Here is a 56307-nt window from a genome sequence, read left to right on the forward strand (position 1 = left end):
AGGCAATGAGCTTTAAAGCTGTTTTAAGCCCTTGGTTAAATTCCTTCGCCAAGGTTTGAGCCCTCGTTTGTTACTCGGCCAGTTTTTCTGGCGTTATAGAGCAACCTTGGCGATGTAAAGTCTACAACGTGGCGCGAAAGTTACAAGTGTGATGTGATAAAGCTCTAAAAAAAAACGCAGAATCGTACATATTTACTAACACTAACCGGTAAAAAATGGGGCAATTTAGTCTGCATTTTTTCGTGCGGAACCGCAGCGGCACTCGCTTTGCACCTGATCCATCAAAGGTTCCCACCCAAAGAGATAAAAATGATGGGAAAAATCCTAAATTTACTTAATGATACAAAGAAGACTGAATTTTTAGCATGGAACACTGTCCGTGAGTCGAGTTTGTGTCACGTTGTGGACGCATTATGAACCCATAAGCGTGACCCAATTCGGCCGCACGCCGTAATTTTAGACGATCTTCTTCCGTAAGATCGGGCAACCACCCGAGAACCACACTGTAGTTACCCGTCAGAAGTGCCTTTTCCATCGCTTCAACGGTGGCAAGCGGAGTGATTTGGCTCAGTTGCACGACCTTATGAACAGGCAAACCAGACTGTTGTAGCCACAATCTACTGAGTTTTTGTTGTGGGGTTAGCCATAACAGCCAGCGTGACTGTCTGCCTAACTGTTGCAACAGGGGGAGCAATAGTTGCGCCACCGCGGGTTGATGCTCGTTGTAAACAAGTTCACTGATAAGGCCATTTTCTTTACCGGCATCCGAGTTTTCCGCAGCATTGTTCACCGCAAAAGAGGTGTGGCTGAAATGGGGTTTGTAGAGTGATTGAGTACGCATAAAGTATCCCGCCCGTAGTGTCACTGTATGTTTATACAGTACATCTGGACATGAATAAGATCAACTCAAATTTTCGTAGTGCCTCGCATAATTGCGATTATTTTTTAGACGTCCTGTTTTTATGATTGGCAGAGCTGCTGATAGTGCGTATTTTTCTAATTACTTGTTCACGTTACTTTTATTTCATTGATGTGAGAAATAATACAATTAGAACCTACACAAGGAGAAGCTTCATGAAAGGGATATCTACAGGAAGGGTCAAACAGGCCAAAGCGTGTTTCTGCGCATTAGGGAGCATTACTACGCGCTCGCAGTTTGGCGGTTATGGGCTGCTGGCTGATGGTGTCATGTTTGGGGTGATAGCGGAAGACGAGCTGTATCTTCGAGCGACGGATAGCCTGGAGCCTGCTTTCCGCGCCCGTGGAATGGTCAATATGGTTTACTCCAAACGAGGAGTCCCAATCACCCTGCGTTATTACTGGGTCGATGAATCTCTGTGGCGAGCGCAGGATGAGCTTGTTGGATTGGCGCGGCAGGCCATTCGGGAGGCCCGCCTGGAACTTCAGGTCAAAATGGATACGCATGGTCGGCTGAGAACGTTACCGAACATCGATATCAACATGGAGCGTTTGCTGTGGCGGGTCGGTATTCGCAATGTCTATGATTTGCGCTTGAATGGCGCCAAACGCAGCTATCTACGGTTGTTGCAGCAGCAACGCAATTTAGGATTGCGAGTGCTGCTTTCCTTAGGCGGGGCGATTGCCGGTTATCACCATGCCGCCTTGCCCCTGGCCCTGCGCAGTGAGCTAACCGAGTGGTTCGAACATACCATGGTCCTGCTTAGTCATGGGCATACGCCAGGAATCAAGGACTTGATGAAAGATCTCGCGTGATCATGCCGATTTAGCTATCTGCTCTTTTAACGTCATGAGCTCCGGCAGCAGATCAATGACCAGTCCTATCTGCTGTAATACCAGTTGCTCTTTGCTTTCTGGTTCTGGAGCCGCGAGTTGGATGCGCTCGGCAAGGCTTTCTAACGCTTGAGCGATGCGTCGGCCGTCTTGTTCTTCCTGATGCAAGGCACCATCGACATAGCATACGGCATCATTCAGCAACTCCAGCGTTGCGGGATTGTTCATGTGTTCGCGGTGTGCGCCCAATGCGGAGATATAACTCAACAAGGTGTGGTTCAGGCACAGCAGGCGAAAAGCGGCATCCTGAACCACCTTGTCGGCCTTTGGATCGGCCGACATGTTTGAAATCACCGAGGCCAACTCTGCGTCGCTGTTGTGTGCATCCCTGCGGGCGATACGGTACGGCAAACCGTTATCCTTACCCTGATGGTATTGCACCAAAATCGCATCCAGATAGCGGCAGTTGGCATTCAACGTTTTGCTCACCACGGCCGCCAATTGGCGAAAATGCCAATCTGGCCAGATAAAACTCACGGCTGCCCAAGCGATGGCGCATCCCAAAAGGGTGTCGTAGACGCGTGGCGCAGCCACTTCAAAGCCCTCACCCAGCAGGTTAAAGCACAGCAGTACGAGCAGGGTGATAAACATGGTTGCGTGCGCGTACTGCACGGTACGAAAAGCAAAAAACAGGACGCCGGCAATGACGATTAACACCATCTGGCCTTCCTGCGAGGGGACAAAATAGAGGATCGGCAGGCCGATAAGAATACCGGCAAGCGTACCTATGATACGCAGCGCCAGCCTGCGGCGCGTGGCATTGTAATTGGGCTGGCAAACAAACAGGCTGGTCAGCAGGATCCAGTAACCGTGCTGCATGCCGGTAAACTGAATAAAAGCATAACCGATGCACAGCACCACAGACATGCGAATAGCATGGCGGAATAAGGCTGACTGGGGCGTCAGATGGCGGCTAATGCGCAGGCGGATGTCGCTCCAGCCAGTGAGCCGGTCATCTGACAGACTGTTCTCTTCCGCCTGGCCGTCGGCCAGCGCCTGTTCGGATTCGATATTCGCCAACTGCGCATCAATCGCGCGCAAATTTTTCAACAGGTGCGATAGCGCTTTGGTCAGCTCACGATTTTCCTGGGTGACGGCCACGCGGGCCAGAGCTTCATCAATGCGGCTGAAAGCCGGCTCAAAACGCAGGTTGTGCTGGTATTTTTGCCGCAGCAGGATCGACTGCGCCAACTGCTGGCAGGCGCGCGCTTGCATGCTGAGCAAGCGCTGGAAACGAAACAGGATATCGCTATGACGAAATTGTCGGCTTAGGGCCTGATATTGAACATGAGCGGAGCTGGCACGCTCATGAATATCCTGCGCTACAAAATAATAATGCAGGGTACGACGCGTACCGCGCTGACCGCGGTCACCTTTAAGCCGCGTCAGCAATGAGACTTTGGTCTGGTTGAGAGTCGTCACCAGCGTGCTGTTGGCCATTGCCACATCCACCCACGGCAGGTCCGCAGCATGTTCGGCATCGGGGTCAAACAGGTTGGCCTTGGCATCCAGATAATTTGCCAACCGATCATAGCAGCGCGCCAAATTTTCCTGTAATGGACGAATAGGAAAAATCAGATGACCAATCAGCGTCAGGAGGTTGTACCACAGGGCGCCAATGATCAGCAGTATCGGTTGCTGATACCAGGCGTCATACATTGAGGTGCCAAGCATGGTGTAAACTGCGATCAGCAAGGCGCCAAACGCAATGGTGGCGTAGCGCTGCCCCAATGCCCCCAGTAAGATAAAGCCGCAGGTCGAGGTAGTCAGACCGAGGGCGAATAACCATGGATAAGGAAACAGCAGCTCAATGGAGGCGGAGGCTATAAAAAAACACACTAGCGTGATCAGCAGGTTACGCAGCCTGCCGCTCAGGCGGTCATCCAAATCCGTCAACGCCGCCGCTACCACTCCCAGAGTCAGGGGAATAGTGAGTTTGGGAATGGCCAGCCACCAAGGGACGGCGGCCGCGCCAGCCAGCGCAATAAAAATACGCAGGTTATAAAGCAAATTGCTGTTGTAGGCATAACGGCGTATTGCGGGTGCAAAAGAGAGCACGAAAAACTCCTCAGGCGGAGAAAAAATTAACGCTGTTGGTACTGACGCCGGGCATTTTCAGTTCTGGCCTGCTGAGCCATCTCAACCGATACTACGCGGCGACCCACCGGCCACAGTGCGATGGCGGCGATCTTGAAATTGGCAATACCAACCGGAATGCCAATAATCGACACGCACTGCACAATGCCTGCGGCGATATGGGACAGGCACAACCACCAACCGAAGAGCACCAACCAGACAATATTCAGCAGTGAACCGCTGGCGGAAAGCAGCGCGTTGCTTTTTTCCGGATACAGCTCATTCACGTGAATGGCTTCGTTGCCGAAAGGCAGAAACGATAATTTGGTGATCTCCCAGCACGAGCGGGTCAGAGGCAGGGTAACAATCAGTATGACGCTGAATACCGTTGCGATCAGCCAGCCAAAGGTAGTGAAAAAACCGCCCAACACAAAATTAAGAATATTCAGTACAGTACGCATAGTCGTCATTCTGCTCTAATGATGGTCAAACCGCGAAGCGGTTGCGTTTGGTATCAAAACGCAAAATCTATTCTACCCTTTTTTTAGCGCTAGAGTGCCACTGCTTATCACAGGTAAACTGGCAGATATCCGTTATTTAATCTCAACATAGTCATGGCGCGCCGATATGGAACTTAAAGCGACATCGCTGGGGAAACACCTGGCTCAGCATCCTTACAACCGCGTGCGGTTGCTGCACGCCGGGGTTGAGGTGAGCGGTGAGAAACACGAATATCTTATCCCTTTCAATCAGTTGATTAAGGTCCGATGTAAACGCGGCATCGTCTGGGGTGAGCTGGAATTTGAGCTGCCCGATGAGAAAGTGGTACGCCTACACGGTACCGAATGGCAAGAAACTCAGCGTTTCTACCACTACCTGCAACAGGCCTGGCAGCAATGGAGCACCGAGATGAGTGAAGTCAGCTCAGGCGTTTTACAGCAGCAGGTAGAACATATCCAGCGTATTGAACAGCAGGATAAATGGTTCAAAAAGTCAGAACTGGGCAAATTGCAGCAGCAGATCCGACAGTCTTTTGGCGCCTTGCCAATGCCGGTAGCGCGGCTCGATGAGTTCGACAACTGTCGGGATGACTACCAGCTGTGTCTGCAGTGGTTGCAGCATGGGCTGCGCAGTGTGGGGCTGCGTAATCAGCAGTGGACAGAACGCATGCTGGAGACGTATCACGATTTCTTCCAGACTATCGAAAGTTCGCCGTTGAATGACTCGCAAAGCCGTGCCGTGGTAAATGGCGAAGACGCGGTACTGGTTCTGGCTGGCGCCGGCAGCGGCAAAACCTCGGTGCTGGTGGCGCGAGCCGGCTGGTTGTTGCGCCGTCAGGAGGCTGAACCCGGGCAGATACTGCTGCTGGCGTTTGGTCGCCAGGCGGCGGAAGAGATGAATGAGCGCATTCAGGAGCGTTTGGGCAGTGTGGCGATTCAAGCTAAAACCTTCCACGCGCTGGCGCTGCAGATCATTCAGCAGGGCAACCGTAAAGTACCGGTAATCAGCAAGTTGGAAACCGACAGCAAAGCCCGGCGTACGTTGTTGATTACCCATTGGCAGCAACAGTGCGCAGAGAAAAAGGCGCAGGCCAAAGGGTGGCGTCAGTGGTTGATTGAGGAGCTGGAGTGGGACGTGCCTGAAGGCGACTTTTGGCAGGATAAGCGCCTGGCCGAGCGGCTGGCAGGCAGGCTAGAACGTTGGCTGGGGCTGATGAGGATGCACGGTGGCAGCCAGGCGGAAATGATCGAACAGGCGGATGAAGAGATCCGTGACCTGTTTTCAAAACGCATTCGGCTGATGGCGCCGCTGTTGAAAGCCTGGAAAAGTGCACTTAAAGATGAGGGGGCGGTAGATTTTTCCGGCCTTATTCATCAGGCGGTCCATATTCTGGCAAAAGGGCGCTTTGTCAGCCCGTGGAAGCACATCCTGGTGGATGAGTTCCAGGATATCTCGCCGCAACGAGCACAGTTGCTGGCAGCGCTGCGCAAGCAGAATAAGCAGACCTGTCTGTTCGCTGTCGGTGATGACTGGCAGGCTATTTACCGCTTTAGCGGTGCGGAGTTGACGCTTACCACGGCGTTTGCCGAAAACTTTGGCGAAGGCGCTCAGTGCGCGCTCGATACCACTTATCGCTTCAATGATCGTATCGGCGAGGTGGCAAACCGCTTTGTGCAGCAGAACCCGCATCAGTTGAAGAAACCGTTGAATAGCCTGAGTAAGGGCAACAAGAAATCGGTGGTAATTTTACCGCATGAACAGCTGGAGAACCTGCTCGATAAACTGAGCGGTTACGCCAAGCCGGATGAGCGCATTCTGGTGCTGGCGCGTTATCACCATCTGAAACCGGAAGTGCTGTCGAAAGCGGCGACCCGGTGGCCAAAACTGACCCTCGAGTTTATGACGATTCACGCCAGTAAAGGGCAGCAAGCGGAATATGTGATCATCGCCGGTTTGCACGAGGGCAGCGATGGTTTTCCTGCGGTAGCGCGCGAGTCGGTGCTGGAGGATGTCCTGTTACCACAACCGGAAGATTTCCCTGATGCAGAGGAGCGACGGTTGTTGTATGTGGCGCTGACACGCGCCAAACATCAGGTCTGGCTATTGCAGGATCGCGAACGCCCCTCGGTGTTCGTTGAGCATTTGCAGGATCTCGGCGTGCCGCTGCAGAAAAAACCTTAAGTTCAGGGCCTGGTTTTTGCCAGGCCGCAATCACTACTTCAGGCGATCCTGCAAATAACGTTGATAATCCGGAATGGCGATTTCCACTTCGTTTTTAAACAGCGAGGAATCGATCAGGAAATCTGCGGTGGAGCGGTTGGTGGCGACGGGAATATTCCATACTGTCGCCAGGCGCAGCAGGGCTTTTACATCCGGATCGTGTGGTACCGCATTCAGCGGATCCCAGAAGAAAATAAGCATATCGATCTTGCCTTCCGCAATCAATGCGCCGACCTGCTGGTCGCCGCCCATCGGGCCGCTCAGCATGCTTTGTACCGGAATGCCTGTAGCCCGTTGAATCAGGTTGCCGGTAGTGCCGGTGGCGTAAAGCTGGTGCTGTTCCAGGACGGACTTATTGTCTTCAACCCATTTGAGCAGGGCTTGCTTGCGATGATCGTGCGCCACCAGCGCAATGTGTTTGCGCGCGGCGATAGTGCGGGTGGTAAATTCCATCTCGATGTCCTTCGCTAATCGGGGGGATGTGCGACAGATTACTGAAACTGTTTTTCACTGCCTAGCGTTTACACCGGAAAATGCGAAGAAAGCGCGCCTTTGCGTAAAAGACGCCGATCATTTTAATGGGTGGGTTGTTTATTGGCCCACTGCAGGAAGCGTTTCTGGGTGTCTTTATCCGCTTGCTGAAACCAATATTGCAGCATTTGTTCGGAAACGTTCTCACCCTTCAACGTCACCGTGGGGGAGCTTAACGCTACGTTGCCCAGCGGGGAGGACGACGCGCCGGTACGAACCTGCGCAAAGGACGGCACCGAGGCCGGGCGATTCTGGCTGTTGTAATCTGCCATCAGTTTTTCCAGATCAACATTGAGCGTCACGCCATCGGGGTGCAGCACGTCGTGTCTCATCGCCAGCGCGTTACCTTTCTTATCGATAACCTGATAATTAAGCGTTTTATCAAATCTCTGGCCATCACGCACATTCTCAATGCGCGGCAACTCGATGGCTACGGAGCTGACATTCTGCGTATTGAAGGTGGCGATAAGCGGTGGTGAGGCATAGGCCGTTACCTCATGCTGGCCCGAACGAACGGGCTTGACGACTTTAAACAGCAACTGATGTTGCCCTCCATCCAGCTCCAGGCTGTCGGCGCCTTTTAACAACGATCCCGTCATTTTCTTGCCGTCGACCACGAGCAGGTCGATATCAGGGGAGAGTCTCAGGGTCGTAGCTACGGCAGGCATACTGATACTGACACTGAGCAGCCCCGCAACCATCAGACCAAATTTCATCGTTATCTCCTTATAAGTGGCATCGTTATTAGTGTTGAACACGCCATGGATTGTGTCAAAGTTTTTCAGAATCGCTCTATTGCTTACAAATATACACATTTGTATTCATTTTGACATCATTCGCCAAGTGCAAGTGAATGTTAGCAGCGACAGCATCAGACCGCAAAAGTGGCAGGGAGTTTCCGGGGGCTTGCGTTTAGCCGATTCAAGGTCAATGAGTTACACTCAACATAGGGAAGTCCCTGTCAACTTTTGGGAGCGGAAAATGCAAGACAACGAGATTGCCAGCCTGCTGCAACAGATGAAAACCATTGCGTTGGTGGGTGCCAGTGATAATCCGGCGCGCGCCAGCTTTGGTGTGATGGCCTATTTGCTTTCGCAGGGGTATCAGGTAACACCGGTTAGCCCCAAACTGGCGGGGCAGACGCTGCTGGGTCAGCAGGTTTATGCAAAGCTGGCGGACATTCCGCATTCGATTGATATGGTTGACGTATTCCGTAATTCAGAGGCTGCATACGCGGTGGCTCAAGAGGCTATTGCCATCGGTGCCAAGGCGTTGTGGCTGCAAATCGGTGTGATTAATGAACAGGCGGAGACATTGGCAAACGAAGCGGGGCTTAAGGTGGTGATGGATCGTTGCCCTAAAATCGAAATCCCGCGTTTGGGCCTTGAGCGCTGAGTAAAATAAAAGCCTGGCATAGTGCCAGGCTTTTAAGGCGAGTTTCTCAGGCCATGGTTACGCGTCAGTTGCGCAGACGTGGTGCTTGTAACTGGTGACGGATGGATTCCGCCAGTTCATCCAGCGAGGGTTGTTCGGGGTGGGCGTCCTGGGCTTCGCCATCCAGCTGCGCTTCCGCCAGATAAGTGTGTACAGGTTGGCCTTCTTCGTCTTCCATCACCACGTGGTACCAAGGGGCGAACCGCAGATCGGTATTCGCCGCTATCTCATCAGCTTTGGGCTGCTCGAGGGAGTATTCAGGGTCAATATCGATAATCACCCCCAAATACCCCAGCAACTTATGTCTAACCTGTTGTCCGATACCGAATTTGCTGGCAATCATGATGACCTCCTGAGAAACAGTGCTTTGCTCTCTATATGAGGGCAAAGCAGCGTATTTCAAGTTACATCACCCGGCACGCAAAGCCTTTCAAGTATAACCCTTCAGGATAAGTTGCGATAACCGGATGATCGGCAGCCTGACGGTACTGCTCTATAAATTGTACATCACGCCCGGCATCTACAGCGGCGTCGGCCAAAATTTTCTGGAATAAATCGGTAGGCATCAGGCCGGAGCAGGAGAAGCTGAGCAAAATGCCGCCCGGATTCAGCAACTGCAACGCCAGCATATTGATATCTTTATAGCCGCGACAGGCGCTGGCCAGTTGGTTTTTGTTTTCGACGAACTTCGGCGGATCCATGATGATCAGGTCGAATTTTTCACCTTGCGTGCGGTAGGCGCGTAGCAACTGGAACACATCATCGCGTACAAACTCCGCTTTGCTCAGGTCCAACTGATTCAGTTCGACGTTCTGTTTAGCGATATCCAACGCTGCCTGTGATGTATCTACGCTGATCACCTGTGAACAGCCGCCCATCAGGGCCGAAACGGCGAAGGCGCCAGTGTAGGAGAAGCAGTTGAGTACGCGGCGGTCGGCAGAGTAATTACGTGCAGCCAGGCGACTGTCGCGCTGATCGAGGTAAAAACCGGTCTTGTGGCCTTGTTGGATATCCACCAACAGCTTCATGCCATGCTCGGTAATGGGCAGCAGAGCAGGGGGAAGATCGCCCAGCACCGGCCCCTGAGCCAACGGCAAACCTTCTTTTTTGCGCACCGCTACGTCTGAACGATCGTAGATTGCACATTCCGGATAGCAATGCTGCAAGGCGCTAATCAGCGCCGCGCGTTGGTATTCGGCGCCGGCGGACAGCAATTGCAGGACCAGGAAATTCTGGAAGCGATCGATGGTCACGCCTGGCATACCGTCAGATTCGCCGGCAATCAGACGATAGCCGTCCAATCCATCACGTTTCGCTACCCAATCACGCCAGTTTTGTGCCTGTTGTAAACGGCGAATGAAGAAATCGATGTTAATCTCTTCGTCCTGCTGGAAGGTCCAGACACGGGCGCGGATTTGGGACTCCGGCGAGTAGGCGCCGCGCGCCAACCATTTGCCCTGGGCGTCGTGAATATCAATGGTTTCGCCGGAAAGCGCTTTACCCTCAATACGTTGAACGGCACCGGAGAATACCCACGGGTGGCGACGAAGTAAGGACTTTTCACGTCCTTTGGCGAGATATAGGTGCATTTTTAAACTTCTTTATAATCAATTTGTTAGGTGACTAAGGTCATTGTTAGTCAAAATAAGTTCATAATCATAACTGAATATCATCCCATTCACTACCGCGCGAGTCCTGATAACGGGCCGTCATTTCCGCCGATTTGTGGCCGAGAAGATGTTGTGCAAACTCCCCGCCGCGCTCATCGGTATGCCGCCGGGCGGACAAGCTGCGGGCGACGGGAGAGGAAAAAGAATCCATTATAGAATGGAGAAAATATCGAATAGCATTAAGTAGGATTGATGTGTCAGCTGCACCAAATGTTTACTGGCCAAGTGAACCATAAAATATAACTATCGTAACCTGACATACCCCCCCTTTTTGGGGGGGGCGATGCATTTATTCTGCGGTTATTTTGATAGAATCACACGCGGAGTTTCCGTGCTTGTAAATTTCAATGGTAGACTCTGCACCTAAATATTTTTCAATATCAATGGTTCCAGTGTTGCCATTTTTAATATATATACTACTGGTTTCCCCTTTATTGTTGCTTATTTTTATGTTAACACCATCAGCATTGCTGCAAGTCGTGTTGAAAGAGTCAAAAACTAGCACGCTAATTCCAGTTAGTATCCATTTTGCTGTGGTGGGGGTGTTTTCTCCAGGGTGAGCATCTATTTTACCATCCTCGGAGATTGTAAACTTACCCGAAACATCACCATCAATTACATTTGCCGAAAGAAATGAATAATAAAGTCCGTGTCCATAAATTTCTTTCCATTGAGGGTAATGCTCGAAGAAAAGTGAGAAAAGGTTTTTAATCTCTTTATCTGTATAAGGCCGAGTTCGCTCATAAATATATGCGGTTACTCCACCTGATAGTTTATACCCCACGCCAATCTTCCTAAAAGCAGAACCAATTCCGCGACCTGAAAGTATTTCATTTGTCGGTATGGTGACCACTCTTTGTCCATCCGGCGACAGGTGTGTTTGTACCGGATCCGCTACAACGAAATATTTTGAAAGTAAAGACTCGACATTAATACCATCTCTGAGATCAACTTGGGAGGCGTAAGCTATTTTTTCAGTTAATTTTCGGTAGGATATGGTGTTTATCATGTCGTCATTAAGTACGGAGCTTGAGCTAAGTATCGTGACTTTATCATTTCCTTGCGTGAGCGTTTCAATGTTTCTGACGAGTTCAATGTAGTTATTGAAATTATCAACATGCATAGGCAGAGATTTGATTGGAAAGAACTTACCAAATGGTTGATATTGATTTTCGCTAAAGAGCGATGCGTAATTAATGAACACACATGAAACAATGACAATGCCGAACACTGAATATTGATAAGTTTTGTTATTTGTGAGCTGCAATAATGTTTTTAATCCAAAAACAGCGATTATTAAGGCCCAAAGAGCGAAGGGTAGGCAATGCTGTACGCCGGGACTTTGCGTTCTCGTAAACAAAAAGAAACTAAAGATTAAGTTGAAGGCAGAAAATATGACAATGAACTTACCATTTCTGTCCTTCCTCCAAAAAACAGATAGTAATCCAATGATAATAATGGGTAATAAATACAAGCCTATATGGTTGTAAAGGCGCTCAATTGAATAAGCCAAAGAAGACTGATAAGCAGAATATATGGTGGCATAGTCAGTTTCGATTATTCTTCTAATTAATGCCCCTTGAAATATCAAGGTGAGCAATACGGAGAAAATCCCAGCTGCAAAAAAATTCTTTATAGTGATTATCACTCGCCCAAAACTATGCTTGGCGTTATTGTAGATGAAATAATTAAGCATAGGTAGTGATAAATATAATGATACAACCGTATACGCGTACCATCTTCTCAATAGGAATGGAGACCACAAAAGTAACCCGGTCACAAGAGCCTTTTTGATTCTAACCTTATCACCGAGATCATTGTTTGAAACATATAAGAGTGCTGCAATGATGGGAATTAACCCTGATATATCAGGGTACCCTTTAATGGTGGGTGCCCAGAATGCTACAAAGGTTAAAGGTAAGATACAAGTGAGTAACAACCATCCTAAGGAGATGTTGTCAGAAAAGCGTTTACACAGTAAGTGGAAGAGTATTACTGTGGGAAAAAGATACATGACAGTTAATGAAATTATATAAGACAACCGTGATGGTAAATCAAAAAGATAGAGCCATGATGTGAGTGCGACAGGCAGTGAATTATAGTCATCATGCCTAACAGAGTGAAATACCGTTCGTATTGAGTTGATAGGCTCATTAGGGAATGTGACGCAAAATTCTTCCCACATCCTCCAGTATCCGTTGAAGTCCCAATAGTAAATATTTTGTTCATGAGATATAAATACGCTGGTCTGGATAATTATTGCCAACAAAACGAATAATAATAAAATAAACAATGGAAGCTTATTGTATTTCATTTTCATCACCCGTTCTCTCTTCGATAAAGAATTTTGGCCTATTCTTACTTTCCATATAAATTTTACCAATGTACTCACCAATAATACCCAAGGAAAGCATCTGGACGCCACCAAGGAAGAAAATGGCAATCATGACAGAAGTCCATCCTGCAACAGTGTTCCCTTGCAATTTCTCAATGACTGCATAGATCGCGGCTATTGAAGATAGTAAGCATGTGACAATCCCTGCCACGGCGATCATGCGTAATGGGGTAATTGTTAGGGATGTTATTCCTTCTAGCGCCAGAGAAATCATTTTTTTTAAAGGATATTTTGACTCGCCAGCTACTCTCTCGTCTCTACTATAATAAATATTAGAAGATTTGTAGCCAAGTAAGGGGATCAGACCTCTTAAATATACATTTTGCTCTTTAAATTTATTTAAGGCGCCAAGCGCAGTACGGCTTAAAAGCCTGAAGTCGGCGTGATTAGGAACTTGGTTAACACCTAGTTTAGCCATTAACGAATAAAACTTATTTGCCGTCATTCTTTTGAATGCTGAGTCACTGTCTCTGTTGTTTCGCACGCCATATACAATTTCAAATCCTTCATTGTATTTGTCAATCATTTTCTCTATACAGCCAATATCATCTTGCAAGTCCGCATCAATACTTACAGTTACGTCTGTATCTGCATTTGATAAACCAGCCATCAGTGCTATTTGGTGGCCTCGGTTTCTTGATAGTTTCAGACCGCGAACGAAGGGGCTTTTCCTGGATGCAGACTGAATTTGCCACCAAGTATTGTCTTTGCTGCCATCATCTACAAAAAGAACATGGCTTTTTCCGCTGATCTTCCCTTTTTTAATAAGGGCGGATAATACTGTAGTCAGCCCATCGAGACAATAAGGAAATGCGTCCTTTTCATTGTAGCATGGTACGACAATCGCCAATGATGGTGTTTTTGATATCATAATATCCATATTAACTCCGTTCATTTCATTGACCAAAATTTATTAAAAATAAATCCGGTTACTGTGTAAAAACACATTCCTATAAATTGCGCAGTATAAGCATTCTCAGGCATGAATATTAAAAATACCTTCATTGCCATTAGGTTGAAAATGTAACAAATACCACATGCTGATATAAATTTTATGAATCTCATTAAACTCAACGAAGTTGAGAACGTGAACTTTACATTCATAATGAAACTGAAAAGAATACCCGCGATGTAACCAGTGGCATTGGAAGGGTATATGCCAATGCCGAACTGCATCAGGCTAAAGATAACCGTAGCCGTCAAAGCTGTGTTCGCCAAACCAACGAAGACATACTTAACAGCTTGTAGTTTAGTACTGTTTAGCACCAATGACTCCCTTCAACTAATTGAAATTTAATGATTTTGTTATGGTGAACTTGGTTTTTTTGCGCAAACCATCAAAATCCATAGGAAATATCCTTAAAATTTAGAGTGATATCATATCATTTGAATAAAAATCAAAAAAGACCTTAAACTAAAAGTGCCATTTTTTACGCTTGATTGAGCCAAGGTTGAAGGTTAACCAAAGTGTGATTCTGATGTAAAAAGGTGACGTTGTTCAGGCATCAACTCACTATTGAGACGGTATGTTTTTTGGGCGTCGACGAAGGGGCAATATGGAACTGAATGAAGAATGAGCACTATTCATAGCTAACGAGATCGGGGCCGCGATGATTGAGCTGATCACCAATGGCATGGATGTGAACCGTCCCAATATCACAGACTACTTGGAGTTGAGGCGGAAGACCGTGGGAACACGCTTTACAAAGGTGTGCTGAGAGATGCGGTTGCTTTGGTGCGGGAGAAATAGTTAAACGCTAGGTCATTATTACAGGTAAGTTATTATTTTTAATGGCCAGTAATGTTGCGGTTTGTCGTTTCTGTTGTGCTTTTTTGAGCTTAACTTTGGTTAATTGATTGACTAACATTAGTTAATTGTCACTTCCTTCGGCGAGATACAGGCGTCCGGTCATAATTAAGAATGCTGCCAGCTAGGTAAAAAAAGTGACATTGCCGTGCGGCGCACAGGCAATACCATAAACGAAAGTTGATAAGGAGCGGATTATGACACAAGTTTGCATTGCTGCGTATGTCTATGGCGTGGTGCAAGGGGTGGGGTTTCGCTATAACGCCCAGCATCAGGCGACGGCGTTGGGGTTAAGCGGTTATGCGCGCAATCTTGACGACGGCAGCGTAGAAGTGGTGGCCTGCGGCGAGCAACCGCAGGTGGATAAGCTGGTGGAATGGCTGAAGAACGGTGGCCCGCGCAGTGCACGTGTCGATCGCGTTTTGGTCGAACCCCGCGGCACGGCCGATTACCCAGGTTTCAGCATTCGTTATTAGCGTTCAGATGCATTTTACCGGTTTTGGCAGGCCGGCGATTTTGGTTGCCTGTTTGGCCGGGCCTTTTGGAAACAGGCGATAGAGATAACGACTGTTGCCTTTCTCCTCACCGTATTTCTGCGCCATAGCTTTCACCAGCATACGGATCGCCGGTGATGTATTAAATTCCTGGTAAAAGTTGCGCACAAAGCGCACCACTTCCCAATGCGCCTCGCTCAGTGTTATTTCTTCCTGTGCGGCCAGCAGCGGGGCCAGGCCCTCATGCCAGTCTGCGCTGTTTTTCAGGTAACCTTGCGCATCAGTTTCAATAATCTGGCCTTCAAACTCCAACATACTGCCTCGATAACGAATGATTCAGAACGGCCGCCAGTTTAACAAATTTTTGGTTGTCGCAAAAAACAAAACCCCGCCGAGGCGGGGTTTTAGCGTTTACCGAGCGTTCAATCAGTTGCTGCGCGCGAAGCCCAGAATGCTTAACAGGCTGATGAACATGTTGTACAGCGATACGTACAGGCTGACGGTAGCACGGATGTAGTTGGTCTCGCCGCCATGGATGATATTGCTGGTTTCCCACAGGATTGCACCGGCGGAGAACAGGATAAACAGCGCACTGATCGCCAGATGCAGGGCAGGAATTTGCAGGAACAGGTTAGCGATTACCGCAACCAGCAGCACCACAAAGCCAGCCATCATCATCCCGGACAGGAATGACATGTCCTTGCGCGTGGTCAGCACATAAGCCGAACAGCAGAAGAACACCACGGCGGTGCCACCCAGTGCCAGCATGATCAGGTCGCCGGCCCCGGTATTAATGAACGAACTGAGGATTGGGCCCAGTGCGTAACCCATAAAACCGGTCAGCGCGAACGCCGCCAGAATGCCTGCCGGGCTGTTCGCCAGTTTGTGGGTCAGGAACATCAGGCCATAGAACCCGACCAGCATCAGCAACAGGCCCGGAGCCGGAAGCCCCAGCATAGTGCTGGCGGTCGCGGTCAGCGCGGAGAACGCCAGCGTTAACGAAAGCAGGAAGTAGGTATTGCGCAGAACTTTATGCGTGCTGAGCAACGAGTCGCGCGAGGAGGATGAGACGACAATACGGTCCATAATGATCTCTCTTATCAGGTCATCACAAAATTAGTTCCGATGATAGGCAGCGCAAGCGTTTGATTAAAGTTTGTTTACCAATCTTTACCGTTAGTTATCATTGCTGCAACCCTGAGCTGCCGTTGGCGGTTTCTTCAACGTTTGCTCGCCGAATGCTGTTTTTTCGTTCGGTTGAACGGCAATGGGCTTTACAAGCCGATTGGCTCTGTTTATAGTTCGGCTCGTTGCGGAGGGGTGGCCGAGTGGCTGAAGGCAACGGTCTTGAAAACCGTCGACGGGAAACCGTTCCAGAGTTCGAATCTCTGCTCCTCCGCCATATATTTTGACCCCGCGCTCTTTGAGCGTGGGGTTTTTGTTTTATGGACTTTCAGTATGCTGCCCAGTATGGCATGGGCCATTGGCTTCATGCGTGTACATTATCCTATGTTGCGCTGAGATCTTCACTTTTTACCCCTATCTTCCCTCGCTGGCTTTGCACCAAAATAGCCGTCATTACCCGCTAGCCATACGTCGGTGGATAATGAATATGAGATATCGTCATAATCGTGATGCCGACACTTGCGGATAATGCCGCGCCAGACTCTCGTTTATCCTGTCAACCCGCGCCAGTCACTTGACTATGGTCGCGGTTAACGCCGGCTGTCTAAAGTTGGCCTTATGACCGAAGGTATCAGAAGAGGGGTGGCCAACCCCCGGTCTGCCGTTGGGGTGCGGTAGCTAAAAGATGAACGGAATAAAACATTTTACTTTGCGTTTATATTCGAGCCAGGCGTCACCATAACGCTGCTCGGCCATCTTTTCGCTTTTAGGGATCGCATCGGCAAAATACTGAATCAGATTGGTCAGTGGCGCGATGATGCCAAATACATTGCCAGCCAGCAGCCCAAAGCTGGTGAAAATCAAAAAGTCACCGAAGTAATTAGGGTGCCGTGCCGTTGCCCAAAAGCCGGTGTCGAGAATTTTCCCCTTATTGCTTGGGTCCTGTTTGAAACGTCGCTTTTGGTAATCACTACCGAAATGATATAGGGTGCCGAGACAATAAACACCGATGGCCAGCCATTGCAGTGTTCCCAATGGCCCTTGTAATTGACTGGCCCAGTAAAAGGGCAGGCAATATAACCAACCGAAGATATTGACCATCATTACCGCTAATAGCGGTACCTGTCGAATGGGCATCACGTTCTTGAGTTTCGACGCGGCAGTATTATCATACCAGCGAGTGAGTACGATATTCATGCGCAGCAGGTAAATTACAATAAATATTATAATCAGTGCTTTATGCGATATATCGCCCTCACCAAAGTAGCAATATACCAGCGCGACCGGGCCCATTGAGTTAAACCCCCATAAGAACATGGGCCGGGTATCCTGCGCTTTTTGGCTGGTGACAAAGGCCAGTACTGACAAGGTGAGCAATACCACTACCAGAGTAATCCAAACATCCATTTTATACTCCTTTTTAGGTTAAAATTTGCTGACATCGGCCTTGGTTTCAGCGGCCGAATGTTGATGTGATACGGTTAAAATACTTTGCCAACTGCGCCTGGGAGTGGCTGCGCCAGATTGTTGCAAATGACCAAAGCGTGCGAAAAAAACGGCTGGGTTGACCAGCGCCAGCGTATCGGACAGGGCATGCCGTGCACTGGCGTGTTGCACCAGCACGCTGATCGGATGCAGGCCCCATCCCCATGAGTGTAAAGTCAGCCATAGCTGACCCAGCGTCATGCCGGCGATAAACAGGTGTTCGTCACTTTCATCCTGCAGGCTCATTGCCAGGTATTGCGGCCCTTCGCCCACCTGTTTTGCCAACCCTTTCGCCATCATGGCGGGCAATTGCAAACGTGTGGCCAGCGGGGTCAGTTTCGGGTGAAAGGCGATCCGGAAAACGCACTTGAACAGGTTGGAGACCGGGCCAAACAGGTTATGCAGATAGAAACCATCCTCGGTGTACTGACGTTCATTAAACCGAATGAACTGATAGGTTTCTTGCCAAGCCTGATGATGAGAGAAATCAAGAGACGCATATCGAGTGGTAAGGTGGGCGACGGCATGGCGCACCGGCTCACCCTGGTAGAAGTGAAGGGTGACCGGGGAGCCGTCGAATAAAGTGTGTAGGCATGCCTGCTGTATTGGATTCACCTGCGTTGGCTGATAAGGCGCCCTGACGGTGCGCCGTTCTGTAATCGCTTTGGCTAATTGTGAGTAAGCATTGATATCGGCGGTGATAGGCATCGCCGGTGTAAAGGAGATCAATCCCCCAACAGGATCATCCCGATGCGTACCTTCCCACCGCCAGTCAAGCGGGTAACCGGCGTGTTTTAGCAGAGTGCTGACATACTCGAAGAAAAGGCCACAGCTCATCAGCATTTCTCGCTCCAGTGAGGGTAATCCTTTGAGCGCGCGTGGTCGGTCGATGGTGACCCAACCTTGTTGAGTATCGGCATGGTAGCGGACTGACCATGGCTGGCAGTTATGCGAAGAGGGCGCCAGTCGGGCTATATCAACGCCGTTTTGCAATGCCTGCTCAAATGCGTCATTTCTCATGGCGATAGATCCCCCGTGAGCAAGAGATAACGTCAATGTCGGTATCAGGCATGGCAATCGTCCCGGTTGGAAAGCACAGTGCGCACACCCATTCCAAGCTGTACCACAACCAGAACTGCCTGCGTTCGAGCCGGGCTGATAAGGTGGAAACCTGCGACTGTTGCCAGTCGATATGGATATCCCGCAATGGGTAAGGCAAGCCTTGCCCGTGACTTTTTAAAAAAGCTTCGCGAATAGCCCAGGCCGCAGAGGTTTGCACATATCCCAGGGCGTGTTCATCGACAGTAAAGGCCAGACGCCGCGCGGTGGCGCTAAATGTCCGATACTGTTGCAGATCAATGCCCACTGCAGCATTGCTGGTCGCTCCCGCATACCAGGAGTGCGAATGGCTGACGGACACCTGTCGCCATCCCAGCAAGGGATGTTCGCCAATCGGTTGGCCAGAAGCATGATGACGCAGTATGAACCCCGTTGTGCACCAGACCTGATCCAACAGCGCCAGGGTCAGTTCACGGGCATTTTGTTTCACCCGCCGTTGACGATACAACCTCGGTTCTTTTGCATCGGCAGCAGCGTGTGCAACAGCAATGACGACGCGGGACGGCATTCCGCCACTATTACAGCCGATAGCCATCAGCAATCCGCTCACCGGTAATTTCGTTAACGACTTCAGCCAACTGATTAAACCGGTTGACCAGACTGTGGAACAGCGGTGTTTGCATCTGTTGCTCAAAGCGTTGCAACGAATTCAGGTGAATAATCTCGATAAAATGAAATTGGGCATCCGCGCTCTGACTGATCTCAATAACCTCGAAAGCCTGTACGGCACTCAGTTGTTTGCAGGCTGCATAATCGCTGGTTTCCACCCAGTCGCGAAAAGCGCCTCGTTGGGCGATGTCTTTCAGTCGAATTTTATGGATGATGACGTGCATAGGGGCCGCCTTTTATGATGATTGGTTGATGACCATATGGTAGTTGATGCCGCCGGTGCCAAAGGCGTTGATCGCCGCCTGGCGCTCTCCCTCATCCGGCTGGGGCCAGGGCATTGCCTGCTGCGGAATCTCTGCGGGGATATCGTCCAGTGGCAAATGGCTGTTCAGCTCAGAGACGGGCGTCGGGGGAATTTGCCCATGTTCGAGACCGCTTAACACTTTGCATAGACTCAGCGCCCCGGCACCGGCAAAACAGTGTCCAAAGTTGTACTTCACCGATCCCAGATATAACGGGACATCAGCAGCGCGGCGATAGCTCCCTTGCAGGGACTGTAGCTCGGATTTGTCGCCCAGATCGGTGCCTGTACCGTGAGCCTCAAGATATTGCACCCTCTGGGCATTGATCTCGGCCAAACCCAAGGTTTTCGCGATCGCCAGCGCCTGCCCCTGAGGTGAAGGGGCGGTCATGGAATGGCTGTCACAGGAGCCAGATATCGCCTCAACGGTGGCGATGGCCTGGGGTGATGGGTGATGGGTCAGAATGAAAAAACCGCCGCCATCGCCAGGGGTAAATCCATCAGCGTTTTTTGCGAACGGGCGCATACGTGTGGCGGAAAGCATCATTTGCGCGCTACACAAAACCAGATCCCGCTCCAGTGTCGCGGTTTCGATCCCGCCGACCAGCACGGCATCATAACGGCCCGCCTGCAATGCTCTAACCGCATCGTGCAAAGCGGCCAATGAACTGGCGCAGGCGGCTTCCACCGCATAACAGTCGGCGTTGACCCCGAGAGACTGAGCCAAAAGCTGTGCCGTGCCGATACCGCAGGCACCATACCAGCTCCAGACGGTAAGCTCAGGCTGAACCGGCAGGGAGATCGCCACTGCTGAGTGCGGCAGATCGGGCCACAAGGCCGTCGTCGCCAACAGACGGTCGGCGCTCAACGACAGGTTGCTGGCGACCACAATGGCGATGCGTTCGAATTGGCGTACCTTATCGGACCATAAATGACAGCCGTTCAGTGCGTATAACTGCGTGACATCCAGCCGCAGTTTCTTGGCGGGCATCATCGGCTTGTTGAGGCTGACATCATGTGGACGGTGTGTCGGGAAACTCATTGCCCGCTGAATATAAGTGCTCAGTTTTTGTGGTGTGGCACGCAGGAACGCGTCGGGATGAAGTTGCTCCGCACTCTGTGTCCGTAAAGCATCGTCTCCGGTAACCAGCGTTTGCCAAAAACGGTCCTTGTCCAACCCCTGTGCGGTCACCGGTTGATAATCAACGATCGCCACGCGATCCTGCACGGCAGGGGAAAATGAGTGGGTTTGCGTCACGCTGATCTGCCAGCTGCGCCCGGTAAAGGATCGTCCCCCGCAATGCTGGCGCTGATTCAGCACCATCTCGACAATCTGACTGAAAACCTGGTTGGCACCGGAAAAATAGCGAGGAGGCGGGAACTGCATTTCGTTTTGCCCTTGTCCGCCCGGCAAGGTTATCAAATCACCCAACAGCGTGATCACCGGCCATCCCTGTTCACTGGCTACTCTCTGCGGGCAAACGACCAGACTGATGGCGCCTTCCTGCCAACAGACCTGCTGAGAGACACCTTGTTCAAGTAACATGTATGCCTGCGGACGGTGGTGGAAACATTGCACGGACGTCAATACAGCCATTCGACTGTCATGATAGCGAAAGCAGTCCTGAGCTAATTGCAGTAAGCGCAAGCCGCCCAGATCGGCACCATCGAGAGTCTGGCATTTGCCGCGCGTCTGCGAAAAGTGTGCAATGCGAGCCGGAATGCTGGAGGCCATTTCGCCCACCCGATCATGAGACGAGCTGCCGAATGTTTGGGCCAACTGCTGCTTATAATCATCGATACGGCGCATCACCTGCGCGGGCGGGAGGCCCTGCGCCCTGAGCTGTTCGGCTAACACCCGCAGCGCGCTGATTTTGGTTGTATTGCGATAGGCGGCATCACTGCCTAAATGTGTTGCGCAGAACTGATCGCAATGGTCACGCAGTGTCGTCGGCAGCGACAATGTTCGCAGGGCGTCTTCAGCCGCTCGCAGCGCCAGACGCGTTTCCCGACTGACCGCCAGCTTGAACAACGGAGGAATAGAGAATTTTTTGAAATCAAATGCCGTATCGTTCACCAGTCGCCCCTGGATCGGTCGAGCGGCTTCACTCCACGGCAAGAGGGAGGCGGATTCATAGCCGGCTTCCCATTGGGCGGGAGTGAGCAAATCATCAAATCGTGCAATGTCGGGCAACGCGCAGCCAATGCCGACCAGAGCCAGTGGCGCGGTGCGGTTGTTCTGGCTCATCGGGCAGTCACCTCTGCCAGACGCTTGCGATCCACCTTACCATTGGCATTCATCGGCAGGCTGTCGGTGATGACCAGTGCGTTGGGGATCATGTAAGGGGGAAGGCGAGGTTGCAGGAACTGTTTTAGTTCCAGCAGGCCCGGTTGTGCGGTGCCGGCATGGATGCTGACGACCATGACCAGTTTTTGTTTCAGTTCCCCATGTTCGACATATAAAGCGGCTTGACTGATGGCGGGATGGTGATGGAGTACCGACTCGATTTCGCCCAGCTCCACCCGATACCCATTAATTTTTATCATGTCATCTACGCGGCCACGAAAAATCAGACCTTCTCGTGTCGTTTCGACCCAATCGCCGGTTGCATGACACCGTTGCGAGTGTAACTCGATCTGGCGGGCCACCCTGACATTGCTGTAACCCGGAGTGACGCATGGCCCGCTGATCAGCAGTTCACCGCAGATCCCCAGCGCGTGATCGAGCGGATAGCGGTGACCGCTTTCGTCCTCCAGTTGTGCACTAAGTCCTGTCAGTGGGTAGCCTATGGGAATGTGTTCCAGCCGGTTCAATAGCGGCCGATCTATGGTGTAGGCGGTGCACACATTGGTTTCCGTCGGGCCGTACCAATTGCTGATCCGACACTGGGGCGGCAAACAGGGCAACAGCCGGTTCAACGCGGCGACCGGGTAAGGCTCTCCGGCAAAAGTGACTTGCCGCAGTGACTGAGTGACGCCTTGATCCAACAGCAAGCTTTTTTCCAACATCACCAGAATGGAGGGGACGCTGTACCACACCGATATGCCATGGGTTTGCAAACCCTGGGTAATGGCCTGGCAGTCCTTCTGTTCTTGTTCGCGAATGATCCAGGTTGCGGCGCCGACGCTGACACCGGCAAACAGATCAAAGGTGCTCAGGTCAAAGGCAAAACTCGCGTGGTTGGCCAGAACATCCTGCGCCGTTAGCTGAGTGTCCGCTATGGCCCATTGGATAAAAAAAGTCAGCATTTCGTGGCTGATTTGCACCCCTTTCGGGGTGCCTGTTGAACCGGAGGTATATAAAATGGCGGCAATAGGATTGGCGAATCTGTCGTTCTCCGGCTGCCACTGCGTCTCGGTGTCTGAGGGGAGCGCCGCCAACCAGGCCTCATCGATAACCAGCGCGGGTTCAGCTGCGGCAATGATACGTTCAATCCGTGCCGCAGGCTGGCTATAGTCAATAGGAACATAGTGGTTACCACTGATCCAGGTGGCATATATCGCGGCAACGGTGTCCAGACTTTTCGGCAGCTTGAGCAAGATGGCCTGCCCCGATAGCCCTTGTTGGCGCAGGGTGGCGGCGATAATCTGAGCGCGCGCGCTCAGCTGCCGAAAATGCCATCGTTGCTCGCCGCACAGCAATGCCGTGCGCTCAGGGGTCTGCCGTGCGTGCTCCTGCAACCGGCCCAACACCCAAGGTGTGAAGGTTGTCATTCCTTAGGCCTCCTTGGCGCTCGCCGGTTCTTTCCGGCGTACTGACGGGGTGACGGATACGCCGGTTTCCAGAGCGGACTCTACCAGTATGGCAAAGGCTTCATCCAGGTCATCCCTCGTGTGTTCACTGGTGATGCTGATCCGCAAACGCGCATCTCCGACGCTCACGCCGGGAAACACCACGGTTTGGCAGAACAGACCACGCGCCCGAACGGCACGACCAAAACGCAAGGTCCTGGCATCATCACCGACCACGATCGGCACAATGGCGGAATCCGAATGCTCAAGGTCAAACCCGGCATTCAGCAGCAGAGTGCGGAAGTAATAGATGTTGTCCCACAGTTGCGTTAAACGTTCGGGTTCACGCAGCATGATATCAATTGATGCGATCACGCCGGCCGCTACTGCGGCGGGAATGGTGGCGGCAAACACGTAAGAGTTGGAGTAAAAGCGCAAGAACTCCACGACATCGGCGTCAGCGCAAACAAACCCTCCTAATCCCGACAAGGCTTTGCTCATGGTGCCCAATTCCAGATCGACCTTGCCCTTCATATTAAAATGCTCTGCCGTGCCTGAGCCGGTTTTGCCCAAAACGCCGGTTGCGTGGGCATCATCAACCAACACTCTGGCCCCGTAACGTTCGGCCAGTTTCATTAGTCGCGGCAGATCAACGATGTCGCCGTGCATGCTGAAAACCCCGTCGGTTACAATCAATTTTCCGCCGGGATGATCTGCATATTTGGCCAGAGATTGTTCCAGACTGGTCAGCGAGTGGTTATAGATTTTACGCTGTGCGCCCGCCAGCTTGCAGCCATCCTGAATGCTCATGTGATTGATGGCATCGGTAAATACCAGGTCATGCCTGCTGGTCAGCGCCGAAATGCAACCCAGGTTAGCCGAATAACCAGAAGGGTAGACAATACAGTCTTCACGCCCTTTGAGTTTGGCCAGTTTGCGCTCCAGTTCCAGGTGCAGCACATTGCTGCCGGCGATGATGCGGCATCCGGTATTGGTGGCACCGTATAAACCGGCGGCGTCCTGAATGGCGTGAATGACTTCCGGATGGTTTGACAGCCCTAAATAGCTGTTGGAGCCGAACATCAAAAACTCGCGGCTTTTGCCGGTGGTTTCATCAAACATGACCGCCCGATTTTTACATGGGGTCTCCAGCGGCATGCCGTACCAGTAAAGCTGTTGCGCTTTTTTCTCTCGGTAAAAGGCTTGGAATTCCCGTGCCTTATGAAAAAGATCCGGGTGCTCAATACCGACGAAATCACGCATGGTGCGTGGATCGCCGATGTCATCGCAAGCCACTGGCGAGGCCGATGTCACCGTCGCCGCAGGGGCATCATTGTGGCTGGTGAGGGCCTCCCGATGTGCAGTTGGAACGCTGAAATGTGTAAACCACTGCGGGCCTTTTTCTTGTTCCAGGCGAGTTGCCAGACAGCGTTGCCACTCTGACAAGGTATGGCAGTATGTCAACGCGGTAGCGTCATGTAGCTGCAGTTGTTTCAATAAATCGCTTTGGGCAGACACCACCGCCACCGAGTCAATCCCCAGGTCTGCTTCAATGGCGGCATCGGGCGTCAGCTCTTTGACATCGTAACCACTGTGTTGGGCGAAAATCTGCTGGATCAGGGTGTTAAGCCACCGCTCGGGATCGTCGGTGGCGTCTCCCGTTGCACCAGGTTGTTGTTTCGGCAGTTGGAATTCACGCTGCAAAATGTGGTCGAGAGCATCCTGAATAGTTTTTATCTCTTGAGTCACCAGTGGCGTGCTCAACTGAAATTGCCGGGTCAGTGAGGCGGCAATTTCAGCCAGTGCAATGGAATCTATCCCCAGGTCATTTTCCAGATGACTGGTTAAGGCCAGCGCCGAAAGATCGTACTCGGTCAATTGCGCGAAGGTGTGTAATACGGAGTGCTTGAGGGCATCATGGTTTTGAGCCAATGCAGTGTCAGATTGAATGTTCATACCTCACCTCCCAGCACCGGATCTGTCTTCAACCGTTGAACCAGTTCAACCATCGCTTGTACCGAGGAAAAATTTGCCGGGTGGATCTCATGCATGCCAATCTTGACGTTGGATTCTTGCCGCAGGAAATCCACCAGATCAAAAATGGATGCGGAGTCAACGACGTTAAGCTCAAACAGCGGGGTATAAGCATTCAGCCCTTGCTTGTCGCCATCGAGAAATTGGGTGGCGATGTGGTGTATCAGTTTGCTTTCCAACATAGTGAACTCCCGTATTAATTGGTTGTTTTTTCGCCGACAATCAGGGTGCGAGGGCCGGGGATATCCATGATTCGGACCTGACTGAATCCTGCCTGCCTGAATCTGGTCAGATATTCCTGAGGGCTGCTCTCTATGCCGCCATCGGTAGAGACCAACATGTTCAGTGACAGCAATGCGGTGAACTCCGGCCCAGATTTGTCTGCATTTAAGGGGGTTTCCGAAGCGATAAATCGGCCGCCGACCGGCATCGCCTGGTAGATATTGCGCAAAATGGCCAATTGGGTTTCAGGGGCATAGTCATGAAGCATCCAGCCCAGATGGATCAGGTCATAATCGCCGATCGGTAAATCGCCGGTGATGACATTGCCTTCAACGACCTGGATGCGTTCGCCGTAACCCTGCGCTGTCAGCTTGTCGCGCAAGAACGCAGAGGCTTGCGGCAGTTCGCAAATGGCCAGCCTGATGTCGGAAAAAGCACTGGCGACAGCGATGGGCAGGTTGCCAATGCCGCTGCCGATATCTAAAAAAGCTCGATGTTGCGAGAAATCGTAATCGCGGATAAATCCGTCGATAAAGGGGGCGGCAAATTTGCCCAGGAATTCCTGAAAGTCAACTACGTCATCCGGATTTTGATACAGGATATCGAACCAACTGCGATCGTCGCCGAAGACGCTCTGACGCTGATGCGCATCATTTTCTACCGCCGATTTCAGCTTGCCCCACAGAGGGTACAAGAAGGTATCGATATGGCGGCCCAGCCATCCCAGCCACTGCGGCTGATCGCTGACCAGAAATGTCCGATGCTCCGGAGGCAGGTGATAGAGATCGCCCCGTTTTTCAAGATACCCCATGGCATGAAGTGCAATCAGCAACTGCTCGCTGGAACGCAGCGGACTGTCGATGCGCGTCGCTATCTGTTGCGCGTCGCGATCCTGATCGCGTAAATGATCGAACAGCTTTAAGGCCAGAGCGGCGGTCAGGGCTTTGGCTTGAAAAAAGCCCATCATCTGGTTCACTGCGTCTTGCTTGGTTAATGCCATTTCACAGCCTCCTATTCTAAAAAGGTGGATAGTTCATCGCACACCGTGGCGAATGCGCTGACGAAACGATCGATCTCTGCTTTGTTAATGGTGAGTGGGGGTTGAATGCGGATCACCGTCGAGCTGTTGGCGGTTATAAACGTCAGGATCTTGTGGTCCTGACAGAGCTTGGTGACAAACTTCATGCAGAACATTTCACCCAGCGACTGCTCCATGCGATCCATGGCCGCTTTCAAGTGGGCCTGCACTGGGTCGGGCAGGAATTTCCAGGTGGTGTGCCAGTCTCCGGGCAGGCGGGTGGCAAACTCGCGGGCAGAAGCACTGACCGCTCCGGCAAAGGTTTGATCGAACTGGATCCCCAGCATCAGACCGCGCCCGCGAATTTCTGCGACGAAGGGATAGCGTGCGGCGACATCGGTCAGCGCCTGTTTAAAATAGGCACCCAGCCGTTCGGATTGCCCGACCAGATCCTGGGCCAGGATCTCCCGCAAGGCGCTAAGCGCCACCACTGAAGCGACGTTGCCACCGCCAAAGGTCGAGCTGTGCACCAGGAAGCGGTCTGCTGTGCCATAGGCTTTCTGCCAAATATCGGCCCGGCACAGGGTGGCGCCAATGGGGAGAAGCCCACCGCACAGCGATTTTGACAGCATCAGAACGTCTGGCTCGATGTTATCCCATTCACAAGCAAAGAGTTTCCCGGTGCGTCCCAGCCCGGTTTGCACTTCGTCGACCATCAGTAAGGTGTCAGTCTGGCGACAAATCTGCTGAACCGCTTGCAGGTAACCGTCCGGCGGGATATGAACGCCGCCTTCCCCCTGAATAGGTTCGATCATCACGGCACCGATATCGTCGCGGTTCAGCACCTGACGCAATGCTTCTATATCGCCAAACGGCACTTCAACCATCGAGTCCAGCAGAGGGGTAAAATAGCGGCGGTGTTTGTCGCGACCGGTGATGGACAGGGCGCCCAGTGTCTTGCCGTGGTAGCTGTTCTTCAGGTAGGCGATACCCGGTTTACCGGTCGAGGCTTTGGCGATCTTCATGGCGGCTTCTACCGCCTCGGTGCCTGAATTGCTGAAGAAAACCCGGCCCATATTGCCTGGCGACAGCTGGCAGAGTACTTCGGCAAGCTTGGCGGTTTGTTCGGGAATTGAAATGTATTGAATAAAGTTGGGACCTTGAGCATCGAGATAGGTTTTCAATGCATCGATCACCGGCTGCGGGTTATGACCGAGATTGAGGCAACCATAGCCGGCCACCATATCCAGAAAAGCCTCGCCGTCGGTGGTGTAGAGCTGGGTGCCCGCAGCGCGGCGGAATACATTGTCGCAATGCTGCAGTTTGAGGAAATCCACCATCATCGGGTTAATAAACTGGCGATAACGGTCGAGACTGTCCTCCCGAGCGGGATCTTGCGCGATAATAGCGTCGATAAAGGCCAGACGCGTCTCGCTCTGTTTGGCAACATCCGACTCGCCGGCATAGATATCCTGGTGGTAGTAACGCTTGAGGTTAATGACGCTCTGGCGATCAATCCGCTCGCCATATGAGGCCAGAGGATAAGCCATGAAACCGTGGCGCTCGGCAATTTCACCGATCTCCAGCACCTTCTCCGGCGGCAGATAACGGCCCAGCGAGAAGTTTTCCCGGCGGTTCTCCAAAGACAACACTATGGTTTCCGCCATACAGCCATTCATCTGCTGTTTGATAGTCACATTCAGCGACTCACCTCCCAGCTTGACCGCATCCGTTGCCGTTACGCAGCCGCCATCGATAATCAGAATGTCATCCCGATTTGGGCGGGTGTCAGCCTTGATATCTCTGGGCAGCGCGACGTCGATAAAAATAGATCCAGGCTGCAATTTATACGGGTCGATCACGCCCCCCGCAGAAGTTGCCGCGGCAAAGAGTTTGCAACGTGGGTATAAGTCATTGGGGTCGCTGGTCAGGGTCACTTGCGCGTGATACTGGTCGGGCAGATGGCTGAGTAATTCTTCCCGGTCATGGTTACCGGCGCGGTGCAGCAAATGAAGGGAGAACCCCTGGGCAAGCAATAATCGACTCAGTGCCAGGCAGATAGAACCCGGATAGCCGACAATCGCCACCGGTTCCTGATCCGGTTTAATATCCAGCCAGGATTGAATTTGCATCATGGCCTTGTAACCGGCATAGGTGGTCAATGAATTGCCGGAGGTGACAGGAACCGGGGATTTTTCGGCAGTGGCTTCGCCACGTCGACCCACAATGGAAGTAAACCCGCCCAAACCAACCAGTTCTGCTCCTTCTCCGGCCAACTCTTCAATACCTTGCACTACCCGATTGGCGATGCCACGGGCATCGGCCAGCATTTCATCGGCGACCAGCGGCATATATTTGATCACCCCTTCGCAGGTGGCGCCGGTAGCCGAGGTGATTCTGGCAAAGTTCATAAATGGCACCAGGTTTTCGCGGACCCAAAGGTCACGTTTGTAACCGCTATGTTGCTCAGTCGAATTACGCTGCAGCAGGTCGAGCATTTTGACGTAACGTTTTAAACCAACCGAGGTCGGATGAGCGATAAATCCAAACTTCATGATGTGGCTTCCTTTGTTTGATCTTGGTCGAAGGCGGTACTGGTTGACTCCGGTTGCAGGGCGGCCCAGGCTTTGCGTTCTTGCAGCGCATCCTGATCGCAGGGGTCACGTTGCCAGCCTTTGGCGGTGGCCAGCGAGATGCCGTCACCTTCGTTGTTATGCCCCAATACCACGGAAAACAGGTTGAGACGTTTCGGGGTGGTCAACGCCTGGCGGATGGCGTCTTCATCGAAGTGGGTGAGCGTTTTGCCCTGGATGTGGAAGTTATTTATCCGTTGTTCGAACTCCGGTTGATCCACATTCACCAGACGCATTTGTCGTGATGTTCGATTAAATAGAATGCGTTCCTGGTAGGTGTTAATCACCGACAGGCCACCATTACAGAAATAAAAGACGGTGATGCTTTTATTAAGCAATTGCGGGTGAGTGAGAATATTGTCGATAAAGGCTGGCAGAATATCCGGCACTATCCCTTTGGCCCCGTCGCCGATAAACGCCACCACATGGCTTGGGCTGGTATAAGCCAGATAGCTGGTGGCCAATAGCGCATCGCCCATCAAGGCGCGGCCATACCAGCCGGAGAAACCGCGCCGGGTTTTCGCGACATTGCGCACCGCAGAGATACCGCAGCGGCCCACATCGTAGACGCCGGTAAAATCGAAGTTTTCCGTCTCGATTAAATTCTCTATCACCTGATTCAATTGGCAAAAGAAGTAGTTGGCCGACATCGGCAGGCTGGGCAATTGACTCACCACGTCGGAAGGGGAATCCAGATAGGCGGCAATCAGCGCCCGGCGTTTATCGCGCAGCGCGGGGCTGACGGCAAGATGGGCTTTTACGGCGCGCAAAAAAGCCAGGCAATTCATGTGCAGATGCACATCGGCATACGGCGACAGGTGCTGTTCATCATGGGTGAGTTGCACCAGATGCACCTTGCGCTCCAGGCGACCGTCGGAAAATGGCGTGGTGATCTGAGCGACGCGGCTCTTAATCATAAACAGACTTTGTTCGCTCATGGCGTTGAGCTTGTCGTTGGTGTGCAGATAGTTGTACACCCGTGGACTGTAGCCATAAATTGCCAGGGTGCCCAAATAATGGGGGTTACGTTTACCTTGGTAATATTTGGGGGCTGAACCTGGGTGCGCTAATGAGTCCACCAGCGCGAGGCCGGCAGCATCGGCAATTTCATGGATCAGGGCGTACTCGTCATCACTGACTGGGCCAAGTTGCCAAAGTACTCTCTCGGGGCCCTCGTTGAGCAGCGCCATCGCTTGGGTAAAGCTGTCGGTTATTGGCGGGACGTCATCGTTCGGCAGGTTGGATATCGATACCGGTTCCTCAATGTCGCCTTCCAGCGAAAGGGTAGATTCCAGCACGTTTTGCGTCGCCAGGATCACCACCGGGCCGAGGTTCTGATGATAAAGGCGAAATGCTTCGCTCAGACCGGCGACTATCCCTTCTACGTCGTCAATATAGACATACGGAATGCGTTTGGCGGTCAACACCTCACGCATGTCTTCCGTCGGCGTCAACGTACCCTGAAAGCCATACCACAGATTGCTGCGGTTTTCCGCCGCGACAATAATGCCCTGGGCCGCGGTTTCCTTCAGGTTGGTTAAGGTGCCCTTAAACTCATCCATCATGCCGGAGGTCACTATGCCCAAAAACGGTATGCGATAAAGCTGCCAGTTGGCCATGGCGCCACAGGCAATGGCATGTTCGTTGGGACCGCGCAGAATGAGCGCGCCACGGGCTTCGGCATGCCGGTCCAGATAACCGATTAAGTTGGAGATGACCGAGCCGGTGTAGTAAGACACCAACCAGCGGTTTGCGGTGGTGCGTTCAAAGAACTGAATCAACTGTTCGCCGAGGGTATTGTGCAGCGCCAATGCGCCGATCGGCTTGACCCGGCGATTGGTGTAATTCATTTCAAAAAAGTCCATCCACAGGCATAACAGTTCAGTCTGGAAGATCGCCGGATCTTCGCTGCGGACAATCTCGCGATATTGCTGGGGCAAATAACGGAACGGAGAACGCAATTCACGAATAAAGGCGACGGTCGAAAAGGTGGTGTAAAACGCCGGAATGCCGCTGGTTTGCAATGCGCTGTAAAATGCATCCAGATCGCGGTCAATTTGTTCAATGCTGTTGTCAGCGTGTGTAGGCGATATCTGGTCGTAGAACAACATCCCCAAATGGAATGCGGGGCGCTGTTCCAGAGCATGGGTGTAAATAATTTTACCCGTCGCCTCCGCCAGGCTGGCACATTGGATGATGCGGATATTGATCGTTTTATTCTGACTTTTCAGGAAATGGACGGCTTTTTCACGCGCTTCCAGATACAGCGAATCTGATTCCAATTCAAACAGCTTGGGGGGAAGCTCCGACTGGATATGGACACGGTTAAACACATAATCGCGAATGTCATTCAACACACTGAGCCCGGTCTGGAAAAATGCCGGATTACGCGTTACCACGACGACACCTACCGTGATGGTATCCGGATCCATTTCTCGACATGACGTTGGGTCCGCCTGCCAAATTTGCTCATAGGAAGCGGAGTTTGCTGGTCTTGCTTGTCCTGTCATGGTGCTCATGATCGAATTCCTTATGTAGCCAAAATGTAGTGATGACATGGGTCGATCGGGCAAATTTGGCACTATAAAGCCCGCAACGGTTCTGCCTGCGGCGGGGGGCCGTCTGCATCAACCATCGTTAAGTGCGGCGGGTCGCCGCGATTTATTTCTGTTGGGTAGGGCGTGGATCAGCCATCAGCGTCAGGTTCTTCTCCGCGTTGGATAATGACCGTTCCGCTATCGCCATCGAGGATCAGAGTGTCTCCGCTGGCAATCAGTTGGGTGGCTACTTTCAGGTTGACTACGGCGGGGATGCCAAACTCTCGTGCCACAATGCAACTGTGTGAAAGCGTGGATCCGATATCGGTGACAATACCGGCCGCCAGTGCGAATAACGGTGTCCAACTGGCGTCGGTAAAGCGCGCCACCAGGATTTCGTTGGGTTGAAGCTCACCAGCCTGGGTTGGCAGGTCGGTAATGACTCGCGCTTTTCCCACCACTTTGCCGGGGCTTGCGGCAAGGCCGGTGAATACGCCGGCGGTATTATCCGCTGCGGGGGTTTTCATTTTCGGCGTGTAGGAACCGATAATCGCCAACGGCGGCTCTTCAGCATGCAAGTTCAATAAATGCTGGTGGCGATTCTGATCGAGCAGTGTCTGCGCAAAAGCCTGTTGTGCTGGGATTTTACCCGCCATATAGGCGCGGAACTGCTCGAAATCGACATAAGGGAGGTCGCTCATTTTAACGACGCCCTGAGTTTCCAGGCGTCGCAGAACTTCCAGCATAATGCAGCGATAGAACCAGGTTTCGGTGATAAAGGTGGGGCGGGTGGCCTCACGGCGTTCGGCCATCACGGCATATAGCCTGGTCAGGGTTTTTAACTTGAATCGACCCACCCATGTCATTTCTTTGAACAGTGCTTCGCTGTCCTGATGACGCAGCCTTTCCGTTTCTCTGAGTTTCTTTTGCAGATCCACCGGGTGCTGCAAATACATTTTCATTACCTGCAACAGATAACTGGGATCATCATTCCAGCGCGGAATACTCAACTCAAATTCCTGGCGACCACGGGTGCCAAATTCAAACAGGAAATCCTTAAAATCGCCCTGCCAGAATGCACGGGAGATCTCATCTTCGGGCAAGATGCTGACCAATTCATTGGCGCTGTGCTGTTCAAACAGCGCTTTCAGCGCAGGTTGTTGATTGACCTTGTCCACCATTTTGATGATACCCAGCGTCACCTCAATGGTGCGCAGGTTGTTCATCGACGCCTTGATGCGATTTTGCAATCCCTGGCCCCGGCCTTTGAGATAGCGTTCGCAGGTTTGAGCCAGGGCGTCATAGAGGGCAAATGATTGCAGGAAAAAAGGCATGTAGGCGGCGCAACTGTCGAGGAAAAAGCGGTCAACCCGTTGCAGTTCTTGCTCCAGTTCAACCAGAGACAGGGCGGTTAAATCCAGCGCCAGAAAGCGGCGGGTTTCCTGTTGGCGTAAAGCAATCATCTGTTCGACGGTGTTGGCGGCACTGCGCAGATTGTGAACCTGCTGTCTGAGCCAATACCAACCACTTTTGACGTAGCTCCAGCCTTGCACGCCTTTCCCATAGGGATTCTCATAATGGCTGAAGTCAATGTCGGCGGTGGCATAACGGGTGGTGAATTTCATTTCATCACGGGTCGGCGGACACTGCCTGAGCATATAAGCCGAACCGGAAATATTCAGATAAACATAGCCCTGTATATACCCCATGTAGATTTGCCAATCGCTGATATCAGCAAGTCCCATGGTTTTAATCGCCGGGCCATGAATATGTTTCTGGTAGAACCGACAAAACGACAATCCCAGCGGCGTCATCAATCCAGTGACAATCTCTCCGGTGTCCATCCGCGAGAAAAAGGCCCGATCCTTGATCGCCTGATCGTTCTCCCAGGGATTGGCGTAGATAACCTGAGCAGGCTTGGCCTGGGTAGTGACAGGCCGTGCCTGTAGCAGCCAGACCTGGTTATCTTTTACCGCCCATTCAATATCCAGTTCGGTGCGGTAAATAAGTTGGGCTTGTCGGGCCAGGGTGACCAATTGACGCAGCTGCTCCGGGGTCAAACTGGGTATATCGCGTTTGGCCTCAGGGGTGGACAGTAGCGTCACTTGCCCCTGAGCATCCCGCTGGCAGTAATGCGATTTGTGGCGGATTTGCCGATCGCAAAGGTCGGCACTGGCTTTGTCCAGAGTGAAGCTGTCCGTGGTCACCTGTCCGGAGACCACGCCTTCTCCCAGGCCCCAGCAGCTGTCGATCACCACCTGATCGGCATTGCCGGTCAGTGGATCCTGGGTAAACATCACCCCGGCGGCATCGGCGTCCACCATCACCTGCAACACCACGGCAATCTCGCTTTCCGAGGCGTGCGTCTGGCTGTAGTGCGCCGTCCGTTCTGCCCATAATGACGCCCAGCAGGATTGCACCTTGCGTAATACATCCTCGGCGCCCTTAACATGCAGATAGGTGTCGTACTGTCCGGCAAAGGATTGATGTTGACCGTCTTCCTCCAATGCCGAGGAACGAACGGCAATGGAGGCGTCATCGCCCAATTGCTGATAAGCGTCGTTGATTGCCTGCTGCAAAGAGGTGGGCACATTAGCGCCCAGAATAATATCGCGTACCTCGCCTCTGGCACCCTTCGTCAATATCTGCCCGGGAACTGTGGCTTCAATAAATTGCTGGTAAGCTTGGGCGGTGATGCAAAATGCCGGCGGTACCGGCAGGCCGGCTTTGATTAGATGATTTAATGAGTACCCTTTACCGCCCAGATGGTGATGCTTCAGCATCGGATCACCGGAGAGTTCGACAATCAGTGAGCGACTCATGACGACATCTCCAGATTGGCGGCGAAATCTATTGGGGGGAACTCCTGAGCCAGAGCCGCTTTCACTGCCGTTGCCGCCTCAAGCCCGGCAGACACCGCACTTTCAATGTTGCCGATACCGACGCTGTCCTGATTGGCGAAATGGATGTTTTTAAACGGTTGGCGAGCAAGGTTAAACACCCCCTGCGCTTGTTGCCCGACCACGGAGGTCACCAGTCCCGCTGGCCAATACCAGATGTGGATATCTTCGATCATGCTGGCGGGGATCCCCAGGTTGCGCAGGACTTTGGCGATTTCGACATAGGTTTGTTGCTGTAACGCCACAAACTCGTTTTTTGCGGTACGATCCTGGCGCTCCGAGCGGGTGGTGGGTTTCAGCAAGGTCAGAACACCGACGTCGGCCCCCGCCTGATTATCCATCCAATTGGCGACCAGACAGGTGCCTGCTTTACACCAGGAATACGGCTCGTTGGCTGCGTCAGGTTCGATCAGATAACCGCCGAATGAATGACTGAGCAGGGGCTTTTCCAGCAAGACATTCGCTAGGTAATAATCTTCGTGGCGGATTTGCTCGAGTGCGGCCAACTGTTCGGCAGGCAGCGCCGGTAACCAGTTTGCCAGTTCGGTTTTGGGCGCAGCCCAAATCACTTGTCGGGCTATCACCCGACTGAGTTCGCCATTGACGATGACCTCAATGAGCGTCCCGTTTGGCTGAGGGGTGATGGCTTGCAGTTGAGCATGGCTTTGCAGCCGGATAGTGTCATGGCCGCTCAGGTAATCGTACAGACCGGCGCTGATGCCGCCATTTCCCCCTGGCAGCGTGACCAGATTTCCGCGCAGGTAGCCGACCAGAAAATGCAATCCGACATAGGCAGATACGTCATGAATATCCAGACACTCAACCCGCAGTGTGGTGACCACGGCATTTTCCACTAACTTGCCCAGTTTACGCGGTGGTTGCAGATGTTCCGGCAACGGGCCGAGTTTGTCCGGCTCAAACAGATAGTCGTGAAGGGAAAGGTTATCCAGCAGCGCCATGTGCTCATGACTCCAGGCGCTGTCCGGTGTCCAGGGCAGACTTGGATAGTGTTTGCTGCGTGGGGAGAATTTATCCAGAAAAGTATAAAGCTCGGCAAAAATAGGGTCACCCAGTTGCTTGGCTGCCACGACATAAGGTTTACCTATAATCGCATGTAAAAAAAGTTGGCCGGTCAGTCCCCAAACCGAGAGTTTGAGCAAGTAGGCGGGGTATTTGAGAAAACCCAGGGTGACCTCACCCAGGCAACGGAGCAGTAAAAAGGTATCGAAAAAAACCAGGGTATCTTTTTCATTGGATTTGTAAGCCTGATCCAGGCCGATTTTTTTCAGCAGGCGCATCATGGACGAGTCTGGCTGCGGTTGCTGAAAACAGACCCCGGCGATGGGGAATTTCAGCGTGCTGACGGTGTTATAACGGGCATTTCCGCCGAAGGTTGGGCTTTTTTCCAGAACCAGAACCCGCTTGTGGGGCAACTCAGTGGCCGCTGTCAAACCAGAGACGCCGCCACCAATAATCACCACATCATATTCGTCTTCCAGTGGCGGGGACGTGGGGGGGGCAGGGAGCGTAACGGGCGTTGAAAAGGCGCGAGTGGGGAAGGTCCGTGGCTGCGGCTTGCGGCGATATTGCACATGCAGCATATAAAATGCGGCCAGAGCGAAGAGGGCGTCTAAAAATATGACCTGCGGCTGGGAATGATGTAACAGGGTGACAAAGATGGCCATCATCAGCAGTTGACCGTAAATCACTAACGTAGTCCAGAGCGGGTTAAGCATCAACACCAACCCCGATCCGAACAGCACTGCGCCTACCAGAATATTGACTGCTGCGCCGTGTTCCGCCAGCCAGAAAGTGATCCCCTGATACCAGGTACCCTGGTTGGCAATCGCCGCTAACTTGAGAGTTTCAGCCACACTTTCCAGTTCAGGGAAGGCTTTGGCCAGTCCCGCCAGCATATAAAGAACGGCAAAGAGTCGTTGAATAATCATAATACCGTTCCCCGTAAACCCAACTTACGGGCCACAATTTCTCTTTGGATATCATTGGTGCCGGAGAAGGTCCGACTGGGGATCATATTCAACAGATGGCGAACCAGACCAAGCTCTTGATCCATGGCGGCTCCACCAAAGGTTTGGATGGCATCGAGGCCGGATTGGACCGCGTATTCAGAGATTAACAGCTTGCTCATGGCGATATCGGCTTCAGCCTCAAGACCTTGATCGTGTCGCCAGCAGGCGCGATAGAGCATTAACCGGCACTGTTCCAAGCGTAACTTCATATCAATAATGCGATTGGAAACTGACTGGAATTGGCCTATCGCCTTGCCAAATTGCCGACGTTGCTTGGCGTAGGCCAGGGTGGTTTCGAGCAGGCGCTCCATCGCGCCGATAAACAGGGCGGACAGACAACCTTTCTCCCATATCATCGAGTCATGGAAGATCGCGCCTCCCGCCCCCGGTTTGCCGATCAACTGGGATTGCGGGATAAAGAGATCTTGAAAAGTCACCTCACTCCAGGGGCAATTGGAAAGACAATCTTTTGGGCGGACTTCGCCCACGGATAATCCCGGCGTGCCTTTTTCGATCAGAAAAGCCGAAACGCCCATAAAACCGTGGTCAGGATTAGTTTTGGCGTAAGCGATAAAGAGGTCGGCGATAGGGGCGTTGGTGATAAAAACTTTATTGCCGTTAAGTATATAGCCACCGTCGCAGGGCTGTGCCGTCGATTTCATACTATAAATATCCGAACCGGCATCGGGTTCGGTTGCGGCATTGGCCGCAATTAAGCTGCCGGTGACCAGAGGTTCAAGATATTTGGCTTTTAATTCACTGGAACCAAAGCGATAGAGCGGAATAACGCAGGCACATAAGTGGGCGCAGAGTGAGAATGAAAGGCCTATATCGCGGCTTCCTCTTCCCAGGGCCTCTATCATCAATGCGGTATCTAAAGCCCCCATTTCCAAACCACCAAAGGTGGATGAAACAGGGCCACGCACAAAACCATAAGCGGCCGCTTGTTTCCATAAATCAATGTTTACTGTCTGTTGCGATAGCCTGGAGTGTGCATTTGGATCCAGAACATTAAAGGCAAAACGATAGGCTGACTCATACAGTTCCACCTGATTATTTGAGAATTTAAAATCCATGCAACACTCCGCAACCTATAACATTAATTAAATTTGCTAATACATATAACTGCGAGGAAGATAAATCACAAACGCATGCAATGCTATCAAATGTAAATAAATGTTTATTTTTGTGGTTATATGTTGCAGTTTTATTAAAATTTTGTTTTATCTAATTGTTTTTTATTGGGTTTATAAAATGACGTCTTTGACATAATAAATTACAAACATCAATGTGTTTAATGTAAATTAAACTAAACATATTAAATTATTAATTATTGATGTGCTAATTAATTTATGCGGAGGAAGTCTTTTGGGGTTGATTTTTAATATTGATTATTAAGGCGTTTAAATCTGATCGCGTATCCGTTAATCCGAAAATAAATCCCATGATCCATGACATTATTATCATCTTAATTATCTGCTACCTGATATTTTGTTATCAGGGTAATCAATGTAGGTGTATATCACCCAGCAGTATTAGATAGGGGAATTGCATTGTTCCAATGTGCAAAATCACTGCTTGTCATGCCCGTCATTTTTCGAGCCGACCACAGACCGATATGAACCTGATGAGCGACTTCTTTAACGGTGGGCATCACGATTCTTTTAGGTTTTGGTCTTCTCGGATTCTAGTGGGCGAATCGTCGTTGGTGAGTTGTCCGCACATCGTGAGAGCATGTTTATTCGCTTCCCCGTTACTGAAGTCCTCCCTGCGTAAACTGTCACACCGTTTTTTCCCCAATCTGTTCGATGTCATCCCCGGCAGATGCGCCGCCAACGCTTGATCAGGGCAGTGCAAAGGTTAAAATAGAGTGATGCGATTGCGCTTAACTCTTTCATGGAGATAGAGATGAACTGGTATCAAGTGGCGTTATGGACCATGATTTTTCTGAAGTCCGGGGCGTTCCTGGTGTTCGTTTGGTGGTGGATGTTCAAGCGTGCAACCAAGCCTTATGTTCGCCCGGAAAATGTCGTCATTGATGAAACCCCAGAGGATGAAAATCTGACCATGGAAGACGTTATGAAGAAACACGGGATTACACGCGTGGAAAATCAAACTCAATAACTCGGTCCCGGTATAGACAGCCCCCGGTGATAACCCCGCACCCTTTGAGCGCGGGGTTGTTGGTTTTAGCTCTTGCAGCCCATCAGCTCCGGCAGCACCCCTGGCTTGTTCTTCAGTGAAGCCTGCACATCCTCCGGCAGACCCGCCCAGATAATCAGCCCGGTGCGCTTCTCGATCTCGCTGACCGTTACGCGGTACTGGCAGAAATCGGCACTTTTCGGGGTGTTTTGATCAAACAAGAACGCGGCGTAGTGGTTCACTTCCGGGCTGCTGTTGATGAAAATCACCTTCCAGTAGGCGCTGGGGATAGTGTGCGCTTTTTGAGTCCCCGGCAGTTTGCCCATATCACGTTCATACAGCGGGCCGGTGACGGTATACACCGAGCTGATATCCGCCCGGTCAATCAGCTTGCGTTCCTGATCTTCCAGCCGCGCCCAGGATCCCTGGTTCAGATCGGCCTTCTGCGGCGTGATGTTGGAAAGGTAGTTCAGCGACTCCCAGTCAGGCACCCCCGCCAGCGAGGCCAGCGGTGCCTGATGCCCACGGTCAACTTTCAACGCCGCATTGGCGCCGGTGTAATCCGCCGGTACCAGCGTATCAGCCGGGTTCAGCGCTGGGTCGGTTTTCCAGTTGCGATCTTTGCCGCTGGCCGGCGTGTCCTTGGTGATGTGGTAAGCCACCCAGTTGGCGAACTTGGTGCTGCTGTTATTGTTCAGAGTATAAGCGTGGCGAACGATAGATACGTTGCTACTGCCACCGGTCGGGCAACCCACCGCGCAGTTGTCGATGGATTCGAGCGTTTCGGCCGAAACCTGAGTGGCAAACAGCAGGGCGGCCAGGGCTAACATCTTGTTAAAGCGCATATTCATATCCTCAATAAGTTAAAACATACTGTATTTATTTACAGTGTTTTTAACTTATATCAGTGAAATGAATACAACAATGCAACACATTCAGGTTATGAATGTGCTACAGCTGATACACAAAGTTGTGTCGAATTGGAGGGGAAATCGAGAGCGGCGATAGCAGCAGGTGGCTAACCTTCGATACCACCGACTAATAAGGCTGGTGTTTATTCCAACAGGTTATTTACGGTGCGGCGCACATACTGCGTCATCTGCGCCAGATCGTCAGGCGACACTGGCCCTCCGCCGGCACGTACTACCTGCTGTTCTATCTGGGCGATCTCCTGCTCGACCTTATTGGCAATCTGCACCTTGACGATTTTATCCACCGACGAGAGCAGGACTTTCAACACCACTTTCAACGCAACGTTCTCGCAGAACGAGTCGTAGTGGTGAACTGCCGGCGGCGCAACGGGTGGCTCGGGTGCGCGCGGGGCCATAGCCTTGAAACTGTCTACATTTTCAATAATAAGATCCATGTCTCTTATTAGTTCATCAAAATCTTTAGACACTGACTTATTTCCCTTCGCTATGCGCAAAAACAGAACGCCCGCCATCAGGGCCATTGCCGGTGATAGACGGGCAGAACGAATTTCGACCGTGACGTTCAGGTAGTGAATGGCAGGCTGAGCGGCATTTTAACCTTGCAGCGGGTTGGCAACAAGATGGGGCCGAACGAATCCGCGGCCCCACCGGGTAGATAACGGAAGGTTATTGCTTAACTTTTCAGCTTGGCAGTGATTTTCGCCACGTGTTCGCCCTGATAACGGGCAATGGTCAGTTCTTCCTGGCTGGGCTGACGCGAGCCGTCACCCCCGGCGATAGTGGTCGCGCCATAGGGCGTACCGCCACGGGTGTGGGAGACGTCAAACAGTTCGGGCGTGGCGTAGCCGATCGGAACGATAATAAAACCGTGGTGCGCCAGCGTGGTCCAGGTGGAGGTGATAGTGTGTTCCTGGCCGCCACCGGTACCGGTGGACGAAAATACGCTGCCGACCTTGCCATACAGCGCGCCGGAAGCCCACAGTCCCCCGGTTTGATCGAGGAAGGTGCGCATCTGCCCGGCCATGTTGCCAAAGCGGGTAGGGGTACCGAAGATAATGCCATCGTAATCGGCCAACTCCTGTGGCGTGGCGACAGGCGCTTTTTGATCGCTTTTACCGCCGGCCTTGGCGAAGGCGTCCGCCGGTATGGTTTCCGGCACCCGTTTCACGGTGACTTCAACGCCGCTGACCCTGCGCGCACCTTCTGCTACCGCTTCTGCCAGGGTTTCGATATGCCCGTACATTGAGTAATAAAGGACCAAAACTTTTGCCATGTTGCGTTCCCCGCTCGGTGATTGAAAGAAATGCCCCATAAGCATAGAAGTGAATGCTGAACTTATCCTTGAACCTTATTTGATGCCGGCTACCGCCAGCAGCGCACCGAAGGCGATCAGCAGGCCGCCAAAGGCTCTGTCGATGCCTTTACGCAGGCGCAGCAGGCGCGCATTGACGCCCGGCGCGGAAAACAGCAGCGCTACAGCGGCAAACCAGAGAATATGGGCAACCGCAATAAACAGCCCATAGCCGATCTGCACGCTGAGCGGCGTCTGCGGATTGACCACCTGCATGAACAGGCTGACGATAAAAATAGTGGTTTTAGGGTTCAGCACATTGGTCAAAAAACCGGTCTTCAGCGCGGCTAAGTCACTGGTGGCGGCTGTGTCTGCGTGGGAAGAGGCAGCGGCGGCAGCCCCGGCGTGGCGCAGCATGCTGACACCCAGATAAATCAAATAGGCGGCGCCGATCGCCTTCAGCAGAGTAAACAACCACAGCGACTGTTGGATCAACACGCCGACACCGACCAGGGTATAGCTCACGTGGATCACCACACCGGCGCCGATACCGCAGGCGGTCAGCACCCCGGCGCGGCGGGAAAGGAGCAGGCTGTTGCGTGACACCATGGCAAAGTCCGGCCCGGGGCTGATAACGGCGAGTAAAGTGATGGTGACGACGGCGAGGAGTTCAGTCATAGTTATCCTGTAAAAAATCAGAAGAGAGTGGCTGATTTATAAGAGGAATAGCCGGCGGTGACAAACGATGAAAACTGACAGTATCAGTGAGAAAAACTCACGCAAAATTAATCGGCCGCTGTCACTGGGCGGGCTGCGCTGCTTTGAGGCCGCTGCGCGACTGGAAAGCTTTACGCAGGCGGCGAGCAGCCTGAACCTGACGCACGGGGCCGTCAGCCGTGCGGTCAGAGCGCTGGAAGATGAGCTGGGGATTGCGCTGTTCGAGCGCCGCCACCGGCGGGTATATCTTACGCCAGCCGGGCACACGCTGTTTCAGGCGTCTCAGCAAGCATTCGGCATTCTGGATCATACGGCGCAAACGCTGCGCCAGCAGGCGCAGGACGCGCCGCTGGTGTTGTCGTGCGAGCCAACGTTATTGATGCGCTGGTTGATACCGCGTCTGCCGGCGTTTCAGCTGGCGCACCCGGAAATCAACCTGCAACTGGTGGCCGGTGGCGGGCCATTTTCGTTTCATGACGGCATTACCGCCGCTATCCGGCGTAACGATTTTGACTGGGGGGATAAGCTGCACAGCCTGGCATTGTTCAGCGAGCGGGTTGGACCGGTGTGCAAACCTGAAACGCTGCGGCGCTGGGTAACCCTTGGCGACGGCCAACCGCGGTTGAGCCACGACGCGGTACTGCTGCATTCCGCCACCCGTCCCGATGCCTGGCGGCAATGGGCGCAGGGGCAAGGCGTGGCGCTGACTGGCCGGCCGGAGCAGCGTTTTGACCATTTCTATTTCAGCCTGCAGGCGGCAGTGGCGGGGATGGGGATTGCCATCGGCCCGTGGCAGCAGGTACGCGATGATGTGGCCGCCGGTTTGCTGAGCGCACCCTTTGGTTTTACGCCGGATGGCAGCGGTTACTGCCTGTTGTCGCCACAGGAAATCAGGCCGGGCAGCGCGCTCGCCCGGCTGGCGGACTGGCTGAAAATCAGTGCAGACACCTGAACTTTTGTTCCAGCCGCTGCCGTTGCCAACGGCTGAAAACCTCTGGCAGCAGTAGGGGGCGCACGACAGGCGAGTGACACCCGCGGCCGACGAGGGCTAAACTACACTTGCAGTGTGTCCGGCCCATTAACGGAGGAAACAATGACATCATTTCGTGGCATCAAACGGGTATTGCTGAGCGACGGCGCCATCAAACATGTGGTCGTGGAGGACGATGTGGGCGATGAATGCACCTTCGCCGCCAAAGACTATATTTCCGAGGGGATCCAGCCGCCGTTGGAAGAGCTGCCAGAAGTGGCGGCGCTGGATGATTAAAAGGTGACGTTGCGGATAAAACGCAGCGGCCGATCGGTGCGGTTGACGTAGGCATAGTGCTGATCGCTGTTGAACACCTGGGTTTCACCGGCATCCAGCGTCAGGGTCTGTTGTTCCAGCACCAGCGTCAGGCTGCCGGTGATCACATAGATAATTTCGTTCCAGCCTGCGGCATCCGGCAGCGAGTCGTAACGTTCGCCCGGCATCAGCGCCCATTCCCACAGCTCCACCCGCTGACGTGCGGGCACGCTGGCGACGAACACCGCCTGGCTTGCCGGCTCGCGCCCCTGCCAGGCCAGCTCACCCACCAGATGATTGCCGCGTGCTTCCGGTGCCTGGATCAGATCGGTGAAGGCGATATTCAGCGCCTCGGCAAGTTTGTCCAACACCGCCAGGCTGACGTTGCGGTCACCGGCTTCAATCCCGGCCAGCATGCGACGGCTGACGCCGGATTTTTCCGCCAGCGCCATCTGGCTTAGCCCGGCTTGCTGGCGGTATCCGCGCAGGTTGCTGCTCAGATATTGCAGCACTTTGAGCGCGTCATGTTTTTCATTGTGCACTATATTGCTCATCCGCAGGCATTCCCTCATACTGGTGCGATCTGTGCATTATATTGCACCCGGCATTAAGGGCAAGTCAGTGTCTGCAGTAAAAAAATCCTTTATTTCCACGCTTATTTTCAAAATCAAACTTCAGGAAGCGGTGCTGATTTTCATCACCATGATCTGGGGCGGTACCTTTTTGGCCGTGCATCACGCCATGCAGGTCAGTGGGCCGTTCTTTTTCGTCGGGCTGCGTTTTGCCGCCGCCACGTTGGTGCTGACGCTGTTCTCCCTGCGCACCCTGCGCGGGTTGACCTGGTATGAATTGAAAGCGGGCGTGTTTATCGGCATTGCCATCATGTTTGGCTACGGCCTGCAAACCGTTGGGTTGCAAACGATCAGCAGCAGCCAATCGGCGTTTATTACCGCCATGTATGTGCCGATGGTGCCGTTGTTACAGTGGCTGGTGCTGGGGCGTTTTCCCGGCGTGATGTCGTGGGTCGGCGTTCTGCTGGCGTTCACCGGCCTGATGCTGCTGGCCGCGCCGAGCAGCGCGGATATGACGCTCAGCGCGGGCGAGATATTGACATTGATCGGCACGCTGGGCATGGCGGCCGAGATCATTCTGATTGGCGCCTATGCCGGTAAGGTGAATATCAAACGGGTGACAGTGGTACAACTGGGGACGGCATCGCTGGCCTCGTTCCTGATGATGGTACCGACCGGCGAGGCGGTGCCGCCGTACACCAGTTATCTGCTGTACAGCGCGATAGGACTGGGCATCGCCAGCGCCATGATTCAACTGACGATGAACTGGGCGCAGCGCAGCATGTCACCGACGCGCGCTACGGTCATTTATGCCGGCGAACCGGTCTGGGCGGGGATCGTCGGGCGTATTGCAGGCGAACGTTTACCGGGGGTTGCCCTGTTGGGCTGCGGGCTGATTGTGTTGGGCGTGCTGGTCAGCGAACTGCGCATTCGCCGCAAAAGCAAGGCAGCGGCGCTGGCTGAATAAGGCCCGGCAGGCCGGGCCCTCGGTGTCAACGTGCGGCGTTGTCCGCCAGCGGCAGGATTTTACGGTTGCGCAGCAGCGCATTCAGAATAATGGCGCCGAAGGTGGCGGTACCTATGCCCCCCATGGTGAAGTTGCCGATGGTCAGCGCAAAATCGCCGGCACCCAGCACCAGTGTTACGGCCACCATAATCAGGTTGCCGTTATCGCCCAAATCGACCTTGTTTTGCACCCAGATACGCGCGCCAGCAACGGCAATCAAACCGAACACCACCACCGAGGCGCCACCCAGCACCGGGCCTGGAATAGTGTGGATCAACGCACCGAACTTGGGTGAAAAGCCCAGAACAATCGCTACCGCCGCTGCGGCGACAAATACCAGGGTGGAGTAAATTTTGGTTACCGCCATTACGCCGATATTTTCAGCGTAGGTCGTGACCCCGGTGCCGCCTACCGAGCCAGACAGCAGGGTCGCCAGCCCGTCGCCGACAAAGGCGCGGCCGATATAGGGATCAAGATTCTGGCCGGTCATCCCCGCTACCGCTTTCACATGTCCGAGGTTTTCCGCCACCAGAATGATCGCCACCGGGGCAATCAACAGCATGGCGTGCAGGTTAAACACCGGCGCGGTGAACTGCGGCAGGCCAAACCAGGCCGCCTGGCTCAGCGCGCTGTAATCCACCGGCTTGCCGAGCCCAAAACCGTTGGTCACGACCACATAAATCAGGTAGGCGGCGATCAGCCCGAGCAGGATCAGCAGCCGCTGCATCAACCCGCGGGTGAATACCGCCACCGAACCGATACACAAAATGGTGACCACTGCCATCCAGCTGTCAAAATTGGACGCCGAGACGCTGCGTACGGCGATAGGTGCCAGGTTCAGGCCGATCGCCATCACCACCGCCCCGGTCACCACCGGCGGCATCAGGCGTTCGATCCAACGGGTGCCGACGCTCATCACCACAAACCCAATCAGCAGATACACCACCCCGCAGGCGATGATGCCGCCCAGCGCCAGCGCAATGTTGGGGTTCGCGCCCTGGCCGCTGTAACCGGTGAGGGTGATCACCAGCCCGACAAACGCCGCGCTGGAGCCGAGGTAACTCGGCACCCGGCCGCCGACCACCAGGAAAAACAGCAGCGTGCCGATGCCGGACATCAATATGGCCAGGTTGGCGTCAAAGCCCATCAGCAGCGGCATCAGCACCGTGGCGCCAAACATGGCCACCGCGTGTTGCAAGCCCATAACCAGCGTTGGCACCAGCGGCAGCCTTTCATCGGGTGCGACCACCGCACCGTCCAGATTGCCTTGCTTCATGCGCCATTGGGGAAACCAGGTATTCGCCATCGTCATCTCCAAAAACAGGGGGGCAGGTTAGAGGCGCAGGTGAGTGCGCGTTACGGCATTATCGGCAAATCATTGTTTCAATAACGGGTGATAGCGGCGATCGAAGTAAGCCAGCCCGTGGCTTTCGTCATTACGCGCCAGCGCCACCGCCTGACAGAACAGAATGTCATGGGTGCCGACGCTGACAATTTGGCTAATCCGACAATCGAAAGAGACCACTGCGCCATGCAGAATGGGGGAGCCGGTTGCCAGCGTGGACCAACGGGCGGCGGAAAAACGCATGTCCATCGGCGTTTTTCCGCCAAACAGATTCGACAGCGACTCGTGTTCTGCCGCCAGCGTATTGACGCACAGCGTCTGGTTTTGCTTGAACACCGAATACACCGATGCGGAGCGGTTCAGGCACACCAGCAGCGTCGGGGGCGTATCGGTAACGCTGCATACCGCAGAGGCGGTAAACCCGGCGCGGCCGGCTGGGCCGTCGGTGGTAATGATATTCACGGCCGAACCCAGGCGCGCCATCGCGTCGCGAAAGTCCTGTTTTTCTACGCCCTGTGGCACAAGTGGCGCGCTGGCAAGAAGGGTTTGGGTTTGCATACTTTTTCTCCTGTGGCTAGCCCATAGTGAAGGGCCTGGCGGTTGAACTCAGTGTTTCAGTCCTGTGGGCTCAAGCTGGGCGTCCGCAGGGCTGCAAGCAGACGACTGGCCGTGGGTTTTCAGCAACCAACCGAGCAGGATGCGATTAAAGTTGTCGGCATCCGTCACGCTCATGGCATGACCGCCGTACGCCATCTGCGCCAGTTCACCGAACGGCAGGCTCTCCGCCAGTTGATGCGAGCAGTGGTAAGGCACCAGCAAATCGTCGCGGGAGCACAGCGCTAGCGTCGGGGTGGAGATGTCCGCCAGGTGCGGGCGGAAATCGGTGTTCATCAGCGTACTCAGGCGGCGCAACAGGTTTTGTGTCCCCTGGAAATGCGCCACCTGATGCGCCAGCTCCTCATCCAGCAGCGCTTCGTGCCGCGACAACCAGTCGGCGGGGAACAAGAACAGTGGCTGGGCGCGCACGTAGGCTTCCACGCCGCTGTTGAGCAGCAGGTCCTGGCGCACTTTGAAGCAGCGCCGGGTCTGGTTGTCCAGCGTTGACCAGCCATTAACCACCACCAGTTTTGCGACCAGTTCCGGGTGCGTGAGCGCCAACTGCAGGCCTATCATGCCGCCAAGCGCGTGGCCGACGAAATAACAGTGTTCAACGCCAATCGAGCGCAGCAACTGCGCCACCTCATCCGCCATATCGGCCATGCTGTAGCCGGCCGGCACCTCGCCTTGGCTGCGGGCGGTGCCCTGATGATCGTAAACCACCACCCGGAAATGCTCGCTCAGCGCTTCAATCTGCGGTTGCCAGAAACTGCCTGCGCCGCCCAGACCGGCAGAGAGCACTACGGTGGGGGCGAGCGGGGTGTCTTTTCCCAAAATCTCAAAGTACATTCTCTATCCTCTGTGAATAAGGATTCAGCGGCCGATATGGGCCACGGTGGCAATTTCAATCAGTGCGTCCGGTTTCACCAACCCGCACTGAATGCAGTAGCGCGCCGGTTTGTCGCCAGGAAAATACTCCGCATAGACCTGATTGATGGCGGCATAATTTTGCCAGTCGGTGAGGAATATCGAGTTAAAGGTCACGTCATCCATGCTGCCGCCGGCGGTTTCTATCACGCTTTTAATGGTTTCCAGCACGTGGCGGGTTTGCGCTGCCGCATCGCCGACGTGGACCACGTTATTCTCTTTATCGAACGCCAGCGTACCCGAGACGTAAACCACGCCATCGGCCAGCGTGCCGGGGACGAACGGGGCCAGCGGTTTGCCGGTGCCCGGCGGCGTAATGATGGTTTTTGGCATAGTCTTGCTCCTGATGAATGATTAAAGGGTAAAGCAGGCAAAACTCATGCCGTTTGGCTGAGCGGGGCGATGAGCGCATTGCAGAAACTGTCGACGTCCGACACCCAACCAAAGAAGGTTTCGATGTTATACAGCGCCGCTTGCTGGGCAAACTGCGGCCCAGCCTGGTGAGTGGCGTCCGCCAGCACCACGCCGAAATATTCGAGGAAGAAGCCGTCGCGCAATGTGGATTCCACGCAGACGTTGGTGGCGATGCCGGTAAACACCAAATGGTGAATGCCGTAGGAGCGCAACAGACTGTCGAGTTGGGTATTGAAGAAGCCGCTGTAGCGCGGTTTCGGGATCACGATATCGCCCGGCTGCGGCTGCAGTTCGTCCACCAGATCGTAGTCCCAGTCGCCCTTGGCCAGCAGCTTGCCCATCAACTCCGGGCGTTTGCGCATGGTTTTAAGCGCGTTGGATTTATGCCAGTTGGGCGAACCCTGGCCGCCGGCTTCGACGTACTGATTGTCCCAGCCGTTCTGGAAAAAGATCACCCGGATACCGGCAGCGCGCGCGGCGCTGATGGCGCGTTTGATATTGGCGATCACCGGGGCGGTGGCCGAGACGTCAAAACCGGCGAGATCAAGATAGCCGCCCTGCGAAGCGTAGGCATTTTGCATATCGACCACGATCAGCGCAGTTTCCTGCGGCGCAAAGGCGATGCTCTCCGGGCGCGCGGGCAAGGTGACGGTGGCGCCGCTTTCCGGTGACTGGCGGCGTACCACCGGCTGGTTTTCAACAATTTTCATCAGGCTACCTCACGGCTTTCAGCGGTTTTTGGGCAAACGTCGGCGCGGCTTTTCATCAGCGGCTGTATGCGCTCGCCAAAGTCTTCCACCCCTTTCACGAAGTCATCGAAGGTCAGCAGCACGCCTTCGGTGCCGGGCACGGTAGCGATCTCATCCATCATGCGCGCCACGTTGGCGTAGGAACCGACCAGCGTACCCATATTGATGTTGACCGCCGAGGTCGGGTCTGCCATCTGGCGCACGTTGGTGTCGGCACCGGACTTAGTGTCCTTACCGCTTTGCTCGGTCAGCCAGGCCAGCGCTTCGGTGTCGGCACCGGCTTTATAACTTTCCCATTTGGCGCGTGCAGCCTCATCGGTCTCATCGGCAATGATCATGAACAGCACATAGCAGGCGACGCTGCGGCCTTCGGTGTCGGCGGCGGTTTTCAGCCGGGCTGCCGTCGGTGCGAAGGCGGTCGGGGTGTTGACGCCCTTGCCGAAACAGAAGTTGTAATCGGCGTATTTGGCCGAGAAGGCCATGCCGGCGTCACTCTGCCCGGCGCAGATGACCTTGATGTCCGCCTGTGGCTGCGGGCTGACGCGGCAGTCATCCATTTGGAAGAACTCGCCTTTGAAGTCGGACTTGCCGGTGCCCCACAGATCGCGCAGCACCTTCACGTATTCCGCCAGGTAGTCGTAACGGCGGCCGAAGTAATCGTCGCCCGGCCACATGCCCATCTGCTCGTATTCCGGTTTTTGCCAGCCGGTCACCACGTTCAGGCCAAAGCGCCCGTTGGAAATAGAGTCGATGGTGGAGGCCATCCGCGCGACGATCGCCGGCGGCATGGTCAGGGTCGCTGCGGTGGCGTAGATCTTGATGCGTGAGGTGACTGCGGCCAGCCCGGCCATCAGGGTGAAGGACTCCAGGTTGTGATCCCAAAACTCGGTTTTTCCGCCGAAGCCGCGCAGTTTGATCATCGACAGAGCGAAATCAAAATTGTAATGCTCGGCCTTCTGCACGATGGTTTTGTTGAGTTCAAACGTCGGTTTGTATTGCGGAGCATTGCTGGAAATCAGCCAGCCGTTGTTGCCGATCGGGATAAATACGCCAATTTTCATTTGAACACCTCGGGTCTGCGAATGGGACGGTTCACGCGCTGCTTGAATGCTTCCTGCGGGTTCCAAATTGCGCGGCGCTTGCCAGGGTGTTGCAAACACAGTGCCAGTTTTTAAAAGGGTATATTTATCAATAAATTGGTGCTGGTGTGTGATCGGGTTGTTGAGTGAATGGTCCAAAATAGACCGTTTGGTAAAAAATATGTGCACAAAAATCAGGCGCAGCTGCCCGTAAAAGGTGCAAAAAATCCCCCGAAAGGCGTAGGTAAATGCGTGGGTTTCACTCAGTGGCTTTGTTATGCTGATGGCCGAATCAGGTGACGCCAAGGAGCTGCAGTGAAGCAACAACCCGTTAAACCGCCTACGCGCCGCTCGCGCGCGGTGGCCGCAAAACGCAGCACTATCATGGATGCGGCACTGGAGTTTTTCTCGCTGTACGGTATTCACGGCACCAGTCTGGATCAGGTAGCGGAGCGTGCTGACGTGTCCAAAACCAATTTGCTTTATTACTTCCCTTCGAAAGAGGAACTGTACGTTGCGGTGCTGAAAGGCATCCTCGACGTGTGGCTGGCACCGCTAAAAGCGCTGCGCGCCGATCAGGAACCCTTGCAGGCCATTCGCGAATATATCCGCCTTAAATTGGACGTGTCCCGCCATCACCCGCAGGCTTCGCGGCTGTTCTGTCTGGAAATGATCCAGGGCGCTCCGTTGCTGAAACTGGAGTTGCAGGGGGGATTGAAGGCGCTGGTGGACGAGAAATCCGCGATGATCGAGCGCTGGATAGCCGAAGGCCATATCGCGGCGGTGGAGCCGCATCACCTGATCTTTATGCTGTGGGCTACCACTCAGCACTATGCGGATTTTTGGGTGCAGGTAGAGGCGGTGACCGGCAAAACGTTGGACGATGAGGCGTTCTTTCAGCAGACGGTGGAAAACGTGCAGCGGGTGATTATCGACGGGATACGCCCGCGTTAATCGTCTAAAGAGGAGGAAATGCAGGGGGATAAGCGATTATCCCCCGGTCGTTTTTAGGCGGTTTTTTTCTTGCGCAGGAACACGTAAGACAAACCGAGCACCACAAACCACAGCGGCGTGACGATCAGCGCCTGGCGGGTGTCATCGCGCAGCGACAGCAGCACCAGCACAAACACGAAGAACGCCATGCACACCCAGCACATCAGCTTGCCGGCCGGCATCTTGTAGATCGATTTCTGGTGCAGCGCCGGGCGTTGCTTACGGTAAACCAGATACGAACACAGGATAATGGTCCAGACAAACATAAACAGAATGGCGGAGACGGTGGTCACCAGCGTAAACACCGTCATTACGTTCGGGATCAGGTAAATCAGCACCACGCCGCCCAGCAGACAGATGCAGGAGAAGGTCAGGCCGTTAGCCGGCACCGCCCGTTTGGACAGATTGGCGAACGACTTCGGCGCATCGCCTTCCTGCGCCAGACCGAACAGCATGCGGCTGGTGGAGAACACCCCACTGTTGGCGGAAGAGGCGGCGGAGGTCAGCACCACGAAGTTGATCACGCTGGCCGCAGCCGGCAGGCCAATCAGCACGAACAGCTCAACGAACGGGCTTTTATCGGCAACCACAGAATTCCACGGCGTGACCGACATAATCACGATCAGCGCGAACACGTAGAACATGATGATGCGGATCGGAATGGAGTTGATGGCGCGCGGCAGCACTTTTTCCGGATCTTTGGTTTCAGCCGCGGTGGTCCCCACCAGCTCGATGCCGACAAAGGCAAACACCGCGATCTGGAAGCCGGCGAAGAAGCCGCTGATGCCTTTCGGGAACATGCCGCCGTCATTCCACAGGTGTGAGAACGACGCTACGGTGCCGGTAGGGGACTGGAACTGCATGGCGATCATCACCAGTCCGGCGACGATCAACCCGACAATGGCGACGATTTTAATCATCGCAAACCAGAATTCCATTTCGCCAAACATCTTCACCGTCGCCAGGTTCAGGCCCAGCAGCAGTAACACGCACAGCAGCGAGGCGATCCACTGCGACAGCCCGGGGAACCAGAACTGGGCGTAGGCGGTGATCGCCACCACGTCGGCGATGCCGGTGACGACCCAGCAGAACCAGTAGGTCCAGCCGGTAAAGAAACCGGCCCAGGGGCCGAGCAGATCGGCGGCGAAATCGCTGAAGGATTTATATTCCAGGTTGGAGAGCAGCAACTCGCCCATGGCGCGCATCACGAAAAACAGCATAAAGCCGATGATCATGTACACGAAGATGATGGAAGGACCGGCCAGACTGATGGTTTTGCCGGACCCCATAAACAAACCCGTGCCGATAGCGCCGCCGATGGCGATCAGTTGAATATGTCGGTTAGTTAGGTTTCGCCGTAGATGATCTTCTGACGCAGGCGTTGCGTCTGTGGCTATTTTGGAGTGATCTACCATCTGATGATGTCCTGTTTTACCTGTCATGGGTGAAATAGCGAGCTCTGAAGTGGCTCTTTTTTATACGATTATCCGGTTGGCCCGGCTTTAGTAAGGTAGTGCAATAACGCCACCTTTGTGCAACATGTTTACAACATTTATGCGAGGGATAAAAGTCGATTATTCTTTACACCGAGGAGGCAAATCGGACGTCTTGGGGGCGGAAGATTACTCCTCGTGATAGCAGATTAATAGCCCTAAGTAGCCTTATCTTGTTGATAAAAAAGAGGGTTGAAAATATCGCATGAGAAAAAGTAATGCGTGTGAGCGTTTGACATTGATAGCGGGGAGGCGAATAATTTAACCCGTTGGGTCGTTAGCTCAGCTGGTAGAGCAGTTGACTCTTAATCAATTGGTCACAGGTTCGAACCCTGTACGACCCACCATTAAAAATCATACGCTTAGCTGTTATTTGTCCCCTCCGATTTTTCAGTGTGGGACAAAATTGGGACACACTCTGCAAAAATTGCATCGATTTGGCGGGAATGTTCAGTTAAGTGATCTGGCGCAAGGTGGGCATACCTACGCACCATTTCTATCGATTCCCAACCGCCCATTTCCTGCAAAATTGATAATGGGACTCCTGCTTGAATTAACCAGCTTGCCCAAGTGTGTCTTAAATCGTGAAATCGGAAGTTTTCGATACCTGCGCGTTTTTTCGCCAGCCGCCAAGCAGTATTCGAATCAACGCGCATTTTCCTCATTGCCGGTGCAACTGTTCCATCAGAACGCGTCTTGGGTTCGGTATGAACAAACACCCATTTACTATGGCGACCAATCTGGTCACGCAGAACTTTGCAAGCTATATCGTTCAGGGCAACGCCAATTGCCCTGGTCGATTTGCTTTGCTCTGGGTGTATCCAAGTTACCTTCCTTTGCATGTCGATCTGCGACCACTCAAGGTCGAGAATATTCGAACGCCGCAACCCGGTAGCCAGTGCAAATTTAACAACTGATTTTAATGGCTCAGGACACTCGTCTATTAGACGCTGTGCTTCATGAGGTTCTAGCCATCTAATCCGCCTATTCTTCGGTTGGGGGATTTTGATGATTGGAGCTCTGTCTAACCATTTCCATTCTCGCTCTGCGGCTCGTAAAAGGGATTTCATAAAAGCCAGATAAGCAGCTTTAGTAGAAGCCGTAACAGGCTTGTGCTTGAACTCCGGGGCCTCCTTGCCTTGTTTAGCCATAGACTCAGCGCGTCTGCGCCAGTTCTCATAATGCGTACGGTTTGTCATTTTGCTAACGGTCGAATATATCTTCGCTTCCGTGATATTCTTCAACTTCACACCTTCAAAACAATTCAGCCAGAAGCCGATTAGCACCTTGTCCGTGTCAATCGACTTCTTGTCTGCTTTCTCCTCAAGCCAGCGCAAGCAGGCTTCCTCGAACGTCACATCCGGCATTTCTCCCAGACGATTTATTCTCCAAAGCTCTGCTTTTCGCTTGTCGTGCAACTCCTGAGCTTGGCGTTTGTCCGTTGTGCCAAGGCTTTCCTTAATTCGCTGGCCGCCCGGTTGCGAGTAACTCGCGTACCAGGTTTCACCTCTACGGAAGATAGACATGGTGTTTCCTCTGTCGCATCAGCCGCACTCACGGGCACAGTGTGGATCGGAATATTGAGTGCGGCAATACATGCATTTCTTGTGATGAGGTAAGGGGATTTCGGCTTGGTTGGATCTTTGCGGGTGGCTGTTAGCCTTCCTGATCGAATCCACGCGGTTAGTGTTGGCGCGGACACTCCCAGGAAAGCGCAAGCCTCCTCCCTCGTAAGGCTGTATTTATCCATAGCTATCTCTCAATAAACCGCCCATTAAGAACACCTATGGTGTAGTTGAAGAGCGGCAGGCTAATGCCGATCAATTCAAGCGGCGCATAGTGTTTCATGATGATTGGGCGGGATAGGGTATCGAACGGAGTTTTGGGTGATAATTTAATTGCGGCGTGCAGTTCGTGATTGCAACGCCTTGCTGCAGATCTCAGAGCGTTTTGCTGAACGCTGCCGGTATCAGGGTCAAGCTGTTTACTGGGCATTCATTCCCCCAATGGTCCCAGCCTGGCGCGTCACCACGGCTGAATAGTTCTACTCTGGACACGTCGCCATAAAGCAGCTCAAGACGGCGGCGCACTTCCCACGGTTTTTGACTGTGTTCACCAAGGCAACTGAACACCACCTGCTTTATCGAAGCGCTGGCGCGTTCAATGCCCTGGCCGCGAACGGCGATCAGCACATCTTCAGAATTGGCGCGCGTGTAGTTTCCGCCATTCATCCGGGTTTCGGCGTTGAGCATGTCGAGCAGGTCGGTGAAGTCGAAGATAATTTGTTGCGTTAGCGCCTTGTTGAATCTGACTTCAGCCTGTTGGTTCAACTTCACCCAGGTGAAGGCTTTCATTGTTCTAACGCTGAAGCCCCACGCCTCAGCCAGAGCGATCGCCTCTTGGCTATGGTTGCCGGTGTACCACATTGCCAACACACTATCAGGCGCAGCGAGCGCCCATACAGGGAGATGCTTTAGATCGGCCATTGTCATCGTGGTGTAGTGGTTTTCGGCTGCGCCATTACTGACAGTGTTTCCGTAACTCCACGGCGGGTCGGCATAGATGAGTTGATAGGCCATCGCTATCTCCCCCAGTGCCGTGCAACAGCGTTGACGCAAAACTCAATGCGGATGTTCACCCATACAGCATCAACTGCACGAGCTACGCCGAGAGCCTTTTTCCATAATTCAGCGGCATCTGCAAAATGAGCGCGGCGTTCTGCCTCGGCTGCTTGATGAGCCAAGTTTTTATATCCAAATGTCATAATGATGCTCCGGTGTTAGTAGGTGCGTTGGCGGGTTACTGGCGCTAAAAGCTGGTTGAATTGCTGAACGAGCAGGATCTGTCTGACAACTGCTGGTGGTTCACTGCGAATGTAGCTATCGGTGATTTTGTCCCGGAGTTTTTCCGACGGTGTTTTTGAATGTATTTTGTATCGGGGGTCTACCGATATGACCTTCAGCGCCTTCTGTCGACTTCTGGCTATGTAGCTGTCACAAACAACATGATTAGACTCGCAAATTTGCCTCCTCAGTGTTCTGATGATTTTGATGTCAATTTTCGACTGGGGAAATGCGTTTTGCAAAACCTCCATGTGACCGGCAACGTCGTAATAACCTGCGTCCTTTACCAGAAATTGCAGGAAGTCATAATTGTTTTTTTCGCTCACTTCTTTATCTCCACGTTGTATTTTTCGTGACTCATAATTTTCCATGAGTGACCGTTGTCTTTTGATAGCAGACGCCAGCAGCGGGCCACTGGTAGCGTTAAGTGACTGTGTTGGTATGTTCGGGTGGGTGTCTTTTTGCCCTCTCTGAAGGCGTACAGAACCCCCTCAGCTTTGATGCTGATTCGTTGCGGAATTCGTGGTTTCATTTTTACCGGTGGGGAGTGGTTATTTGGTGGTTGGGGCCCAGCAGATTTTCTTTATGTCAGGGCGGCGAACGCGTTCAACAGCTTTTTCTTTTTCCAGCTTCATCAGGCGCTGGCGGATGGATTTACCCGTCATGCCGCGATATCCGGCACATCGTAGGAGGTTGGCGACCGAATCAGGGGTTGAACCGGTTACACTGAGCCGAGCAAGAATTTCGTTATCGTCGGGCGTCAAGATCATGCGATTCCCCCTGATCGAACATAATTCGTGAATATTTTGCGTCGCTCGAAACCTCAAGCCAGCCCTCACAGCGCTCATCTGTACGCCAGCTAGTCCGCCCGTTGTGCTGGTATTGGCTACCGCGCACATCCTCGATATCGTCTTCACTGAAAAAAATTGGCTTGCCGCAGTGGGGGGCACATACACCCCCATTCGCCGTCGGCACGTCCGATGCGATCCACTGTCAAAATTTCGTTGCTTGCCATGGCTACTCATCCCCCTCTACGGTGAATGTGAAGCCAGCATTTTTGATTGCGAGGCGTGTTAACCCGGCGTTAAATTTCCCGCGCGATGCCGTCGGCAACCTCACCGGCGTAGCCAGCTGCTTTTCTGCTGACTCAGCCCGCTCGGTCAGGTTCATTGCTTTGGCGCACATCACATCAACTCTGGCGTTTGCCGCGTCAATTTCGCTATCCTTCGCTTCCAGC

55 protein-coding genes, 2 tRNA genes and 1 pseudogene (1 of these 58 cut by a window edge) are annotated in these 56307 nt (G+C 53.1%); 12 read left to right on the top strand and 46 right to left on the bottom strand.

Annotated features, from left to right (window positions below; translation table 11 throughout):
• Nucleotides 1–334: 334 nt before the first annotated feature.
• On the bottom strand, nt 335–841 hold the full coding sequence (sulA, locus tag JEM67_RS09515; protein ID WP_199635124.1) for an SOS-induced cell division inhibitor SulA: 507 nt from the start codon (nt 839–841) through the stop codon (nt 335–337).
• Nucleotides 842–1074: 233 nt separating this feature from the next.
• Between sulA and JEM67_RS09520 the strand changes: the two genes are divergently transcribed.
• A complete protein-coding gene (locus tag JEM67_RS09520) occupies nt 1075–1734 on the top strand; it encodes a TfoX/Sxy family DNA transformation protein (protein WP_199635123.1) in 660 nt (219 codons plus the stop codon).
• On the opposite strand, the gene yccS is transcribed toward JEM67_RS09520, so the two are convergent.
• Entirely contained in the window at nt 1735–3870 is a 2136-nt protein-coding gene (gene yccS / locus JEM67_RS09525; protein WP_199635122.1) for a YccS family putative transporter, read from the bottom strand. It lies immediately after the preceding gene.
• A 26-nt stretch (nt 3871–3896) separates the two neighbouring features.
• Entirely contained in the window at nt 3897–4349 is a 453-nt protein-coding gene (locus JEM67_RS09530) for a YccF domain-containing protein (protein ID WP_013812336.1), read from the bottom strand.
• Between the two features lie 166 nt (nt 4350–4515).
• Between JEM67_RS09530 and helD the strand changes: the two genes are divergently transcribed.
• Nucleotides 4516–6570 (top strand): DNA helicase IV, encoded by a 2055-nt coding sequence (helD, locus tag JEM67_RS09535; RefSeq protein WP_199635121.1) that lies wholly within the window; start codon nt 4516–4518, stop codon nt 6568–6570.
• Between the two features lie 33 nt (nt 6571–6603).
• Here the strand turns inward: helD and JEM67_RS09540 are convergent, their stop codons facing one another.
• Together JEM67_RS09540 and JEM67_RS09545 are read right to left on the bottom strand one after the other, a co-directional pair.
• A complete protein-coding gene (locus JEM67_RS09540) occupies nt 6604–7062 on the bottom strand; it encodes a methylglyoxal synthase (RefSeq protein ID WP_013812338.1) in 459 nt (152 codons plus the stop codon).
• Between the two features lie 122 nt (nt 7063–7184).
• Nucleotides 7185–7856 carry a DUF2057 family protein gene (locus tag JEM67_RS09545; RefSeq protein WP_199635120.1) on the bottom strand — a complete coding sequence of 224 codons (672 nt, stop codon included), beginning with the start codon at nt 7854–7856 and terminating at the stop codon, nt 7185–7187.
• Nucleotides 7857–8121: 265 nt separating this feature from the next.
• Between JEM67_RS09545 and JEM67_RS09550 the strand changes: the two genes are divergently transcribed.
• Nucleotides 8122–8535, top strand: a complete 414-nt coding sequence (locus JEM67_RS09550) for a CoA-binding protein (protein ID WP_199635119.1) — start codon at nt 8122–8124, stop codon at nt 8533–8535.
• Nucleotides 8536–8599: 64 nt separating this feature from the next.
• Here JEM67_RS09550 and hspQ read toward each other — a convergent pair whose 3' ends face one another.
• Both hspQ and rlmI read right to left on the bottom strand, forming a co-directional pair.
• Nucleotides 8600–8917 carry a heat shock protein HspQ gene (hspQ, locus tag JEM67_RS09555; protein WP_004942817.1) on the bottom strand — a complete coding sequence of 106 codons (318 nt, stop codon included), beginning with the start codon at nt 8915–8917 and terminating at the stop codon, nt 8600–8602.
• 61 nt (nt 8918–8978) lie between these two features.
• Nucleotides 8979–10163 (bottom strand): 23S rRNA (cytosine(1962)-C(5))-methyltransferase RlmI, encoded by a 1185-nt coding sequence (gene rlmI, locus JEM67_RS09560; protein WP_199635118.1) that lies wholly within the window; start codon nt 10161–10163, stop codon nt 8979–8981.
• A gap of 134 nt (nt 10164–10297) precedes the next feature.
• Between rlmI and JEM67_RS09565 the strand changes: the two genes are divergently transcribed.
• Nucleotides 10298–10480, top strand: a complete 183-nt coding sequence (locus JEM67_RS09565) for a tail fiber assembly protein (RefSeq protein ID WP_370576137.1) — start codon at nt 10298–10300, stop codon at nt 10478–10480.
• A 53-nt stretch (nt 10481–10533) separates the two neighbouring features.
• On the opposite strand, the gene JEM67_RS09570 is transcribed toward JEM67_RS09565, so the two are convergent.
• From JEM67_RS09570 to JEM67_RS09580, 3 genes are all read right to left on the bottom strand, one after another.
• Nucleotides 10534–12429 (bottom strand): hypothetical protein, encoded by a 1896-nt coding sequence (locus JEM67_RS09570; protein ID WP_233527587.1) that lies wholly within the window; start codon nt 12427–12429, stop codon nt 10534–10536.
• Nucleotides 12430–12544: 115 nt separating this feature from the next.
• A complete protein-coding gene (locus JEM67_RS09575; RefSeq protein WP_370576136.1) occupies nt 12545–13519 on the bottom strand; it encodes a glycosyltransferase family 2 protein in 975 nt (324 codons plus the stop codon).
• A gap of 11 nt (nt 13520–13530) precedes the next feature.
• Nucleotides 13531–13815, bottom strand: a complete 285-nt coding sequence (locus tag JEM67_RS09580) for a GtrA family protein (protein ID WP_233527605.1) — start codon at nt 13813–13815, stop codon at nt 13531–13533.
• Nucleotides 13816–14643: 828 nt separating this feature from the next.
• Between JEM67_RS09580 and yccX the strand changes: the two genes are divergently transcribed.
• A complete protein-coding gene (yccX, locus tag JEM67_RS09585; protein ID WP_199635114.1) occupies nt 14644–14922 on the top strand; it encodes an acylphosphatase in 279 nt (92 codons plus the stop codon).
• 3 nt (nt 14923–14925) lie between these two features.
• Here yccX and tusE read toward each other — a convergent pair whose 3' ends face one another.
• Nucleotides 14926–15255, bottom strand: a complete 330-nt coding sequence (gene tusE, locus JEM67_RS09590; protein ID WP_004942823.1) for a sulfurtransferase TusE — start codon at nt 15253–15255, stop codon at nt 14926–14928.
• Between the two features lie 111 nt (nt 15256–15366).
• A complete protein-coding gene (gene yccA / locus JEM67_RS09595) occupies nt 15367–16026 on the bottom strand; it encodes an FtsH protease modulator YccA (protein WP_004942825.1) in 660 nt (219 codons plus the stop codon).
• A gap of 228 nt (nt 16027–16254) precedes the next feature.
• On the opposite strand from yccA, the gene JEM67_RS09600 reads away from it, so the two are divergent.
• Nucleotides 16255–16342, top strand: a tRNA-Ser gene (locus JEM67_RS09600).
• Nucleotides 16343–16743: 401 nt separating this feature from the next.
• Here JEM67_RS09600 and JEM67_RS09605 read toward each other — a convergent pair.
• The 14 genes from JEM67_RS09605 to JEM67_RS09670 all read right to left on the bottom strand — a co-directional run bounded on the left by JEM67_RS09605 (nt 16744) and on the right by JEM67_RS09670 (nt 37761).
• Nucleotides 16744–17472: a DUF1295 domain-containing protein gene (locus JEM67_RS09605; protein ID WP_013812343.1), complete on the bottom strand. Its 729-nt coding sequence runs from the start codon at nt 17470–17472 to the stop codon at nt 16744–16746.
• A gap of 18 nt (nt 17473–17490) precedes the next feature.
• Complete coding sequence (locus JEM67_RS09610; protein ID WP_233527586.1) at nt 17491–18570, bottom strand: prodigiosin biosynthesis protein PigM; 1080 nt, start codon at nt 18568–18570, stop codon at nt 17491–17493.
• Entirely contained in the window at nt 18560–19219 is a 660-nt protein-coding gene (locus tag JEM67_RS09615; protein ID WP_370576134.1) for a 4'-phosphopantetheinyl transferase superfamily protein, read from the bottom strand. Before JEM67_RS09615 ends, JEM67_RS09610 begins: the two co-directional genes overlap by 11 nt.
• A complete protein-coding gene (locus tag JEM67_RS09620; protein WP_013812346.1) occupies nt 19188–19502 on the bottom strand; it encodes a RedY in 315 nt (104 codons plus the stop codon). The genes JEM67_RS09615 and JEM67_RS09620 overlap by 32 nt, the downstream gene beginning before the upstream one ends.
• Nucleotides 19503–19514: 12 nt before the next feature.
• Nucleotides 19515–21827 (bottom strand): polyketide synthase, encoded by a 2313-nt coding sequence (locus JEM67_RS09625; RefSeq protein ID WP_199635113.1) that lies wholly within the window; start codon nt 21825–21827, stop codon nt 19515–19517.
• The gene (locus tag JEM67_RS09630) at nt 21824–23293 is read right to left on the bottom strand and encodes a D-alanine--poly(phosphoribitol) ligase (protein ID WP_199635112.1); all 1470 of its coding nucleotides are present in this window, start codon (nt 23291–23293) and stop codon (nt 21824–21826) included. The genes JEM67_RS09625 and JEM67_RS09630 overlap by 4 nt, the downstream gene beginning before the upstream one ends.
• Nucleotides 23294–23296: 3 nt before the next feature.
• Nucleotides 23297–25267, bottom strand: a complete 1971-nt coding sequence (locus tag JEM67_RS09635; RefSeq protein ID WP_199635111.1) for an aminotransferase class I/II-fold pyridoxal phosphate-dependent enzyme — start codon at nt 25265–25267, stop codon at nt 23297–23299.
• Nucleotides 25264–25527, bottom strand: coding sequence for a hypothetical protein (locus JEM67_RS09640; protein WP_013812350.1), 264 nt, complete (start codon nt 25525–25527; stop codon nt 25264–25266). Before JEM67_RS09640 ends, JEM67_RS09635 begins: the two co-directional genes overlap by 4 nt.
• A 14-nt stretch (nt 25528–25541) precedes the next feature.
• Entirely contained in the window at nt 25542–26567 is a 1026-nt protein-coding gene (locus tag JEM67_RS09645; protein WP_013812351.1) for a methyltransferase, read from the bottom strand.
• 11 nt (nt 26568–26578) lie between these two features.
• Complete coding sequence (locus JEM67_RS09650; RefSeq protein ID WP_013812352.1) at nt 26579–29140, bottom strand: aminotransferase class III-fold pyridoxal phosphate-dependent enzyme; 2562 nt, start codon at nt 29138–29140, stop codon at nt 26579–26581.
• Nucleotides 29137–31737 (bottom strand): biosynthesis protein PigD, encoded by a 2601-nt coding sequence (locus JEM67_RS09655; RefSeq protein ID WP_197927715.1) that lies wholly within the window; start codon nt 31735–31737, stop codon nt 29137–29139. Before JEM67_RS09655 ends, JEM67_RS09650 begins: the two co-directional genes overlap by 4 nt.
• Nucleotides 31738–31904: 167 nt before the next feature.
• Nucleotides 31905–34577 (bottom strand): PEP/pyruvate-binding domain-containing protein, encoded by a 2673-nt coding sequence (locus tag JEM67_RS09660; RefSeq protein ID WP_199635110.1) that lies wholly within the window; start codon nt 34575–34577, stop codon nt 31905–31907.
• On the bottom strand, nt 34574–36604 hold the full coding sequence (locus tag JEM67_RS09665; RefSeq protein ID WP_199635109.1) for a DUF6041 domain-containing protein: 2031 nt from the start codon (nt 36602–36604) through the stop codon (nt 34574–34576). Before JEM67_RS09665 ends, JEM67_RS09660 begins: the two co-directional genes overlap by 4 nt.
• Nucleotides 36601–37761 carry an acyl-CoA dehydrogenase family protein gene (locus JEM67_RS09670; RefSeq protein WP_199635108.1) on the bottom strand — a complete coding sequence of 387 codons (1161 nt, stop codon included), beginning with the start codon at nt 37759–37761 and terminating at the stop codon, nt 36601–36603. The genes JEM67_RS09665 and JEM67_RS09670 overlap by 4 nt, the downstream gene beginning before the upstream one ends.
• Before the next feature lie 832 nt (nt 37762–38593).
• On the opposite strand from JEM67_RS09670, the gene JEM67_RS09675 reads away from it, so the two are divergent.
• On the top strand, nt 38594–38809 hold the full coding sequence (locus JEM67_RS09675; protein WP_004942827.1) for a hypothetical protein: 216 nt from the start codon (nt 38594–38596) through the stop codon (nt 38807–38809).
• A gap of 65 nt (nt 38810–38874) precedes the next feature.
• On the opposite strand, the gene JEM67_RS09680 is transcribed toward JEM67_RS09675, so the two are convergent.
• The 4 genes from JEM67_RS09680 to JEM67_RS09695 all read right to left on the bottom strand — a co-directional run bounded on the left by JEM67_RS09680 (nt 38875) and on the right by JEM67_RS09695 (nt 41728).
• Nucleotides 38875–39672 carry a DNA/RNA non-specific endonuclease gene (locus JEM67_RS09680; protein WP_199635107.1) on the bottom strand — a complete coding sequence of 266 codons (798 nt, stop codon included), beginning with the start codon at nt 39670–39672 and terminating at the stop codon, nt 38875–38877.
• Between the two features lie 209 nt (nt 39673–39881).
• Entirely contained in the window at nt 39882–40193 is a 312-nt protein-coding gene (locus JEM67_RS09685) for a hypothetical protein (protein WP_041416554.1), read from the bottom strand.
• A gap of 239 nt (nt 40194–40432) precedes the next feature.
• Nucleotides 40433–41032 carry an NAD(P)H:quinone oxidoreductase gene (gene wrbA, locus JEM67_RS09690; protein WP_013812359.1) on the bottom strand — a complete coding sequence of 200 codons (600 nt, stop codon included), beginning with the start codon at nt 41030–41032 and terminating at the stop codon, nt 40433–40435.
• A 75-nt stretch (nt 41033–41107) separates the two neighbouring features.
• Nucleotides 41108–41728: a LysE family transporter gene (locus JEM67_RS09695; RefSeq protein WP_199635106.1), complete on the bottom strand. Its 621-nt coding sequence runs from the start codon at nt 41726–41728 to the stop codon at nt 41108–41110.
• A gap of 67 nt (nt 41729–41795) precedes the next feature.
• Between JEM67_RS09695 and JEM67_RS09700 the strand changes: the two genes are divergently transcribed.
• Together JEM67_RS09700 and JEM67_RS09705 are read left to right on the top strand one after the other, a co-directional pair.
• Nucleotides 41796–42719 carry a LysR family transcriptional regulator gene (locus JEM67_RS09700; RefSeq protein WP_199635105.1) on the top strand — a complete coding sequence of 308 codons (924 nt, stop codon included), beginning with the start codon at nt 41796–41798 and terminating at the stop codon, nt 42717–42719.
• Between the two features lie 141 nt (nt 42720–42860).
• Nucleotides 42861–43034: a hypothetical protein gene (locus JEM67_RS09705; RefSeq protein WP_013812362.1), complete on the top strand. Its 174-nt coding sequence runs from the start codon at nt 42861–42863 to the stop codon at nt 43032–43034.
• Here the strand turns inward: JEM67_RS09705 and JEM67_RS09710 are convergent.
• Nucleotides 43031–43606: a helix-turn-helix domain-containing protein gene (locus JEM67_RS09710; RefSeq protein ID WP_013812363.1), complete on the bottom strand. Its 576-nt coding sequence runs from the start codon at nt 43604–43606 to the stop codon at nt 43031–43033. The two genes, JEM67_RS09705 and JEM67_RS09710, sit on opposite strands and share 4 nt — an antisense overlap.
• Nucleotides 43607–43673: 67 nt before the next feature.
• On the opposite strand from JEM67_RS09710, the gene JEM67_RS09715 reads away from it, so the two are divergent.
• Nucleotides 43674–44591, top strand: coding sequence for a DMT family transporter (locus JEM67_RS09715; RefSeq protein WP_199635104.1), 918 nt, complete (start codon nt 43674–43676; stop codon nt 44589–44591).
• 25 nt (nt 44592–44616) lie between these two features.
• On the opposite strand, the gene rutG is transcribed toward JEM67_RS09715, so the two are convergent.
• From rutG to rutA, 6 genes are all read right to left on the bottom strand, one after another.
• Nucleotides 44617–45936, bottom strand: a complete 1320-nt coding sequence (rutG, locus tag JEM67_RS09720) for a pyrimidine utilization transport protein G (protein WP_013812365.1) — start codon at nt 45934–45936, stop codon at nt 44617–44619.
• A gap of 69 nt (nt 45937–46005) precedes the next feature.
• Nucleotides 46006–46533 (bottom strand): NADH-dependent FMN reductase RutF, encoded by a 528-nt coding sequence (rutF, locus tag JEM67_RS09725; protein ID WP_013812366.1) that lies wholly within the window; start codon nt 46531–46533, stop codon nt 46006–46008.
• A gap of 48 nt (nt 46534–46581) precedes the next feature.
• Nucleotides 46582–47421 carry a pyrimidine utilization protein D gene (gene rutD / locus JEM67_RS09730; protein ID WP_199635103.1) on the bottom strand — a complete coding sequence of 280 codons (840 nt, stop codon included), beginning with the start codon at nt 47419–47421 and terminating at the stop codon, nt 46582–46584.
• Between the two features lie 24 nt (nt 47422–47445).
• Nucleotides 47446–47832, bottom strand: coding sequence for a pyrimidine utilization protein C (gene rutC / locus JEM67_RS09735; protein ID WP_013812368.1), 387 nt, complete (start codon nt 47830–47832; stop codon nt 47446–47448).
• 44 nt (nt 47833–47876) lie between these two features.
• The gene (rutB, locus tag JEM67_RS09740) at nt 47877–48623 is read right to left on the bottom strand and encodes a pyrimidine utilization protein B (RefSeq protein WP_199635102.1); all 747 of its coding nucleotides are present in this window, start codon (nt 48621–48623) and stop codon (nt 47877–47879) included.
• Nucleotides 48623–49723, bottom strand: a complete 1101-nt coding sequence (gene rutA, locus JEM67_RS09745; protein WP_004942872.1) for a pyrimidine utilization protein A — start codon at nt 49721–49723, stop codon at nt 48623–48625. The genes rutB and rutA overlap by 1 nt, the downstream gene beginning before the upstream one ends.
• 333 nt (nt 49724–50056) lie before the next feature.
• Between rutA and rutR the strand changes: the two genes are divergently transcribed.
• On the top strand, nt 50057–50695 hold the full coding sequence (gene rutR, locus JEM67_RS09750) for an HTH-type transcriptional regulator RutR (protein WP_013812371.1): 639 nt from the start codon (nt 50057–50059) through the stop codon (nt 50693–50695).
• A gap of 53 nt (nt 50696–50748) precedes the next feature.
• On the opposite strand, the gene cycA is transcribed toward rutR, so the two are convergent.
• Nucleotides 50749–52149, bottom strand: a complete 1401-nt coding sequence (gene cycA / locus JEM67_RS09755; protein ID WP_006324602.1) for a D-serine/D-alanine/glycine transporter — start codon at nt 52147–52149, stop codon at nt 50749–50751.
• A 349-nt stretch (nt 52150–52498) separates the two neighbouring features.
• Between cycA and JEM67_RS09760 the strand changes: the two genes are divergently transcribed.
• Nucleotides 52499–52574: transfer RNA gene (locus tag JEM67_RS09760), tRNA-Lys, on the top strand.
• 15 nt (nt 52575–52589) lie between these two features.
• Here the strand turns inward: JEM67_RS09760 and JEM67_RS09765 are convergent.
• From JEM67_RS09765 to JEM67_RS09800, 8 genes and pseudogenes are all read right to left on the bottom strand, one after another.
• On the bottom strand, nt 52590–53753 hold the full coding sequence (locus JEM67_RS09765) for a site-specific integrase (RefSeq protein ID WP_233527585.1): 1164 nt from the start codon (nt 53751–53753) through the stop codon (nt 52590–52592).
• Nucleotides 53754–53899: 146 nt separating this feature from the next.
• Nucleotides 53900–53977: pseudogene (locus JEM67_RS09770) on the bottom strand (helix-turn-helix domain-containing protein); the annotation flags it as partial.
• Between the two features lie 190 nt (nt 53978–54167).
• Nucleotides 54168–54806 carry an MT-A70 family methyltransferase gene (locus JEM67_RS09775; protein ID WP_199635099.1) on the bottom strand — a complete coding sequence of 213 codons (639 nt, stop codon included), beginning with the start codon at nt 54804–54806 and terminating at the stop codon, nt 54168–54170.
• Nucleotides 54807–54808: 2 nt separating this feature from the next.
• On the bottom strand, nt 54809–54991 hold the full coding sequence (locus JEM67_RS09780; RefSeq protein ID WP_199635098.1) for an ANR family transcriptional regulator: 183 nt from the start codon (nt 54989–54991) through the stop codon (nt 54809–54811).
• 15 nt (nt 54992–55006) lie between these two features.
• Complete coding sequence (locus JEM67_RS09785) at nt 55007–55396, bottom strand: hypothetical protein (protein WP_199635097.1); 390 nt, start codon at nt 55394–55396, stop codon at nt 55007–55009.
• The gene (locus tag JEM67_RS09790) at nt 55393–55602 is read right to left on the bottom strand and encodes a hypothetical protein (protein WP_426406350.1); all 210 of its coding nucleotides are present in this window, start codon (nt 55600–55602) and stop codon (nt 55393–55395) included. Before JEM67_RS09790 ends, JEM67_RS09785 begins: the two co-directional genes overlap by 4 nt.
• A 19-nt stretch (nt 55603–55621) precedes the next feature.
• The gene (locus JEM67_RS09795) at nt 55622–55840 is read right to left on the bottom strand and encodes a hypothetical protein (RefSeq protein WP_199635096.1); all 219 of its coding nucleotides are present in this window, start codon (nt 55838–55840) and stop codon (nt 55622–55624) included.
• Nucleotides 55841–56087: 247 nt separating this feature from the next.
• Nucleotides 56088–56307, bottom strand: partial view of a hypothetical protein gene (locus JEM67_RS09800; RefSeq protein ID WP_199635095.1) — the 3' portion only. It continues 134 nt past the right edge of the window; only the last 220 of its 354 coding nucleotides appear in the window; its start codon lies off the right edge, out of view; its stop codon occupies nt 56088–56090.

It is taken from the genome of Serratia sp. PAMC26656, assembly GCF_016469055.2.
Classification (GTDB): Bacteria; Pseudomonadota; Gammaproteobacteria; order Enterobacterales; family Enterobacteriaceae; genus Serratia; species Serratia plymuthica.

Coding starts and splice junctions, on each gene's coding strand:
- sulA (WP_199635124.1), bottom strand. CDS start 841: ATGCGTACTCAATCACTCTACAAACCCCATTTCAGCCACACCTCTTTT.
- JEM67_RS09520 (WP_199635123.1), top strand. CDS start 1,075: ATGAAAGGGATATCTACAGGAAGGGTCAAACAGGCCAAAGCGTGTTTC.
- JEM67_RS09530 (WP_013812336.1), bottom strand. CDS start 4,349: ATGCGTACTGTACTGAATATTCTTAATTTTGTGTTGGGCGGTTTTTTC.
- helD (WP_199635121.1), top strand. CDS start 4,516: ATGGAACTTAAAGCGACATCGCTGGGGAAACACCTGGCTCAGCATCCT.
- JEM67_RS09540 (WP_013812338.1), bottom strand. CDS start 7,062: ATGGAATTTACCACCCGCACTATCGCCGCGCGCAAACACATTGCGCTG.
- JEM67_RS09545 (WP_199635120.1), bottom strand. CDS start 7,856: ATGAAATTTGGTCTGATGGTTGCGGGGCTGCTCAGTGTCAGTATCAGT.
- JEM67_RS09550 (WP_199635119.1), top strand. CDS start 8,122: ATGCAAGACAACGAGATTGCCAGCCTGCTGCAACAGATGAAAACCATT.
- hspQ (WP_004942817.1), bottom strand. CDS start 8,917: ATGATTGCCAGCAAATTCGGTATCGGACAACAGGTTAGACATAAGTTG.
- rlmI (WP_199635118.1), bottom strand. CDS start 10,163: ATGCACCTATATCTCGCCAAAGGACGTGAAAAGTCCTTACTTCGTCGC.
- JEM67_RS09570 (WP_233527587.1), bottom strand. CDS start 12,429: ATGTGGGAAGAATTTTGCGTCACATTCCCTAATGAGCCTATCAACTCA.
- JEM67_RS09575 (WP_370576136.1), bottom strand. CDS start 13,519: ATGGATATTATGATATCAAAAACACCATCATTGGCGATTGTCGTACCA.
- JEM67_RS09580 (WP_233527605.1), bottom strand. CDS start 13,815: ATGCAGTTCGGCATTGGCATATACCCTTCCAATGCCACTGGTTACATC.
- yccX (WP_199635114.1), top strand. CDS start 14,644: ATGACACAAGTTTGCATTGCTGCGTATGTCTATGGCGTGGTGCAAGGG.
- tusE (WP_004942823.1), bottom strand. CDS start 15,255: ATGTTGGAGTTTGAAGGCCAGATTATTGAAACTGATGCGCAAGGTTAC.
- yccA (WP_004942825.1), bottom strand. CDS start 16,026: ATGGACCGTATTGTCGTCTCATCCTCCTCGCGCGACTCGTTGCTCAGC.
- JEM67_RS09605 (WP_013812343.1), bottom strand. CDS start 17,472: ATGGATGTTTGGATTACTCTGGTAGTGGTATTGCTCACCTTGTCAGTA.
- JEM67_RS09610 (WP_233527586.1), bottom strand. CDS start 18,570: ATGAGAAATGACGCATTTGAGCAGGCATTGCAAAACGGCGTTGATATA.
- JEM67_RS09620 (WP_013812346.1), bottom strand. CDS start 19,502: ATGCACGTCATCATCCATAAAATTCGACTGAAAGACATCGCCCAACGA.
- JEM67_RS09625 (WP_199635113.1), bottom strand. CDS start 21,827: ATGAGCCAGAACAACCGCACCGCGCCACTGGCTCTGGTCGGCATTGGC.
- JEM67_RS09630 (WP_199635112.1), bottom strand. CDS start 23,293: ATGACAACCTTCACACCTTGGGTGTTGGGCCGGTTGCAGGAGCACGCA.
- JEM67_RS09635 (WP_199635111.1), bottom strand. CDS start 25,267: ATGAACATTCAATCTGACACTGCATTGGCTCAAAACCATGATGCCCTC.
- JEM67_RS09640 (WP_013812350.1), bottom strand. CDS start 25,527: ATGTTGGAAAGCAAACTGATACACCACATCGCCACCCAATTTCTCGAT.
- JEM67_RS09645 (WP_013812351.1), bottom strand. CDS start 26,567: ATGGCATTAACCAAGCAAGACGCAGTGAACCAGATGATGGGCTTTTTT.
- JEM67_RS09650 (WP_013812352.1), bottom strand. CDS start 29,140: ATGAAGTTTGGATTTATCGCTCATCCGACCTCGGTTGGTTTAAAACGT.
- JEM67_RS09655 (WP_197927715.1), bottom strand. CDS start 31,737: ATGAGCACCATGACAGGACAAGCAAGACCAGCAAACTCCGCTTCCTAT.
- JEM67_RS09660 (WP_199635110.1), bottom strand. CDS start 34,577: ATGAGTCGCTCACTGATTGTCGAACTCTCCGGTGATCCGATGCTGAAG.
- JEM67_RS09665 (WP_199635109.1), bottom strand. CDS start 36,604: ATGATTATTCAACGACTCTTTGCCGTTCTTTATATGCTGGCGGGACTG.
- JEM67_RS09670 (WP_199635108.1), bottom strand. CDS start 37,761: ATGGATTTTAAATTCTCAAATAATCAGGTGGAACTGTATGAGTCAGCC.
- JEM67_RS09675 (WP_004942827.1), top strand. CDS start 38,594: ATGAACTGGTATCAAGTGGCGTTATGGACCATGATTTTTCTGAAGTCC.
- JEM67_RS09680 (WP_199635107.1), bottom strand. CDS start 39,672: ATGCGCTTTAACAAGATGTTAGCCCTGGCCGCCCTGCTGTTTGCCACT.
- JEM67_RS09685 (WP_041416554.1), bottom strand. CDS start 40,193: ATGGATCTTATTATTGAAAATGTAGACAGTTTCAAGGCTATGGCCCCG.
- wrbA (WP_013812359.1), bottom strand. CDS start 41,032: ATGGCAAAAGTTTTGGTCCTTTATTACTCAATGTACGGGCATATCGAA.
- JEM67_RS09695 (WP_199635106.1), bottom strand. CDS start 41,728: ATGACTGAACTCCTCGCCGTCGTCACCATCACTTTACTCGCCGTTATC.
- JEM67_RS09700 (WP_199635105.1), top strand. CDS start 41,796: ATGAAAACTGACAGTATCAGTGAGAAAAACTCACGCAAAATTAATCGG.
- JEM67_RS09705 (WP_013812362.1), top strand. CDS start 42,861: ATGACATCATTTCGTGGCATCAAACGGGTATTGCTGAGCGACGGCGCC.
- JEM67_RS09710 (WP_013812363.1), bottom strand. CDS start 43,606: ATGAGCAATATAGTGCACAATGAAAAACATGACGCGCTCAAAGTGCTG.
- rutG (WP_013812365.1), bottom strand. CDS start 45,936: ATGGCGAATACCTGGTTTCCCCAATGGCGCATGAAGCAAGGCAATCTG.
- rutF (WP_013812366.1), bottom strand. CDS start 46,533: ATGCAAACCCAAACCCTTCTTGCCAGCGCGCCACTTGTGCCACAGGGC.
- rutD (WP_199635103.1), bottom strand. CDS start 47,421: ATGTACTTTGAGATTTTGGGAAAAGACACCCCGCTCGCCCCCACCGTA.
- rutC (WP_013812368.1), bottom strand. CDS start 47,832: ATGCCAAAAACCATCATTACGCCGCCGGGCACCGGCAAACCGCTGGCC.
- rutB (WP_199635102.1), bottom strand. CDS start 48,623: ATGAAAATTGTTGAAAACCAGCCGGTGGTACGCCGCCAGTCACCGGAA.
- rutA (WP_004942872.1), bottom strand. CDS start 49,723: ATGAAAATTGGCGTATTTATCCCGATCGGCAACAACGGCTGGCTGATT.
- cycA (WP_006324602.1), bottom strand. CDS start 52,149: ATGGTAGATCACTCCAAAATAGCCACAGACGCAACGCCTGCGTCAGAA.
- JEM67_RS09765 (WP_233527585.1), bottom strand. CDS start 53,753: ATGTCTATCTTCCGTAGAGGTGAAACCTGGTACGCGAGTTACTCGCAA.
- JEM67_RS09775 (WP_199635099.1), bottom strand. CDS start 54,806: ATGGCCTATCAACTCATCTATGCCGACCCGCCGTGGAGTTACGGAAAC.
- JEM67_RS09780 (WP_199635098.1), bottom strand. CDS start 54,991: ATGACATTTGGATATAAAAACTTGGCTCATCAAGCAGCCGAGGCAGAA.
- JEM67_RS09790 (WP_426406350.1), bottom strand. CDS start 55,602: ATGAAACCACGAATTCCGCAACGAATCAGCATCAAAGCTGAGGGGGTT.
- JEM67_RS09795 (WP_199635096.1), bottom strand. CDS start 55,840: ATGATCTTGACGCCCGACGATAACGAAATTCTTGCTCGGCTCAGTGTA.